Annotated in this window: 44 protein-coding genes and 1 pseudogene (1 of these 45 cut by a window edge); 19 read left to right on the top strand and 26 right to left on the bottom strand. The window is 50.3% G+C overall.

Going from position 1 to position 48,734, the window contains the following annotated elements; all coding sequences use genetic code 11:
- The 11 genes from tmk to yceD all read right to left on the bottom strand — a co-directional run.
- Positions 1–290, bottom strand: partial view of a dTMP kinase gene (gene tmk, locus EHW56_RS02835; protein WP_046075443.1) — the start only. It extends 349 nt beyond the left edge of the window; 290 of the gene's 639 nt are visible here — the first part of the coding sequence; its start codon is at positions 288–290; the stop codon falls past the left edge of the window.
- Positions 287–1,303 (bottom strand): endolytic transglycosylase MltG, encoded by a 1,017-nt coding sequence (gene mltG, locus EHW56_RS02840; protein ID WP_172969965.1) that lies wholly within the window; start codon positions 1,301–1,303, stop codon positions 287–289. Before mltG ends, tmk begins: the two co-directional genes overlap by 4 nt.
- Positions 1,297–2,106, bottom strand: coding sequence for an aminodeoxychorismate lyase (gene pabC, locus EHW56_RS02845; protein WP_152796495.1), 810 nt, complete (start codon positions 2,104–2,106; stop codon positions 1,297–1,299). The genes mltG and pabC overlap by 7 nt, the downstream gene beginning before the upstream one ends.
- Before the next feature lie 126 nt (positions 2,107–2,232).
- On the bottom strand, positions 2,233–3,471 hold the full coding sequence (gene fabF, locus EHW56_RS02850; protein ID WP_046075440.1) for a beta-ketoacyl-ACP synthase II: 1,239 nt from the start codon (positions 3,469–3,471) through the stop codon (positions 2,233–2,235).
- 92 nt (positions 3,472–3,563) lie between these two features.
- Positions 3,564–3,800 (bottom strand): acyl carrier protein, encoded by a 237-nt coding sequence (gene acpP, locus EHW56_RS02855; RefSeq protein ID WP_046075439.1) that lies wholly within the window; start codon positions 3,798–3,800, stop codon positions 3,564–3,566.
- A 157-nt stretch (positions 3,801–3,957) separates the two neighbouring features.
- Positions 3,958–4,692: a 3-oxoacyl-ACP reductase FabG gene (fabG, locus tag EHW56_RS02860; RefSeq protein WP_046075438.1), complete on the bottom strand. Its 735-nt coding sequence runs from the start codon at positions 4,690–4,692 to the stop codon at positions 3,958–3,960.
- A gap of 67 nt (positions 4,693–4,759) precedes the next feature.
- Complete coding sequence (gene fabD / locus EHW56_RS02865) at positions 4,760–5,716, bottom strand: ACP S-malonyltransferase (protein WP_152796493.1); 957 nt, start codon at positions 5,714–5,716, stop codon at positions 4,760–4,762.
- Between the two features lie 19 nt (positions 5,717–5,735).
- Positions 5,736–6,695, bottom strand: a complete 960-nt coding sequence (locus EHW56_RS02870; protein ID WP_046075436.1) for a beta-ketoacyl-ACP synthase III — start codon at positions 6,693–6,695, stop codon at positions 5,736–5,738.
- Between the two features lie 8 nt (positions 6,696–6,703).
- On the bottom strand, positions 6,704–7,726 hold the full coding sequence (gene plsX, locus EHW56_RS02875; RefSeq protein ID WP_152796491.1) for a phosphate acyltransferase PlsX: 1,023 nt from the start codon (positions 7,724–7,726) through the stop codon (positions 6,704–6,706).
- Positions 7,727–7,735: 9 nt separating this feature from the next.
- Positions 7,736–7,906 carry a 50S ribosomal protein L32 gene (gene rpmF / locus EHW56_RS02880; protein ID WP_046075434.1) on the bottom strand — a complete coding sequence of 57 codons (171 nt, stop codon included), beginning with the start codon at positions 7,904–7,906 and terminating at the stop codon, positions 7,736–7,738.
- 5 nt (positions 7,907–7,911) lie between these two features.
- Positions 7,912–8,442, bottom strand: coding sequence for a 23S rRNA accumulation protein YceD (yceD, locus tag EHW56_RS02885; RefSeq protein WP_152796489.1), 531 nt, complete (start codon positions 8,440–8,442; stop codon positions 7,912–7,914).
- 322 nt (positions 8,443–8,764) lie between these two features.
- Here yceD and EHW56_RS02890 point away from each other — a divergent pair, with 322 nt between their 5' ends.
- Positions 8,765–9,358, top strand: a complete 594-nt coding sequence (locus EHW56_RS02890) for a nucleoside triphosphate pyrophosphatase (RefSeq protein ID WP_152796486.1) — start codon at positions 8,765–8,767, stop codon at positions 9,356–9,358.
- A 59-nt stretch (positions 9,359–9,417) separates the two neighbouring features.
- Here the strand turns inward: EHW56_RS02890 and EHW56_RS02895 are convergent, their stop codons facing one another.
- From EHW56_RS02895 to rluC, 4 genes are all read right to left on the bottom strand, one after another.
- Positions 9,418–9,804, bottom strand: a complete 387-nt coding sequence (locus tag EHW56_RS02895) for a type II toxin-antitoxin system death-on-curing family toxin (RefSeq protein WP_077607468.1) — start codon at positions 9,802–9,804, stop codon at positions 9,418–9,420.
- Positions 9,804–9,974 (bottom strand): acetyltransferase, encoded by a 171-nt coding sequence (locus EHW56_RS15455; RefSeq protein ID WP_077607486.1) that lies wholly within the window; start codon positions 9,972–9,974, stop codon positions 9,804–9,806. The genes EHW56_RS02895 and EHW56_RS15455 overlap by 1 nt, the downstream gene beginning before the upstream one ends.
- 83 nt (positions 9,975–10,057) lie before the next feature.
- On the bottom strand, positions 10,058–10,783 hold the full coding sequence (locus EHW56_RS02905) for an HAD-IA family hydrolase (protein WP_152799196.1): 726 nt from the start codon (positions 10,781–10,783) through the stop codon (positions 10,058–10,060).
- Between the two features lie 4 nt (positions 10,784–10,787).
- On the bottom strand, positions 10,788–11,750 hold the full coding sequence (gene rluC, locus EHW56_RS02910; RefSeq protein ID WP_077578964.1) for a 23S rRNA pseudouridine(955/2504/2580) synthase RluC: 963 nt from the start codon (positions 11,748–11,750) through the stop codon (positions 10,788–10,790).
- A gap of 694 nt (positions 11,751–12,444) precedes the next feature.
- On the opposite strand from rluC, the gene rne reads away from it, so the two are divergent.
- The 13 genes from rne to gspS2 all read left to right on the top strand — a co-directional run bounded on the left by rne (position 12,445) and on the right by gspS2 (position 33,075).
- Positions 12,445–15,396, top strand: coding sequence for a ribonuclease E (rne, locus tag EHW56_RS02915; RefSeq protein ID WP_152799300.1), 2,952 nt, complete (start codon positions 12,445–12,447; stop codon positions 15,394–15,396).
- A 288-nt stretch (positions 15,397–15,684) separates the two neighbouring features.
- Positions 15,685–19,092 carry a response regulator gene (locus EHW56_RS02920; protein WP_152796482.1) on the top strand — a complete coding sequence of 1,136 codons (3,408 nt, stop codon included), beginning with the start codon at positions 15,685–15,687 and terminating at the stop codon, positions 19,090–19,092.
- A 987-nt stretch (positions 19,093–20,079) separates the two neighbouring features.
- The gene (locus tag EHW56_RS02925; RefSeq protein ID WP_046075429.1) at positions 20,080–21,768 is read left to right on the top strand and encodes an ABC transporter substrate-binding protein; all 1,689 of its coding nucleotides are present in this window, start codon (positions 20,080–20,082) and stop codon (positions 21,766–21,768) included.
- An 83-nt stretch (positions 21,769–21,851) separates the two neighbouring features.
- Positions 21,852–22,838, top strand: a complete 987-nt coding sequence (locus tag EHW56_RS02930; RefSeq protein ID WP_077579530.1) for an ABC transporter permease — start codon at positions 21,852–21,854, stop codon at positions 22,836–22,838.
- Position 22,839: 1 nt separating this feature from the next.
- Positions 22,840–23,868: an ABC transporter permease gene (locus EHW56_RS02935; RefSeq protein WP_046075427.1), complete on the top strand. Its 1,029-nt coding sequence runs from the start codon at positions 22,840–22,842 to the stop codon at positions 23,866–23,868.
- Complete coding sequence (locus EHW56_RS02940; protein ID WP_046075426.1) at positions 23,865–24,851, top strand: ABC transporter ATP-binding protein; 987 nt, start codon at positions 23,865–23,867, stop codon at positions 24,849–24,851. The genes EHW56_RS02935 and EHW56_RS02940 overlap by 4 nt, the downstream gene beginning before the upstream one ends.
- Positions 24,852–24,878: 27 nt before the next feature.
- Complete coding sequence (locus EHW56_RS02945) at positions 24,879–25,874, top strand: ABC transporter ATP-binding protein (RefSeq protein ID WP_152796480.1); 996 nt, start codon at positions 24,879–24,881, stop codon at positions 25,872–25,874.
- A gap of 20 nt (positions 25,875–25,894) precedes the next feature.
- A complete protein-coding gene (locus EHW56_RS02950) occupies positions 25,895–27,892 on the top strand; it encodes a glycoside hydrolase family 9 protein (RefSeq protein WP_227486455.1) in 1,998 nt (665 codons plus the stop codon).
- The gene (locus EHW56_RS02955; protein WP_152796656.1) at positions 27,892–29,856 is read left to right on the top strand and encodes a beta-N-acetylhexosaminidase; all 1,965 of its coding nucleotides are present in this window, start codon (positions 27,892–27,894) and stop codon (positions 29,854–29,856) included. Before EHW56_RS02950 ends, EHW56_RS02955 begins: the two co-directional genes overlap by 1 nt.
- Positions 29,857–29,965: 109 nt before the next feature.
- Complete coding sequence (locus EHW56_RS02960; protein ID WP_152799198.1) at positions 29,966–30,733, top strand: tRNA-(ms[2]io[6]A)-hydroxylase; 768 nt, start codon at positions 29,966–29,968, stop codon at positions 30,731–30,733.
- Between the two features lie 325 nt (positions 30,734–31,058).
- Complete coding sequence (locus EHW56_RS02965) at positions 31,059–32,000, top strand: transposase (RefSeq protein WP_152799200.1); 942 nt, start codon at positions 31,059–31,061, stop codon at positions 31,998–32,000.
- Between the two features lie 386 nt (positions 32,001–32,386).
- Positions 32,387–32,698, top strand: coding sequence for a YciI family protein (locus EHW56_RS02970; protein ID WP_152796474.1), 312 nt, complete (start codon positions 32,387–32,389; stop codon positions 32,696–32,698).
- Complete coding sequence (gene gspS2, locus EHW56_RS02975) at positions 32,698–33,075, top strand: type II secretion system pilot lipoprotein GspS-beta (protein ID WP_152796472.1); 378 nt, start codon at positions 32,698–32,700, stop codon at positions 33,073–33,075. Before EHW56_RS02970 ends, gspS2 begins: the two co-directional genes overlap by 1 nt.
- Here gspS2 and EHW56_RS02980 read toward each other — a convergent pair.
- From EHW56_RS02980 to EHW56_RS03015, 8 genes are all read right to left on the bottom strand, one after another.
- Positions 33,068–33,736, bottom strand: a complete 669-nt coding sequence (locus tag EHW56_RS02980; protein ID WP_152796655.1) for a TIGR01621 family pseudouridine synthase — start codon at positions 33,734–33,736, stop codon at positions 33,068–33,070. The two genes, gspS2 and EHW56_RS02980, sit on opposite strands and share 8 nt — an antisense overlap.
- Positions 33,737–33,935: 199 nt before the next feature.
- A complete protein-coding gene (locus EHW56_RS02985) occupies positions 33,936–34,940 on the bottom strand; it encodes a substrate-binding domain-containing protein (RefSeq protein WP_046075418.1) in 1,005 nt (334 codons plus the stop codon).
- Positions 34,941–34,974: 34 nt separating this feature from the next.
- Positions 34,975–35,904, bottom strand: a complete 930-nt coding sequence (gene rbsK, locus EHW56_RS02990; RefSeq protein WP_152796470.1) for a ribokinase — start codon at positions 35,902–35,904, stop codon at positions 34,975–34,977.
- Between the two features lie 82 nt (positions 35,905–35,986).
- Entirely contained in the window at positions 35,987–36,880 is an 894-nt protein-coding gene (gene rbsB, locus EHW56_RS02995) for a ribose ABC transporter substrate-binding protein RbsB (RefSeq protein ID WP_046075416.1), read from the bottom strand.
- 235 nt (positions 36,881–37,115) lie between these two features.
- The gene (gene rbsC, locus EHW56_RS03000; protein ID WP_077456017.1) at positions 37,116–38,105 is read right to left on the bottom strand and encodes a ribose ABC transporter permease; all 990 of its coding nucleotides are present in this window, start codon (positions 38,103–38,105) and stop codon (positions 37,116–37,118) included.
- Positions 38,102–39,607 carry a ribose ABC transporter ATP-binding protein RbsA gene (rbsA, locus tag EHW56_RS03005; protein WP_152799203.1) on the bottom strand — a complete coding sequence of 502 codons (1,506 nt, stop codon included), beginning with the start codon at positions 39,605–39,607 and terminating at the stop codon, positions 38,102–38,104. Before rbsA ends, rbsC begins: the two co-directional genes overlap by 4 nt.
- Before the next feature lie 23 nt (positions 39,608–39,630).
- Complete coding sequence (rbsD, locus tag EHW56_RS03010; protein ID WP_152799205.1) at positions 39,631–40,050, bottom strand: D-ribose pyranase; 420 nt, start codon at positions 40,048–40,050, stop codon at positions 39,631–39,633.
- Positions 40,051–40,568: 518 nt separating this feature from the next.
- Positions 40,569–40,763 (bottom strand): hypothetical protein, encoded by a 195-nt coding sequence (locus EHW56_RS03015; protein ID WP_152799207.1) that lies wholly within the window; start codon positions 40,761–40,763, stop codon positions 40,569–40,571.
- Between the two features lie 280 nt (positions 40,764–41,043).
- On the opposite strand from EHW56_RS03015, the gene EHW56_RS03020 reads away from it, so the two are divergent.
- Complete coding sequence (locus EHW56_RS03020; RefSeq protein WP_152799210.1) at positions 41,044–42,264, top strand: aldose 1-epimerase family protein; 1,221 nt, start codon at positions 41,044–41,046, stop codon at positions 42,262–42,264.
- A 170-nt stretch (positions 42,265–42,434) separates the two neighbouring features.
- On the opposite strand, the gene EHW56_RS03025 is transcribed toward EHW56_RS03020, so the two are convergent.
- On the bottom strand, positions 42,435–43,466 hold the full coding sequence (locus EHW56_RS03025) for a LacI family DNA-binding transcriptional regulator (RefSeq protein ID WP_152799212.1): 1,032 nt from the start codon (positions 43,464–43,466) through the stop codon (positions 42,435–42,437).
- A 258-nt stretch (positions 43,467–43,724) separates the two neighbouring features.
- On the opposite strand from EHW56_RS03025, the gene EHW56_RS03030 reads away from it, so the two are divergent.
- From EHW56_RS03030 to galE, 4 genes are all read left to right on the top strand, one after another.
- On the top strand, positions 43,725–44,168 hold the full coding sequence (locus tag EHW56_RS03030) for a PTS sugar transporter subunit IIA (RefSeq protein WP_152799214.1): 444 nt from the start codon (positions 43,725–43,727) through the stop codon (positions 44,166–44,168).
- Between the two features lie 117 nt (positions 44,169–44,285).
- The gene (locus EHW56_RS03035; protein ID WP_152796458.1) at positions 44,286–44,573 is read left to right on the top strand and encodes a PTS sugar transporter subunit IIB; all 288 of its coding nucleotides are present in this window, start codon (positions 44,286–44,288) and stop codon (positions 44,571–44,573) included.
- Between the two features lie 11 nt (positions 44,574–44,584).
- On the top strand, positions 44,585–45,841 hold the full coding sequence (locus EHW56_RS03040; protein WP_077458580.1) for a PTS ascorbate transporter subunit IIC: 1,257 nt from the start codon (positions 44,585–44,587) through the stop codon (positions 45,839–45,841).
- Positions 45,842–46,015: 174 nt separating this feature from the next.
- Entirely contained in the window at positions 46,016–47,038 is a 1,023-nt protein-coding gene (galE, locus tag EHW56_RS03045; protein WP_152796456.1) for a UDP-glucose 4-epimerase GalE, read from the top strand.
- A 325-nt stretch (positions 47,039–47,363) separates the two neighbouring features.
- Here galE and EHW56_RS03050 read toward each other — a convergent pair whose 3' ends face one another.
- Both EHW56_RS03050 and EHW56_RS15380 read right to left on the bottom strand, forming a co-directional pair.
- A complete protein-coding gene (locus tag EHW56_RS03050; protein ID WP_152799216.1) occupies positions 47,364–48,350 on the bottom strand; it encodes a glycosyltransferase 52 family protein in 987 nt (328 codons plus the stop codon).
- 196 nt (positions 48,351–48,546) lie between these two features.
- Positions 48,547–48,734, bottom strand: a pseudogene (locus EHW56_RS15380) (UDP-N-acetylglucosamine 2-epimerase (hydrolyzing)); the annotation flags it as partial.

A 48,734-nucleotide genomic window follows, 5' to 3' on the forward strand; every position in this document is an offset into this window, starting at 1 on the left:
TCACCCACCACCCATTGGCCCTTCGCCAGGGCGGGTTTGATCACGTTTTCGACAAGCTGTACCCGTGCGGCGTAAAGCATGAGAAGCTCGGCTTTATCCGTGAGCGGTTCATCCGGGTGACCTTGTTTGACAAGCGTACGCAACTGTTCAGCAAGCGGCGTGCCGCCGGGCTCTCGCGTAGTGATCACATCCTGGATTCCGGCGTCGAGTAACACCTGTTTGATCTGATTGATGGCCGTACTTTTGCCCGCGCCTTCAAGGCCTTCTACAACGATGAAATGGTTCTTCATTGATTCTTCAACACTTTTAAGTAATCACGCACGGCCCGATTGTGTTCGGCCAAGGTGGTAGAAAATTGGTGGCCGCCTTTACCCGTGGCGACAAAATAGTAGTAATCCGTTTTTGCTGGCTGGGCAGCGGCAAAGATGGCCGCTTTACCTGGCATCGCGATCGGCGTCGGGGGCAAGCCATTAATCACATAAGTGTTATAAGGCGTCGGTGTACGTAAGTCACGTTTACGAATATTCCCCTCATACTGATCACCCATACCATAAATCACGGTGGGATCGGTTTGTAAACGCATACCGCGTCGCAACCGATTAACAAATACCGACGCCACCTTTTCTCGCTCACTCGCCACCGCGGTCTCTTTTTCAATGATGGAAGCCAGGATTAATAGCTGATAAGGGGTTTCTATCGGTAAGTCCTCGATACGTTGCTGCCAAGCCTGCTCCAAGGCCACTTCCATTGCACGCGCGGCGCGTTTTAGCAATGCAATGTCGGTATCCCCCACATCATAGGCGTAGGTTTCAGGAAGCAGTAATCCTTCTAATTTATCGTGTGTGAGCCCAAGCGCATCAGCAATTGCCTGTTCACTCATGCCATCCAATGTTTTGTCGAGATGCGGCGCGGAGGCAAGCTGCTTGCGCCACTGGGCAAACGTACTCCCTTCGACAAAGGTGATTTCATCTTGATATTGCTGCCCTGAACGCAGAGTCGCGAACGCCTCGGCTAATGTTTGTCCAGGTTGAACCTGAAAGGTGCCCGCTTGTACTCGAGTCAGCTCTGGATAAACCCGTGGCGCAAACTTCGACCAGATGCTTGATGTCATCCAACCGTTGTCTTCAAATTTTGCAATGACCTTATGGTAATGTGCACCGCTAGGTACGGTGAATAGCTGAGGCGTCTGCAAGGATAACGGCGTGGAAATAAACGCCTTCGTTTGCCAAAGCACCCCAGCGACTGAGGCCAAGACTATCGCCATCAATACGCTCACCAGCCCCAAAAATCGCTTTTTTAGCACGCGTTTAACCTCTGTTGTAATCGCCTTGTCAGCGTATGCGTTTTATAACTTGTTTCATTGATGGATGTCACTGGCACCACCTTCATCAAGGTATTGCAAATAAACACTTCATCGGCACGCCACAGCGCCGTCTCATCGACCGCGACCGTTTTACATTGGTAGTCCGTGAAACCTTCAATCACGGCCATCACTTTTTCTCGCATCAGTCCCGCCACACCGGCATATGCCAAATCAGGTGTATAAATGACATGGTCTTGGCACCAGAAAAGATTGGACGCCGTGGTCTCAACCAGGTTGCCAAACATGTCCGCGACCACGAAATCATCGGCCTCCACGTCTTCCAGTGCCAGCTTTAGACGCACCTGCTCTAACCGATTGAGATGTTTAAGCCCCGCAAATGGTGACGCGCCAAGTTGCATCTGCGTCGTCGCCAACGCCACCCCATGCTGTTGCCAATGATGATAATGGCGAGGAAACGGATGCAGGCTAACAATGACGGTTGGCGACGAGCAGCCTTTGGGACTGTAACCGCGTCCCCCCTGGCCTCGGGTGATAATCACCTTCAACACCTGTTCATCCTGCGAATACTGACACGCTTGATCGAGCGTTATCGCGAGTGCCGACCAATCAACCTCGCGAATGGCTAATCGCTCACAAGTGCTTTGTAAACGCAGTATATGTGCATCGCGATCAAGTAATAGCCCCTGATACACATGGCCAGTGGTAAAGCAACCATCACCAAATTGGAGCCCTCGGTCAGCGACCGCTAATTCGCGACAAGGATGTCCGTTTACCCAGATCATTTATCAACCTCGACAGTCAACTATTCTTACCGACAATAAAAACCTTACCGACAATAAAAAACGGCCCGAATCGTCGGGCCGTTACTATAGCAGACTCTTTTTAGGCTGTATAAACGCCTATGCGTATTACAGCTTTTTGAAGATCAAAGAGCCGTTGGTGCCACCAAAACCAAAGGAGTTACACAAGGCGTACTCCATTTTTACGTCACGCGCTTCGTGCGGTACGTAATCTAAATCGCAACCCTCATCGACATTATCAAGGTTGATCGTTGGTGGTACGGCTTGATCAATCAGCGACATGGCAGTGATAATTGACTCAGCAGAGCCTGCCGCACCGAGCAAATGACCGGTCATCGACTTGGTTGAAGAGACCAATACACTGTCCGCCGCCTCGCCCATTGCACGACGGATCGCTTTACTTTCCGCCACATCGCCTGCCGGTGTCGAGGTACCGTGCGCGTTAACGTAACCGATTTGTGCTGGGTTAATCCCCGCATCACGAATCGCTGCTTCCATCGCCAGTGCCGCCCCTGAGCCATCTTCACTGGGTGACGTCATATGGTAAGCATCCCCGCTCATGCCAAAACCGGCTAATTCACAGTAAATGGTCGCGCCACGTGCTTTCGCGTGTTCATATTCTTCAAGCACCATGACGCCAGCACCATCACCCAGCACAAAACCATCACGATCTTTGTCCCATGGGCGAGAGGCCGACTGTGGATCATCGTTACGTGTTGATAATGCTTTGGCGGCGGCAAAACCGCCAATACCAAGCTCGGTAGAGGCTTTCTCTGCGCCGCCGGCCACCATAGCGTCTGCATCACCGTATGCAATCATACGGGCGGCATGACCAATATTATGCAGGCCTGTGGTGCATGCGGTGGAAATCGAGATGTTTGGGCCACGCATGCCGTAATTAATCGACACGTGCCCTGCAATCATATTAACGATGGTTGATGGGACAAAGAAGGGGCTGATTTTACGTGGACCCTTCTCCATATACGCACGATGGTTTTGTTCAATCAAACCAAGACCACCAATGCCTGAACCTATCGCGACACCAATACGGTGTGCATTGTTGTCATCAACTTGCAGTCCGGAGTCTTTAATGGCTTGCACACTGGCAGCAATGCCATATTGAATGAACAAGTCCATTTTTCGTGCATCTTTTTTCGACATGTAGTCTTCACAATTGAAGTCCTTAACCATGCCCGCAAATTGAGTAGCAAAGTTAGTGGCATCAAAATGCTCAATCGCTGAGATACCGCTTTGCCCGGCTAGCAGAGCTTTCCATGAAGACTCAACTGAGTTACCCACGGGTGACAACATACCCATGCCAGTCACAACAACACGACGCTTAGACACGATGATATTCTCCGGAGAATATAAGTTTGGAAATTAGAATAGCTTAAAAAGAACACAGGCGGTCGAGGAGACCGCCTGGTAGGATTCTGAGATTACGCTGAAGCGCCGACAACGTAGTCGATAGCTGCCTGTACAGTAGTAATCTTCTCTGCTTCTTCATCTGGAATCTCTGTATCGAATTCCTCTTCAAGAGCCATTACCAGCTCAACGGTATCCAGAGAGTCCGCGCCCAAGTCGTCTACGAATGAAGCTTCGTTTTTCACTTCTGCTTCGTCGACACCTAGTTGCTCAACGATGATTTTCTTTACGCGTTCTTCGATGTTGCTCATATTAATACTAGTCCTTACAAGATTCGCAGATGCGATATGTGCTGTAGTTTATTCATTAATGTGGAAGTTGCAAGACCTCCACGGCTGGTCAAACCACGATTTGGGGACAAATCAATCGGAGTTTGACGTGTGTCATTCGAGATTGCAACGGTCTCGATCAAATCATGTACATACCGCCATTGACGTGCAAGGTCTCGCCCGTCATATAAGCAGCATCATCAGAGGCTAAAAACGCCACCGTTGCAGCAATCTCTTTTGGATCACCCAAACGCCCTGCTGGCACTTGTGCCAGCGTCGCAGCGCGCTGTTCATCATTTAGCGCCTTGGTCATATCGGTTTCGATAAAACCAGGCGCGACTGTATTCACTGTGATGCCACGCGCAGCCACCTCACGTGCCATGGATTTGGTAAAGCCAATCACGCCGGCTTTTGCTGCCGCATAATTTGCCTGTCCCGCATTACCCATCACACCGACCACAGAACCAATATTAATGATTCGGCCACAGCGTTTTTTCATCATCGCACGCAATACTGCCTTTGATAAACGGAAGATTGACGTTAAGTTGGTGTCCATAATGTCCTGCCACTCATCGTCTTTCATCCGCATCAATAGGTTATCACGAGTGATACCCGCGTTGTTAACCAGAATATCAACGTCGCCAAATTCTTTTTTGATCGTATCAAGCACCTCTGCGACCGACTCTGGCGAGGTCACATTGAGTGCCAGGCCTCTACCGTTTTCACCGAGATAATCGCTAATTGCAGCGGCGCCTTTTTCGCTGGTCGCCGTACCAATCACGGTGGCACCACGCTCCGCTAAAAGCTCTGCCGTTGCTCGGCCGATCCCACGGCTTGCGCCTGTCACCAGCGCTACTTTTCCGTCTAGTTTCATTCGGTTACCCTTTTAGTTGATTCTGCCGGCATGCACCGGCAGTCAAAAAGTGTCTTCGTAATACGGTTTATGCCTTCGCAGTGGCGAGGCTGGCGCTATCATTGACGGCCGCGCTGCTCAACGCCTTGTTGATGCGTTTGGTCAAGCCAGTCAGTACTTTACCTGGGCCAAATTCCAACAGCTGTTCCACCCCTTCAGCCGCCATATGCTCAACCGTTTCGGTCCAGCGCACCGGGCTATGTAATTGACGCACTAAGGCTTCTTTAATTGCAGCCGGCTCTATCGGCGTTTCCACATCAGCGTTGTTGACCACAGGAGTACGTGGCGCATTAAACGTGACAGATTCCAGTGCTTGCGCCAGTTTTTCTGCTGCCGGTTTCATCAGCGCACAGTGAGAAGGCACCGACACTGGCAGCGGTAATGCACGTTTTGCACCCGCCTCTTTACACAACGCATTGGCGCGCTCCACCGCTTCTTTATTACCCGCAATGACCACTTGGCCTGGCGAGTTGAAGTTAACCGGTGAGACCACCTGGCCTTGCGCCGCTTGCTCACAGGCTGCCGCAATCGCATCGTTATCCAAGCCAATAATTGCCGACATCGCTCCCACACCGGCTGGGACCGCCTCTTGCATCAATTGACCGCGCAGCTCGACAAGCTTAACGGCTTCTTTAAAATCCAATACACCCGCACAAACCAAAGCAGAATATTCACCCAAACTATGGCCAGCAAGCATCGCGGGCGCGGCACCACCTTGTGATTGCCAGACGCGCCAAATAGCCACAGACGCCGTCAACAAAGCTGGCTGTGTGCGGTGCGTTTCATTTAAATCCGCTTCTGGCCCTTGCTGGACCAATGCCCAAAGGTCATAGCCAAGCACTTCTGAGGCTTCTGCAAACGTCTGCTGGACAACACCATATTGTTCGGCGATCTCCCCGAGCATACCCACGGTTTGGGAGCCTTGACCGGGAAAAACAATCGCAGTTGAAGACGTCGCTGTTGAAGAACTAGCTGTTGAAGACATAGCTGTTTTCCTATTAATTTTAGAATCTTACGAGCGCGGATCCCCACGCAAAACCACCACCAAAGGCTTCGAGTAACACGGTGTGTCCGCGTTGAATACGCCCATCACGTACCGCCTCATCCAGTGCGGTCGGTACTGACGCTGCCGACGTATTGCCATGACGGTCAAGCGTCAATACCACTTGATCCATCGACATCGACAGTTTTTTCGCTGTCGCTTTAATAATGCGGTAATTGGCCTGATGCGGCACCAACCAGTCAATGTCTGTCTTTTCAATTTGGTTGGCCTGAAGCGTTTCTGTCACAATATTGGCCAGTTGTGTCACCGCCACTTTAAAGACTTCATTCCCCGCCATATAAAGCCAAGCTTCATCGGCCTCTAACGATTGACCACGCTCTGGATACTTAAGTTTCAAGAGCTCGCCAAATTTACCGTCGGCTTTTAAGTGGGTGGACAAAATGCCATCATTTTCATCGGCGGAAAGCACGACCGCGCCTGCACCATCACCAAACAAAATGATGGTGGAGCGATCATCGGGATCACAGGTATGTGAAAGGCGATCAGCGCCCACAACCAGTGCATTTTTGGCTAACCCGTTTTTAACATATTGATCCGCGACACTTAACGCATACACAAACCCAGAGCATGCCGCCGCAATATCAAAAGCGGGACAGCCTTTAATCCCCAACATCGCTTGCACATCACAAGCGGCAGCGGGAAAGGCACGCTCACCACTGGTGGTCGCCACAATAATCAGGTCAATGTCATGTTTATCAATGGCAGACATCTCTATCGCCTGCACGGCGGCCTGATAAGCCATCGAGGCAACGGTATCTGTGGGTGCAGCAATGCGACGCTCTTTGATCCCCGTACGGGTCACAATCCATTCATCACTGGTGTCTACCATCTGTTCAAGGTCAGCATTGGTGCGAACCTGTTCAGGCAAATAGCTGCCTGTGCCCAAAATCTTACTATACATGAAGACTACTAATGCCTCTCGAGAAGAACTGCCTCTAAACGGTCACTTATCTTAGTTGGGATTTGCCGTTCGACCTCGTGCACCGCTTCAAAAATAGCGTTTTCGTAAGCGGCGATATCAGCGCGTCCGTGACTTTTTACAACGATGCCGCGCAATCCTAGCAAACTTGCGCCGTTGTACTGGTCGGGTTTCAGCTGTTGGAGTTGATTTAAAAGATCAGAAAATAGCCATTTCGCGATCCAACGCTTAATAGGATGCGGGTGGAGATGGGCTTTCACCTTGTCGATGATCAAGCGTGCGACACCTTCGCTGGTTTTTAACGCCACGTTGCCGACAAAGCCATCACAGACAATCACATCGGTCTCGCCTGTATAGATTTGATCGCCCTCAACGTAGCCGGTATACCGCACTGCCTCACTTTGCTGCAAGAGATCGGCACAGCGGCGCACCAAGTCATTCCCTTTGATCGCTTCTTCACCAATGTTTAGCAGCCCGATTCGAGGTGTATACCCCAATTCAGCCTCCGCCAACACCGCGCCCATCACTGCAAATTGGAATAAGGTATCGGCATCACAGGCCACATTGGCGCCTAAATCCAGCAACCATTTACGTTGATAATTAGCACCTGGTAAGGCTGTCACTAGAGCGGGACGGTCGATGCCGGGTAAGAGCTTGAGCAAGTATTTGGATAGCGCCATAAGCGCGCCGGTATTGCCCGCACTCACACACGCATCTGCTTCACCACTGGCCACCTTTTCCAGTGCGACACGCATAGACGTGCCATGGCTGCGACGCAGCGCCGTGGATGGTCGCATGTCATTAGGAATAACGTCCGGGGCATGGACGATAGATAGTCGGGAATGATGCTGGGCATGGCGTTGATTCAGTGACGCCTGGATGCGAGATTGGTCCCCCACCAGGATCACATTTAGGTCCGCAAAATGCGACAATGCCTGCACGGAGGCAGGCACTGTGACTTGGGGACCGAAATCCCCGCCCATCGCATCGAGTGCAATGGTTAACCTAGTCAAGGGTCAACCTTACTTGTTGATAACCTTGCGGCCGCGATAGAAACCATCTGCCGTCATGTTATGACGCAGGTGAGTTTCACCGCTAGTTTTGTCTACAGATACAGCTTGAGTACCCAGTGCATCGTGTGAACGACGCATACCACGCTTAGAACGGGTTTTACGGTTCTTTTGTACGGCCATTGACCCTACTCCTCGTTACTTTGCTTTAAGTTTTTTAGTACGGCAAACGGATTTGGACGCTCATCAGCAAGTGGGATTTCCCCATACACCATGTTGTCTGCACTGACCTTACAGTCGGTGTCTTCGTGCATGGCGACTTGTGGCAAGGCCACAATCAACTCGTCTTCGACTAATTGAATCAGATCAATCTCACCGTTTTCGTCGACTAATGCCGGCTCATAAGCATCCGGTAAATTGCCAACCTGGTCATCATTGAAAACCGGGCTATAAACGAATTCAGTTTCACAGCGATATGAAAATGGTTCCCAACAACGTTGACACTCAAGACTCACTGTTACGGTCGCACGACCGGTGACAGTTTTGAGCCCTTGGGCGTCAATGTCGAACGAAAGCATCACTTCCGCATCACTATCGATGCTTTGGGTTGCCTCACCGAGACGCACTAAACGCTGCTTGTCTACAATACCATCATAGTCAAGTTGCTTTTGTGCACAACGGAACGGATCAACCGTCAGCGGTAGCTTTACCTTCTGCATAGGGCGCGAATATTAGCCTCCAAATGCGCTGGAGTCAAAGAAAATGTTACCTGTGTCAGGCGCGAAAGGATGATAGAGACAAAAGCGCACAAGCCATTGGTGATCGGGATGCCTCTGGCGCCTCGTTTACTCAGACCGACAACGATGAAAACCAACCCTTTCACCGCGGTCAACAAGCCAGCCAGACATACCTCTCCCGCTTTGCCCGACTCAAAGTCGCGCCCGCTATTTTTTCAGGTTAGACTGAGAGTTGAAAATAAACAATCATCGACCACGCAGATTGTTTAGTCACCTTCAACTGCGCGCAATATAAGGAACGATCATGCACACGACGCAACCTCCCAAAATTGTGCTGGCTTCAAGCTCACCGTATCGTCAAGCCATCTTTAAAAAGTTTGCGCTTCCGTTTACTGCATTCGCGCCGGCGATCGATGAAAGCCGGCATGAAAACGAGCGTGCCACCGACATGGTTGAACGCTTGGCACTCGAAAAAGCCATGGCGGGGATGCCGCTATTCGATAATGCGCTCATTATCGGTTCAGACCAAGTGTGTGTAATTGACGAGGAGGTATTAGGCAAGCCGCATGAGCGAGAGGTGGCGATCGAACAGCTAAAACGCGCAAGCGGCAAGCAAGTCACCTTTTACACAGGAATCGCGTTGATTAATAGTGATACGGGAGAGCATCAATCGGACGTTGAGCCCTTTCATGTCGATTTTCGTGAGCTAAGCGAACAAGAAATCGTTCGTTATATCGACAAAGAGCTGCCGCTAGATTGTGCTGGCAGCTTTAAATGTGAAGGTTTGGGCATTGCCCTTTTCAATGCCATGCACGGGCGTGATCCGAATACCCTTGTGGGCCTCCCACTGATACGCTTGCGTGAAATGTTAGAAAAGGAAGGTATATTCGTGATCTAGTGGCTATGATGTGCTAAATCGGCGCTCCCTGTCTTAAAGCAACATAGATGGAATACTATTTATACTCTCGCATATTGTGCGTAGAGCACATCAGCGAAGTCTAGTTCATTGATTTCTCCCACAACAAGGTCTCGAACAGCATCCGCAAGAAGATCGTTATCATGTACGATTTCGAAATCGTTGAGCGACAGGTATTCTAGAGCGACCGCTAGGCCAGTACGCTTGTTTGCATCTGGAAGCGCGTGCGCGACTGCAATACATGCTGTGTATTTTGCGGCGATTTCAAATACGTCATCCAACCCATCGTAGATAATTGCATTATCAATTCTACTCAACGCACCTTGTAGTTTCCCGAGATCTACAGCTCCTTGCATCCCGGGACCAGACGCTAAGATAAAAGCGTTTATCTCAATAACGCGCTCGAATGGGAAACAAATGATATCCATCACATATCCGCTAGCTTTTTAAACGTATTCGCGTGTGTTCGTAAAGCCAGTTTAGTCTCAGACTTAATAATCTGACGTCCAAGATCGCCCGATAGATCAATGCTTTTCTTCGCTTTAATTTTTGGTCTTTGGATCGATTGAACGCCATAAGTTTCAATTTTTCTATTCATTTTTTTCGCTTCCATCTAAACCTTGACTCATCATGGTCTATATCTTTGGGGACTGCAAGATAGCGTTCAGACCTTAACAAGTACTATACTCTCTCCATCACCAGCTCGTTTAGGCTGTTTAGTACGGCAACTGGCTCATAGGTCGAAAGGCTGGCAGAGTCTTCTACGCCCCAAGTAACCGCGAGCCTTGCCATATCCGCATTGATGGCCAATTGCATATCATGGCCGGTATCACCAATCATCAGTGCTTTATCACGTGGAATACCTGTTTGCGCTAACACTTCATCCAACATTTGAGGATCCGGCTTAGAAGCCGTTTCATCGGCGCATCGCGTCACCGAAAACAAATCCTGAGTTCCCGTCTCGGCCATCGCCCGATCAAGCCCAGCGCGTGATTTCCCAGTTGCCACCGCGAGCGTAAAACCCTGCGCTCTCAAAGAGATAAGGGTGTCTTTCACGCCAGGGTATAGCTGACACGGCGTCGGGTTATCGTGCACAAACTGTTGGCGATAGTGGTGAATCCAATCGGCATACCATGTTGGATCTGCATCAGGGTAAAGTCGTTGATAACCTTTTTCTAAACTCAGGCCAATCATGGTTTGCAAGCGTTCTGGTGGCAATATAGGCAACTGCTCAGTCAGCCTAGCCGCGGCGTCCAGGCTTGAGACAATGCGCCCAATCGAATCCATCACAGTGCCATCCCAGTCAAAAATTAACAGTGAATATGGCGCAATCACGGAATGCGACGGTTGCTTGATCTCGCTTGCGCCAGGTTGCCAAGGGGAAGTAAACGGTGATTCAACTGTCATTACTTTAACCTCTGAGTGATGCTGTTTTCGCCCTTAGTCCCTCAAGCGCCCGCTCAAGCTTAGGCTCCATCGGCGCATTAAGCGTCATGCTTTCATCCTTGCCCGGATGTAGGAAGCGGATGGTGGCCGCATGTAAAAATAAACGATCCAGCCCAAACGACTTGGTATACGCATCAAAACGTGGATCGCCATAACGATCGTCCCACGCCAACGGATGACCCATATACTGAGCGTGCACACGAATTTGATGCGTTCTCCCAGTCACAGGGCTTGCTTGCACTAAGGTTGCTTCAGCGAAGCTTTCAAGCACTTTAAAACGGGTTTCTGACGGCTTACCCTTAGGATTGACGCGTACAATACTGTTCACCTCATTTTTCAATAAAGGTGCCGTTACTTTGCGCTGTTTAGCGGGCCATTTGCCCATCACCAAGGCGTAATAGTCTTTACGTACTGTTTTTTCGCGAAATTGCGCTTGCAAATGACGCAACGCGGAACGTTTCTTCGCAATCAGCAAAATCCCAGACGTATCTCGATCGATCCTGTGTACGAGCTCCAAAAAACGTGCCTTAGGGCGAAGCGCGCGCATCGCTTCTATTGCCCCAAATTGTAACCCACTTCCTCCGTGCACCGCTGTCCCCGAAGGTTTATTGAGCACCAACAGATGGTCATCTTCATAAAGAATGCAATGCTCAAGCGCGGCCACTTTGTCTAATTTAGTACTGGGCGCGGCTTTCTCATCGCGCTCTGGAAGGCGGATGGGAGGCACCCTCACCACATCTCCGGCTTGCAGCTTATACTCTGGTTTTATGCGTTTTTTATTAACTCGCACTTCTCCTTTACGAAGTACGCGATAAATCATACTTTTTGGGACGTTTTTCAGCTGATTTCGCAGAAAATTGTCAATTCGTTGGCCGGCGATGTCGTCATCGATGTCGATGAATCGCACTTGAGTTTTTTGTTCTGTCATAACCTTCATTCTACCGCTAAGCACAGCGACATGCACCTGCTACGGCAAGTCACCCCTCACTGAGCACAGCAGCGGGTTGTGTTCCCCCCCTGTAACCGCGAGCGGCACAAGGCATTATCGTGCAAAAAAACACCACATCTGCGCGGTTTTACTACCAACACAACATAAGCGAATAAAGCCGATTGCTGGACTTTAGTCTCCCTGCTATAGTTGCGGCGTTAATCAGAAAAGCAAACGCTTATCTGAAACACAGCTTATCGCCTGTGACAGCGATTTCATCAGTGGAACATGCACTTTTCGACAAAAGGCCTGGTCTGCGATGAGTCAATCAAGTGATAGCTGTATACGGTTATATCCGTAAAAGAACCATAATTCCGAATGCTTTTAAGGCGTTACGCGGCAATTGGCGTAAGACGTAAACCAAAAGCACCCGTTTAGTGTGTTGACACGAGACTGTTAGTCAGTGTCAGAGCTCTCCGCCATCGGTAAAAACGGCGGACGCCAACTGCGTAATCCGGTGAGCCATAAAAACCGTTGCAGCTGGCCGATTAAAACTTGCCCGAGCGCACCCCTGATTTTCTCCAGCCGGGAGGCTGCACCATATCAGACTTGGGGTCAGGCAGCATTGACGACTGCTCTCGTCATCAACCGCTAATAACAACGATAAATAAATGAGAAAAATCAGATGAAAAGAATGTTGATTAACGCAACTCAGAAGGAAGAGTTGCGCGTCGCATTGGTTGACGGTCAACGGCTATACGATCTCGATATCGAGAGTCCTGGCCATGAATCGAAAAAAGCTAATATCTATAAAGGACGCATTACCCGTATCGAACCTAGCCTGGAAGCGGCATTTGTTGACTATGGCGCCGAACGACACGGTTTTCTCCCTCTAAAAGAAATTGCTCGCGAATACTTCCCTTCCGGTTACACCTATCAAGGCCGTCCAAACATCAAAGATGTGGTGAAAGAAGGCCAGGAAGTGATTGTCCAAGTGGACAAAGAAGAACGCGGCAACAAAGGGGCTGCACTGACTACATTTGTCTCGCTTGCGGGCAGCTATTTGGTATTAATGCCAAACAACCCACGTGCTGGCGGGATTTCTCGTCGCATCGAGGGGGAAGAACGCAGTCAGCTAAAAGAAGCCATGTCTGGCCTCGAACTGCCACAAGGGATGGGCTTGATTGTACGCACTGCAGGTGTGGGTAAATCGGCCGAAGAGCTTGAATGGGATTTGAAAGTCCTGCTCAATCATTGGCAAGCGGTGAAAGAAGCGGCTGGCGCCAACCCTGCGCCTTTCCTGATCCATCAAGAAAGTAACGTGATTGCCCGTGCAATCCGTGACTATCTGCGCCGTGATATCGGTGAAATCTTGATCGACAGTGAGAAGGTCTTCCAACGCGCCCAAGAGCACATCAAACTGGTTCGTCCTGACTTTGTCAGCCGCATCAAGTTTTATGAAGGCGAAGTGCCGCTATTTAGCCACTATCAGATTGAAAGTCAGATCGAATCTGCTTTCCAACGCGAAGTGCGCTTACCCTCAGGTGGCTCAATTGTCATTGATCCTACCGAAGCCCTAACCTCAATCGATATTAACTCTGCCCGAGCCACCAAAGGCAGTGATATTGAAGAGACGGCTCGCCAAACCAACATCGAAGCAGCAGAAGAGATTGCACGCCAATTGCGTCTGCGTGACTTGGGTGGTTTGGTCGTGATCGACTTCATCGATATGACCCCTGTCCGCCACCAGCGCGAGGTGGAAAACAAATTGCGTGACTCTGTCCGCATGGACCGTGCACGGGTACAAATTGGCCGCATTTCACGCTTTGGTTTGCTGGAAATGTCACGTCAGCGCCTCAGCCCGTCTCTGGCAGAAGCCAGTCATCATATCTGCCCGCGCTGTAAAGGCACTGGTGTAATTCGTGATAACGAATCGCTAGCATTGTCCATTCTTCGTTTGATGGAAGAAGAGGCAATGAAAGAGAACACGGCGCAAGTACTGGGTATCGTCCCTGTCCCCGTCGCCTCTTACCTACTTAACGAAAAACGCCGCTCGGTCCAGCACATTGAGAAATACCACAATGTCAAAGTGGTCGTGGTACCCAATGCCGACATGCAGACGCCACACTTTGATGTGGTTCGCGTCCGCGGCGGTGAAGAAATGGCGAACCTGTCTTATCAGCTGCCAAGCCAGATTGATGCGCTCAGAGAAGTAGAAGCACGCGAAGAGCCACAACAAGCGCGTCCAGCGAAAAAACGTGAAGAACCTGTATTACAAGGGTTTGCAGCGCCAAGCTCGCCGGCACCAAGCGCAACCAAAACCACCACGTCTGCCACTGAAGCCGAGACAGCCAAGCCAGGCCTGTTCGCGACAGTTGGTAAGTTTTTCTCTCGCCTGTTTGCCGCGCCAGCAGAGGATACAGCAACCGCGTCGTCACAGCCTGCCGCTGCACCTGAGCCAGCTCAGACGAAGCAAAACCAGAAGCCATCACACGACTCACATAACCAACGCAATAAGTCGCGTGGCCATAAGCCACAAAACCGCGATGAGCAAAGTGATAGCAACAACGGCGAACGTGGACGTAACAACAAACAACGCCGCCAGAATAAGCCGCAAGAAGAGCGTCGCGATAACAATCGTAAAGGGAAGAAAACCCGTAACGATAACCGCAACGACAAAGCGAAAAAGCCTACGACGCAACAAGATGAGGCCAAGGTAAACAAGCCACAGTCTGACAATGCGGATAAAGGCAACAAGCAGCAAGACCAAAAGGCGGAGAAAACCGAACAGGTTAAACAACGTCGCCAGCGTCGTAAGCTGAACCGCAGCGTGCGTATCAACAAAGACAATGCGGAGACGCAAGCCACCACAGACACTACATCTGATCAAAGCAAAGACTTGCAACAGGTCGGGGCGGAAGTGGCACAACAAGCCAAGCAGCAGCCTGATAACGCGAAGAAAGAAGGTCAGCAGGACAAGCGCCGTAACCGTCGCTCACCGCGCCACCTTCGCGCCAGTGGACAGCGTCGTCGCCGTCGCCCAATGGTGAAAAGCCCAATGCCACTCACCACCGGTATGGCATCACCCGAAATGGCGATGGGCAAGGTGTGGTCGGCAGAGCAACCGGTGAAAGTGAAGCAAGATCGCCGCCGCCAAGACAAGCGCCAAAACAATAAGGCCATTGTCAGTGGTGTTGCTCGTCCAGAAATGGCCATGGGTAAAGTCATTATCATGCAAGCTAAATCGGAGGAGACGGACACAGTGTCGACCCAACCGATGGCTTCGATAAACACCCCTGAGCCTGCACCGCAACCGGCACAAAACCAAGCAACACCTGTGATCGACGCTGCGCCTAAGGTCGCGACGCCAGACGCGCCAGCGACAACCCCTGAGCAAGACTCAGAGGTCGATTTGGTGACCGAGAAAGTGATTGAGCGCGAAGCGGAAATCAACGCCCCGACGGCAACGATTCAATACCGCCGCGCCACATCACCAATGATGAAAGCGCCGGCACCGATCCAACCGATGGATGACAGCCCTGTGGCAGTCGCTGCCTTTAAAGCGCCTAACCCAGAAGCGAAAGCGGCGGGAAGCGCAGAGGCACGAGCGTCTGCCTACGCACCGGCGACCAAACCTCAGTACTAATTCCGTTTGCTTTCGGAATGCTAAAGGCCTCGGCATCTGTCGAGGCCTTTTTATTTGACCGTTGTTCCATGAAATAACGTGGGCAAAACATACGCAATCTTGCAGCGATACACGGAAAAGTGCGTCGATCCACACGCTTCCATCGCGACTTCCTTGTCAAAGCGAAAAAACTCAGTAACGTCAAGGCAGACAATGATTGTCGTGTCGTCGCGCGAGAAACAGGCTCATCAGAGGCGTAGACGCTGGCCACGACATTGGAACGTTGCTGTAGGGAAGATGCTGTTGCTTATGAAAACCTTGTTTACTGCTTACCCATTTAAACGCCTCCATCACACCTTGATGCTGGCCTTCCTGCTATTGAGCCTCCTCCCTCTGATTTTGGTCGCCTTGTTTTTTCTTAACGCCCATAGCCAAGATCTACAAGAACAAAGCACGGCACACCTTTTATCGGTTCGCGACGGTAAGCAGCAGCAAATCAACGATTACTTTGAGGCGAAAGAGGCGGAAGTCCTTGGATTTGTTGCTTCAGAGCTCGCCTACGCCAGTGGTGGGCATTTTTATGGTTTGGTCAATGCTTTTCAGCGACTACGACCAAACATCGACGCCGCTCGTGATTACGCACAACGCCGCTATTACCTTGGGTCCGGTGAAGGGGTCAAAACACCTGTGCACAAGGACGATCCCAATTATTCCGCCACCGAGCGTTATCGGCTGCTACACAAACGCTACCACCGCGCTTATCAAGCTTTGCTCGCTCGCGCAGATTTTGACGACCTCCTCTTAGTCGACAAGCAAGGCAACGTCACCTATTCGGTGAAAAAGCTGGACAATTTTGGCACTAACCTACTCTCAGGCCCGCATCGCAATGCACGACTGGGACACACTTTCGCGGCCCTAAAACAGCAAACGCAACAAACAAAAGGGAAGTTAGATCCGACGCCTAAGGTGATTATCTCGGACTTTTCTGCTGAAGATACCGACGCACCCGTTGCATGGCTTGGCGCCCCCATTATTCAGCAAGGGTACCTGCATAGCTACGCGATCTTCCGGCTTCCTAATCATGCCCTTACCAGGCTAATGGCCCCCAGAGAAACCAATGCAATTGAAACACACCTCGTCGGCGATGACGGCAAGACTCGAGCGCATTCAACCAGCAACAGTCAGCTTGTCAATAACACGCCTGCCATAGAAAAAGCATTAGCCGGAGAAACGGGCGTCACCCGCTATCAAACCCAATCAGGCCAAACTATGCTCGCTGCCTACACCCCCATTCACGCCCACGGTCTCAAATGGGGGCTAGTGGCTGAAGTCCCTACGCAAGTGGCCTACGCTCGAATCCACCAGCTGCAACAGCTTTTTATCGTTGCCATGTTACTTGCGATTCTGGCGGTGGTCATTGCCTCGCACTATATGTCCAACTTTATTACTCGCCCACTGCTTCAGCTTACATGGGCGGCAGAAAAAGTCAGTGCAGGTGACCTTGATACCCAAATCCACCACACGCGTCGTCGTGATGAAATCGGGCGTTTGGCGGTGAGCTTTGCCCGCATGCGCCATGCCATTCGCGAAAAACTGGCCTTAATACGCCAACAAAACCAGGCCTTAGAAGCTAACATCACCACCATACGTGCTCAGAATGAAGAGCTGCATGTCGCCAACAAGCTGAAAGATGAATTCCTGGCCACCACCTCTCACGAACTTCGCACCCCCTTACACGGCATGATAGGGATTGCCGAAGCACTGATTGACGGTGCGAACGGTCCGGTTAGTCGCGATCATCAGTATCAACTGTCGATTATCGTCAACAGCGGCCAGCGCTTGGCCAAGTTGGTTGATGATCTCTTGGACTACCATAAAATGCGCTATGGGCAATTGGATTTGGAGCAAGGTCCTGTCAATCTCAACGCCATCACACAGCTTGTGCTGTCACTCGCCAAGCACCTTAAAAAAGAGAAGCCGCTAGACATCATTAATCAGCTTAGCGACACGCCAATCTGGGTACACGCGGATCCCCAACGGCTTGAGCAAGTTATGTACAATTTACTGGGAAATGCGATTAAGTTCACCGATGCGGGTAAGATTGTTATTAGCGCCGACACCTTGGACGATCGCGTTCGCATCCAAGTGGTTGATACGGGTAAAGGGATCCCCGCGGAACAGCTAAGCACCGTTTTTGAACCGCTCGCACAAGCAGTGAGTAGCCACTATCATTATCAACACGGCGCAGGCCTCGGTCTATCCATCAGTCGTCAACTTGTTGAGCTGATGGGCGGCCAGCTGTACGTCAGTAGTCAGCCGCAAGTGGGGACCACCTTTAGCTTCACCCTTCCGAGCGTCAATGAGCCTCCGGTGTTGACCACCGAGCTTTCCGCCGTCTCTACCCAACACATTCATCAAGATGACACGCGAGAGACCCTCGCTCACTCCTCTTCGGACGTTGTTTCGCAAAGCCAGCATAATCACAATGGCTTACATATTTTAGTGGTCGATGATGAGCCAACCAACCAACAAGTGCTGACCAGTTTTCTTAATATTGAAGGCTATCAGGTCAGTACAGCCAGTGATGGACGTACAGCGATTGATCATATCGCCACCACAAAGCCAGATCTCATCTTACTCGATGTGCTAATGCCCGGAATGAGTGGATTCGAGGTCTGTGAGCAGCTGCGTGCACGCTATGACCATGCTGCACTTCCGATTATCATGCTAACGGCCTTAAATCAGCCTGATGATCGCATCTATGGCTTTGAGGTCGGCGCGAATGATTATCTCTGTAAGCCCTTTGATAAAAGAGAGCTCGCCGCACGGATAGCAACACATCTTGCCGCTAGCCAAGCGGAACAGCGCCGCCAAGAAAATCAACGCCTCGAGCAGGCGCTTGAACAAAGTGCTCGGCAACAGGCCAGTCTACTCGAAACCCAGTCTTGGTTGATTTCACAGCTCTCTCTCGCTCCTGAAGCTATGTTAGGTATGCGAAAAGATGGCCAGGTTCGCTTTGTTAACCAAGCGGCAGCCTCCTTGTTTGAGCGTGAGCAAGACGAGGTAAAACGGATGCATGGCCAAGCCTTAGTGAGAGCGCCCGAGCAGGCCAATCAGATGGAGCGCTATCAAGGCCCACTGACCATTTATATTGAAGGACGTCCCCGAGACGTCGACGGCATGCTGCTGCGTTTTCCCGCAGAGTCTGACATTGATAGCCTGTATGTCATCAACACAGACGCTCCCGTGTCTCAGTCTCGTATACAGAGCCTAGAAAGCGCCATCGAAGCCTTATCTGGCTACGCATTAGGCGGAGACTCGCGCCAACTTGAAACGCTAAAAGCCATGGGGGGCGAATTTGAAGCTATCGCTGAAAAAGCGCAACACCAACAACAAGATAAAGCCAACGCACGCAGACAGCTAATTGTTGATGCCATGGTAGCCAGCTTGCATTACTGGGAAGAAGCCACAGGCAAAAGCAAATTCGATTTTGCCGAGCAAAGTGGTCTTTGGCGCGTCTACCTTGACCGTAGTAGCTTACAAACCCGCACATTGGATAAGTACCTGCTCATCGAAACCCTGCCAAAAACCCCGCGATGGCGCACAGTGCTGAGCTCCATTCGTTTTATCCTCGATCATTGTGACAAACGTAGTACGACCCGTACTCAGCTGGAGTCCTATTACCAACAACTTCGCCAGCTACTGCTAGAAGACTAACACAGCCAAATCGCTCCCTCTCCCAGTGCCTCTCCTATCGGGACAGGTAGCTCCTATCGGGACAGGCACTGCTTCGTTCCCGCTATCGTTTCTCCACCCTCTTAAGCATCCCTGCTTCTGGGGACAGGCACTTTTACCCTGACAAGCACCCTCTTAAGGCACCCTCTTACGGGGACAGGCACTGTCTCTTATGAGGACAGTCGTACTTCTTGCGCTCTCATTTTTGTAAGGACAGGCACCTACATGTTAGCCGCAGGCTCCTCGTTCTGTCCGACACACTATCAGCTCTTGTGGGGACAGACACTTATAGCACTCCCTTTTAGCGCCCTATCAGGACAGGCGCATCGAAGTAAGTGAGCAAACCTCGGTGACTGTCCTATTGGCGGTTCTCTTCACGTGCCTGTCCTCTGACTGACGCCCTCTGACTGAAGTGTTCTGACTGACGAGCTAAAATCGCTCATTAATAATCTTTGCGAACCAACCTCATTTCAATCGCAATGCTTCTTGGCAAAAATCCCCTTTTATGTCGGATATAACTCAGAAATGCGCGACTTGTCACAACAAAATAGATACCTATTTTTCTCGTTAAAAAATAAGCGTGTTTTGGCGTGTGACATGCATCACCCAAAAGACAATTAAGCATAACCTTATGATTTTTATATTATTATAATTCCATCCAGGGTCGTTATCAGGAGAGAATCGTGATTGCATCCTGAAGCGGACAACCTTTTTAGCTGTTTTTTTTAACGAAAATAACGTCAACGTCGCGCTTTTTTACGGTTTTAACGATTATTCACATTGCAGCCTTCACTTAACTTGGGCTTAGTGGAGTTGTTTGCTGGCCTGGAGCAACAAGTATCGCTTGGGGCATCCCATCCATAATCACAACGTCAGGGTCGGCAACACAGTAAGCTTGAGCTCGCGAAGGTTGTAAGCAACGAGCTCACTATCCATCACGTGAACTGAAAGCAACAGTAAGGAATGGCTATGTTTTCGAGTAACATTAGAGTTGCCAGCAAGACCCTACTTGCCTCTGCAATTATCGGTGCGCTGAGCGCAAGTGCTGGCGTCAGTGCCGCCGAGCGCAGTGAGCTCACTATCCACCCGAAAGAATTCAATACTTTTGTCCGTAACTTTAACCCTTTCCTCGGCGCTACCTATCTGCACACCACCACTGACTTTATCTATGAGCCTTTAGTGGTGTTTAACGAAATGAAAGGCAACCAGCCTGTCTTTCGTCTCGCGAGTGGCTATGAAATGGCGGATGACCTGAAAAGTGTCACCTTCACCCTTCGCGAAGGGGTGAAATGGTCAGACGGTGAAGCCTATACCGCCGATGATGTGGTGTATTCGTTTGATTTGGTCAAAAACCACCCTGAGTTGGATCAATCTGGGATTAACCAATGGGTTGATGACGTGAAGAAGCTAGACGACTACACCGTCCGCTTTGAACTCACTGAGGCAAACTCGAATGTCCCCTACGAAATTGCGAAAGTACCTGTGGTGCCTGAACACGTCTGGAAAAATGTTGAAGAGCCCGCGTCTTACACCAATGAAAACCCGGTAGGCTCTGGCCCCTTCACCACCATCGATACCTTCACATCACAGCTCTATATTCAATGTCGTAACCCGCATTATTGGGATAACGACAACCTCGATGTTGACTGTCTGCGCGTACCACAAATTGCCAATAACGATCAGTTTTTAAGTAAAGTGATCAACGGCGAAATGGACTGGACCTCATCGTTTATTCCTGACATTGATCGCACCTATGCCGCCGCTAATCCAAACCATCACTATTGGTATCCTGCCGCCGGCACCCAAGCCTTTATGGTTAATTTTAATGACCCAGACCCTGCCAAGCGTGAAGCGCTAACCAATGTCGACTTCCGTCGCGCCTTTTCGATGGCGCTGGACCGTCAAACCATCATTGATATCGCGTTTTATGGTGGTGGTACGGTAAACGACTTCGCCTCTGGCTTAGGTTATGCCTTTGAGTCTTGGTCCGACGAAGCAGTGCATGAAAAATATCGCCAATACAATACGTACGATCTAGACGGCGCCAAAGCACTGCTCGCTAAAGCCGGCTTTAAAGATCAAGACGGCGATGGCTTTGTGGAAACGCCATCAGGTAAGTCGTTTGAGCTCGAGATCCAATCCCCCAATGGCTGGACCGATTTCAACAACACCGTTCAACTAACAGTTGAGCAACTTGCCGAGGCCGGTATCAAAGCCAAAGCACGTACCCCTGATTTCTCGGTATACCGCCAAGCGATGCTCGAAGCCGACTACGACGTCGCCTACACCAACTACTTCCACGGTGCTGATCCTTATACCTATTGGAATAGCGCGTATAACTCCAACTTACAGGAAGGGGATGGCATGCCGCGGTTCGCAATGCATTACTACCAAAATGCCGAGCTCGACAAGCTGTTAGACAGCTTCTACAAAACCGCGGACAAGGCTGAGCAGCTGGAAATTGCCCACCAAATCCAAGCGATTATCGCCAAGGATCAGGTCACTATTCCGGTGCTTTCTGGTGCACAAATGTATCAATACAACACCACCCGCTTCACCGGTTGGTGGAACGAAGACAATCCGAAAGGTCGCCCCTCTATCTGGGCCGGCATTCCTGAGCGTCTTCTTCATGTGCTGGACCTTAAGCCCGTTCAGTAACCAATATCGGGCGCCTTGCGCGCCCGCTTTTCCACGGTGTTCACGCCACGAACATCACCACTTCGCTGTGTAAGGTGTGGGTTATGGGTTATTTTTTCCGACGGCTAACTTTTTACATGATTGCCCTTTTAGTGGCAGCAACACTCAATTTTATTATTCCTCGTGCCATGCCCGGTGATCCTGTCACCATGATGTTTGCCAACGCCTCGGTGCAAGTCACTCCAGAGCGGATTGAGGCAATGAAACAACTGCTGGGCTTTGTTGATGGCCCCCTCTATATGCAGTATTTCACCTACATGAAAAACGTGTTGAGCTGGGATTTAGGCACCTCCATCCAGTTTTATCCGTTGTCAGTAAACGAGCTCCTCGGCAAAGCCTTTGGCTGGTCGCTGTTTCTTGCCGGCAGTGCAGTGCTGCTGTCCTTCTCGCTGGGCTCGATTTTGGGGATTTTTGCCGCTTGGAAGCGCGGCGGAAAATACGATGCTGTGATCACCCCAGGAATGCTAATCATCCAAGCGGTACCTCAAGTGGTTATCGCGATGTTAGCGCTGTTTATTTTCGCCATTGGCCTGAAATGGTTTCCAACCGGATATGCCTACACGCCGGGCGTCACCCCTGACTGGACCAGCTGGGCCTTTATTAAAGATGTGGCCTATCACGCCGTACTCCCGCTTTTTTGTGCCTCCATCATTCAAGTCGGCGGCTTTTTGGTCAACATGCGTAACAACATGATTAACCTGCTTGCGGAAGACTACATCACCATGGCCCGCGGCAAAGGGTTAAGTGAAAACCGCGTGGTATTTAACTACGCCGCCCGGAACGCACTCTTGCCCAGTGTTACTGCGCTATCGATGTCGCTGGGTATTGCCATCGGGGGCCAACTGATTGTGGAGATCATTTTTAACTACCCCGGTCTTGGCTCAGTGCTTTTGAATGCGATCAACGCGCGTGACTACCAAGTCCTACAAGGCCAGCTACTGATTATGACCTTGTTTATGCTCTCGTTTAACTTAATTGCTGACATGCTGTACGTGGTCCTTGACCCACGCCTGCGCAAAGGAGGCAAATAATATGAAAGATCTCCTCACCCTTATAGTACGCAATAAAATTGCCCGCGCAGGCTCCATCATTGTTGGCCTATTTATATTAATGGCGGTCTTCGCGCCTTTATTAACCCAGCATGCACCTGATAAACGCACCGGTAACCCGCATGAATACCCAAGCTTTATCGTCAAAGCGGCGCAAGCAAATCCAGACGGCTGGGTCGCCACACACTTAGCGGATGATCGTCGCACCCTACTGATGTCGAAAAAGGCCGACCATGTCCTTGGTACCACCCGTATGGGTCGTGATGTCTGGTCGCAGTTAGTACATGGCGCCCGTGTTTCGTTAGCGGTGGGTTTTGGGGCAGGCATCACCGTGTGTGTGCTCGCCACCTTAATTGGTATTACCGCCGGCTATTTAGGCGGTTGGGTTGACGATGTACTCACCGCCGCGATGAACATTATGTTGGTGATCCCGCAATACCCACTCTTGTTCGTGCTCGCCGCATTTATCGGCGAAGCCGGACCGCTGACGATCGCCATCATTATTGGCTGCACCTCGTGGGCGTGGGGCGCACGGGTGGTTCGCTCACAAACCCTTGCCCTGCGCGAAAAAGAGTTCGTGAAAGCTGCCGAAGTGCTGGGTGAGTCGCGCTTTCGTATCACCTTTGTCGAGATCTTACCTAATCTCGTGCCCATTGTTGGCGCTAGCTTTATTGGTTCGGTGATGTATGCCATTGCCATGGAGTCGATTATCTCCTTTCTAGGCCTTGGCGATCCCAACACCATCAGCTGGGGGATCATGCTCTACAACGTGCAAACCTCTTCATCCATGTTAATTGGCGCGTGGTGGGAGCTGCTCGCACCTTGTATTGCGCTGACTTTACTGGTTACGGGGCTTGCGTTACTCAACTTCGCGGTGGATGAAATTGCCAACCCGCAATTACGAGCGCAAAAAGGGATGAAGCGCTGGAAAAAACTCAGCCAACAAGAAAAGAAAGCCCGCGACGAGAATCCCGTTGCCGAACACATGCTGATCAGTGGAGATAAATCATGAGTCGCACCCCACTTATCTCAATCCGTGACCTGTGCGTGGACTACATTACCGATGCCGGTGATGTCCGAGCCTGTGATCACGTTAGTTTTGACATTGCCCCCGGTGAAGTTTTTGGTCTGGCCGGCGAATCGGGTTGCGGTAAATCCACCGTTGCCTTTTCGCTGATGCGTCTACATAAGCCACCCGCCTTTATCACCGGCGGAGAAGTCATCTTTAACGGCGAGAATATCCTCGATTACAGCGACGCTCGGATGCGCGACTTTCGCTGGCGGGAGATGTCGATGGTGTTTCAAAGCGCCATGAATGCCCTTAATCCAGTGCTGACGCTCGAAGAACAGTTTTGCGATGTGCTAATGCGCCACACCAACCTGACCCGCAAACAAGCGGTCAAACGGGCTCAGGGCTTGCTGGAAATTGTCGATATTCACCCTAGCCGCCTGACCGATTATCCGCACCAATTTTCGGGCGGAATGCGTCAACGTCTAGTGATTGCGATTGCACTGGCCCTCAATCCGAAAATGATCATCATGGATGAACCCACCACGGCATTAGATGTGGTAGTGCAGCGCGAGATCTTGCAAAAAATCTACGCGTTAAAAGAAGAGTTTGGCTTTTCGATTCTGTTTATCACCCATGACTTATCGCTCATGGTGGAGTTCTCCGACCGGATTGGGATCATGTACTCCGGTGAGCTGATTGAAGTCGCACCGTCCAAACAGGTGCTCAACAACCCCTACCACCCCTACACCGAAGGGCTGGGCAGCTCATTCCCCTCACTCACCGGGCCTAAGCGCCAGCTCACGGGGATCCCGGGCAATCCACTCAATTTGCTCGAAATCCCGACCGGCTGCCGCTTTCAAGCGCGCTGTGCTCAGGTGCATGAGCGGTGTCGAACCACCCAAACGGCGCTGCGCCAAATCGAACCAGGACGGTATTCCAACTGCCATCTATACGGCGAGCCCATCGCCCAACAAAAACTCTAATAACGCGCCAATGTGAGGAAGTCAGAGATGAGTACAGGTTTTGGAGAACTGCTGGTTGAAGGGAAAAACGTGGTGAAAGATTTTCCCATTAACAGTCATGCCCTTAAACAACCCATGATGCGAGCGATCAATGATGTCTCGTTCAAAATGTACAAAGGCCGTGGACTTGCCGTGGTGGGTGAGTCGGGCTCGGGAAAGTCAACCACCGCGAAAATGATCGCAAAAATGTACGCCCCGACCGACGGCTGCATTGAATATCGAGGCCGCGATATTACCACCATTAAAAAACGTGATGAGCTGATGCGCTATCGCGAAGGCCTACAAATGGTATGGCAAGACCCTTTTGGCTCGCTCAACCCCACCCATAATGTGTTTCACCATATTGCGCGCCCGTTATTGATCCACAAAAAAGTCGCCAAGCGCGATAAAGCTCAGTTGAAAGAGCGGGTGTTCGAGCTGCTCGAGCAAGTGGGCTTGACTCCGGCCAAAGAAACGGCGGAGAAATTCCCCCACCAGTTGTCGGGCGGTCAACGCCAGAGGATAAACCTAGCGCGAAACATCGCCGTGGGTGCGGAAGTGGTACTCGCCGACGAGCCGACCTCGATGCTGGATGTGTCGATTCGTGCCGGTGTACTTAACCTCATGGAAGAGATGAAAGTGGAGAAGCAAATGTCGCTGCTCTACATCACCCATGATATCGCCACCGCGCGCTACATTGCCGAAGACTTGGCGGTGATGTACGTCGGCCATATGGTCGAATGGGGAGACACCGAAGAGATTATTCACCATCCCCAACACCCTTATACCCAGCTGTTGGTCTCGGCCGTACCCGACCCGAGCAAGTCTATTCATGAAAAACTAAAGGGCAACAAGGGTGAGATCCCCCTATGGACACCGGATTCGGTCGGCTGCCCTTTTGCTGGCCGCTGCCCACATGCGACAGCCAAATGCGCTGAGCAGTTACCCGGCGTGACCAAACTCGCCGACAACCACTATGTGCGCTGCTATTTGTACGAGCAATAGCGACCAATAAGGATACCATCATGCAAGTGCTGACCAATCACATTGGCTACTCGTTACGCGGAGACAAATACGCGGTGATCATCAGTGACAGCGACCGCCTCACCGGCACGCCCGTGGCACTGATTTCTCTGCCCCCTCTTAAGGGGACAGGCACTCTTAATTCGGCAGATAAAGCTGCCTCCTCCTCTGGAGACAGGCACTTTAATGATGCCGCAGAAGGCGCGCAAAATTTTACGGGGACAGGCACTCTTATTCACGGGACAGACACTTTTGTTAGTGGGACAGACACAGTATCACTCGATAACGTGGTCGCGCAGTTTGAATTACACCAAGGAACACAGTTAAACAACTGGCAGATGGGCACAGCTTATACCCTCGATTTTTCTGCCTTTGCGCATCGCGGACGCTATCAACTCGTGCTGTTAACAGACACACCGGTATATTCCCATCCGTTTGAGATAAGGGATAATTGTCTGTTTCACACCACGTTTTCCGACCTGCTCCATTACTTTAAATCGCAGCGGTGTAGCGGTATTTACGAACACGCGGATCAGCGCGCTAAGGTATTTGGCTCTGATGAACGCATGGATGTGTCCGGCGGTTGGTACGATGCCTCTGGCGATGTGAGCAAATACCTGAGCCACCTTTCCTATGCCAATTACTTCAATCCGCAACAAATCCCTCTTTTGGCTTGGGGGCTGGCCGATCTTGCCAGCCAGTTTAGCTCGGAAACGCTGCCCGCGTTTATGCGTACGCGATTAGCCGATGAAGCGAAACACGGCGCCGATTTTCTTCTCCGTATGCAACACCCCAGTGGCTTTTTTTATATGACGGTGTTTGATCAATGGTCGAAAGACCCGGAGCGCCGCACCCTTTGCGCTTACGCGACGCAAGATGGCGTGATGAGTGAGGCTTACCAAGCCGGTTTTCGGCAAGGCGGCGGCATGGCGATTGCTGCCCTTTCCGCTGCAAGCCGAGCCCCGCTTTGCGCCGAGCCAGACCAACAAACACGCTATTTAGACGCCGCCATTCGCGGCTACTGGCATTTGGTTGAACATAACCACCATTACCTTGATAACGGTGAGCCAAACATTATTGACGAAACCTGCGCCCTTCTCGCCGCATGCGAGTTACATCACGCCACTCGGCAATCTACCGAGGAGCAATCTATTGGGGACAGTCACGCTTATTTAATGGGACAGGCACCTTTAGGTTCTGGGGACAGACACATTAGTGCGAACGGTGACTGTCCCTTCTTGAGCGAGGCTCGAGGCTGGATGCAAAAGCTGGTCGCACGGCAACACAGTGATGAAACTTGCCAGTATTATTGGTCAGCAAATGCTGATGGGAGCCGCCCCTTTTACCATGCCGCTGATGCGGGCCTACCCGGGTTGGCATTAATTCGCTATCTCGATGTGGAAACCGACCCCAGCCATCAAGCTATCGCACAAACAGCCCTGGAACGCGCCTGCCAGTTTGAGCTCAACCTAACACAAACCGCCGATAATCCATTCGCGTATCCGCGTCAGTACGTCAAACCCGTCGATGGCGTCAAACAGGTGCGTCATTTTATTCCTCACCACAATGAAACCGGCTATTGGTGGCAAGGCGAGAATGCACGCTTGGGATCACTGGCGACCTTTGCATGTCATGCCACGCGCCATATTCATGACGATACGCTGAATACTGCCCTCCACACCTTTAGCCAACGGGCGCTTAATTGGATCCTCGGTTTAAACCCATTTGATATCTGTATGCTCGATGGACATGGCCACAACAACCCAGATTACCTACCACACTTGGGCTTTTTTAATGCCAAAGGGGGGATCTGCAATGGCATTACCGCAGGGATGGAGGATGAAACACAGATTGCATTCAACCCCGTGCCATATTGCGATGATATGGCGCAAAACTGGCGATGGGGCGAGCAGTGGTTGCCACATGCAAGCTGGTTTATGCTCGCCATCAGTGCGCAAACACTGATTGGCAACGGCCACTCGAACAAGGAGAACGCGTGATGACTTACCGCCTCGATCTTAGTGTGATCAACGAGTATCCCAATGACACCCCGCCGCGCAGCCGAATGGGGTTAACCTTGCATAACCTCACCGACCGTTCGTTGGAAGCGCTGTCCATTGCGGTACTGTTTGATCGCTTCATCAACCCCAATACCCTGTCACAAGGCAGTATTGAGCAAATTGGCAGCTATTGCGTCATTACACCGGCGCATCAAACTCTCGATGCCAATCAGAGCTTATACATCGAGTTTGATGCCCACACGCCGCCATTGCGGTTCCTTTGTGCGGGCTTTAAAGATGCACTGCTCTATGCCAATGGCGAGCAATATTCAGTGATGCTCACTCCCATTAACTTGGCACACACTCATACCACACGATCAACGATTCCAGATGTTCACCCCGCCGAGCACGCCATTATTCCGGTGCCCAAATCAGTGCGCCACCAGCCAGGGTACTTTACGCTTTCACCTACAACACCGTTAATCGCGGTGGATCCACAGGCCCTTCCCGCCGCTCAGTGGTTAAGTAACGAATGGGTTCGCATGTATCCGCAAGCTGATATTGCACTCGACCCGCGCCACCAAGATGCGGTCACTGGCGATCATGCTATTATCTTACGGCCATTACCCGACTCCGCACTTCGAGATATCGCACACCGTGATGAGGCCTACCAGCTCACCGTCACCGACCAAGGCGTGGTGATCCAAGCCTGTGCTGAACGCGGGTTTATTCACGGCTGCGCATCGCTGTTACAACTTTGCCAAGAGCATGAAACACAACTTCGAATACCGGCAATAAAAATCAGCGATGCACCACGCTTTGCTTACCGAGGGATGATGCTCGATTGCGCGCGCCATTTTCATTCGGTGGACACGGTAAAGCGACTGATTAACCAGTTAGCCTATTTTAAGTTCAATACCTTTCACTGGCACTTAACCGACGATGAAGGCTGGCGACTGGAGATTAAAGCCCTGCCTGAATTGACGCGCTATGGGAGTCAACGCGGCCCCAATACCCGCCTTGCCCCGCAATTCAGTCATATTGCAGAACGTCACGAAGGTTATTATCGCCAAGAAGACGTACGTGACGTGATTGAATACGCCGCAGCCCGCGGTATTACCGTCATTCCAGAAATTGATATTCCCGGTCACTGTCGCGCAGCCATCAAAGCACTGCCTGATTGGCTACACGATGCCGACGACCGCTCTACTTACCGCAGCGTACAACACTACACCGATAACGTATTATCGCCAGCCCTCGATGGCACGTATCGATTTTTAGATACGGTATTAAGTGAAGTCGCCGATCTTTTCCCCGCCTCATGGGTTCATATTGGTGCCGATGAAGTCCCTGACGGGGTATGGACGGATAGCCCAATTTATCGGGACAGACGCATGAACGGAGAAACGACCGCTTCGCTACAGGGACAGATACTGACCTATGCGGAGCAAAAGCTTCGCGCCTTGGGCAAACATATGGTTGGCTGGGAAGAAGTGCAGCACGGCGATAAAGTGAGCAAGAATACCGTGATCTATTCATGGCAAAGCGAAGACGCCGCACTGCATTGTGCGCAGCATGGGTTTGATGTGATTTTAACCCCCGGTCAGGCGACCTATCTCGATATGGTGCAAGATTATGCTGCCACCGAGCCTGGCCTCGACTGGGCGGGCGTCACGCCACTAGAAAAAGCCTATCAATATGAGCCACTGGCAAGTCTTGCCAGTGACGATCCCGCCCGTGAGCATATGCTAGGCGTGCAATGTGCACTTTGGAGTGAGCTGATCACCAATCAGGACAGGCTCGATTACATGGTATTTCCAAGGCTTACCGCCATTGCGGAAGCGGCTTGGAGCCACAGCGAGCGCCGTGACTGGCTCGATTATCTAGCCAGACTCAAAGCGCAATTACCGCGCTTAGACAAGTTCGGTATTCAATACCGTTCCCCTTGGGCATCGAACAAGTAGGCCGAATTCGCCCACCTGGCAGCGCGCCCTGCGCTGCCAGCTCTTTGCGCTCGCATCCCATCTGTTTATAATGCTCAGCCATTGTTGTCAGTCTGAGAGTGTTTCCGGCATGCTACGCCAAGAAATTAATACCCTACTCACCCCTATTCATGGTTTTCTGCACTGTCAAACCCCCGACAGTTGGATTGACGCGGCCATCCAGCCTGACAACCAATCGATTCTTTTACGCGATCACGCGAACTGCGAATTAAAAGCCAGCCAAACCGCGATGTGGTTGATCCGTAAATATGCGGTTGACGCGGCGAGTGGCGAGCAACTACTGGCATGGGCCAAACCCTATGAAGACTTTGTTTATCGCGGCGTTCGCGATGGGATCTTCCACGCGCGAAAAAACGGTCTCAGCGCGCCTTTAACCCCTAAAGCGGGTTTTGCCCACGGCCAAGCCTTGATTGATAAAATGGTCCGCTTAATCAAAGAAGAGTTTCATCACTTTGAGCAAGTGATTGAAATCATGGACGCACGCGGCATTCCTTATCAACCGTTAGAAGCAGGCCGCTACGCCAAAGGATTAATGAGCGCGGCACGCACTCACGAGCCGGCAACCTTGGTCGATAAATTGATTATTGGCGCCTACATTGAAGCACGCTCCTGCGAGCGCTTTGCTAAAGTCGCCCCACACCTTGATGATGAACTGCAAAAGTTCTATATCTCGCTACTGCGCTCCGAAGCACGCCATTATCAAGATTACCTCACGCTTGCAGAAACCATCGCCGGCGGAGACATTCGCGACCGGATTCAAACCATCGGCGAGCGCGAAGCCGAGTTGATCCAAGCACCCGACAACCAATTCCGCTTTCACAGCGGCCCCCCTGCTTAGCTTCTTCTTATTGGGACAGGCACTGTTGATTCTCGCGAGGACAGTCAACCCTTGATGACTGTCCTCGTCGTTTTTCTCCAACGTTCGAACCTTTTCCCCTATCAGGACAGACACTCTGTAGTGACTGTCCCTGTTATGACTTCCTACGCCATCACTACTCACTATTCTCGAGAAGTACTTCTTGGGACAGACATGTTAAGAAAATAATAACTCTCATAATTACACCACTTCTTGCACTGTCACGAAAACTCTAGCTAGAAAGCATGAAGGCTGTTTATTTATACAGTATATTTTACTCATACCTAGATGCTAAGAGGGACCGACGATGACCAAAGCTCGCGCATCGCAAATAAATTTAGCCGCCACCCCCTATTACCATTGCGTCTCACGTTGTGTGCGCCGCTCGTTTTTGTGCGGCTATGATGCGCAGTCACAAAAAAGCTATGAGCATCGTCGCACATGGATAGAAACGCGTTTACTTGCACTAGCCAAAGCGTTTTGTATCGATGTCTGTGCTTATGCCATTATGAGCAACCACTATCACGTTGTTTTGCATATCAACGCCAAAGCGGCTCGGTCTTTAACCAATATCGAGGTTGTTGAACGCTGGCTAGCCTTTCATCAAGCGCCTACGCTTATACAACGTTTTTATCAGGGTGAATCGCTCTCTCACTCAGAGCGAAAAGCGTGTTTTCACATCATTGAGAACTGGCGCGAACGTTTGATGTCTGTCAGCTGGTTTATGAAGCTGCTTAATCAATATATTTCGACACAAGCGAACCGAGAGGATCAATGTTCAGGGCATTTTTGGGAGGGACGTTTTAAAAGCCAAGCCATATTAGATGAAAAAGCACTCGCTGCGGCGATGGCCTATGTCGATTTGAACCCAGTGCGAGCAGGTATCACCAAACAGCCTAAACATGCCAATTACACATCGATTAAAAAGCGCGTTGAATCACTCGAGCAAAATAAAGCGACCCCAGCCGGCTTGTTCCCCTTCGCCGGGAACCCGAGAAAGTCGATGCCCGACGGTATCCCTTTTCGCCTTATGGACTATTTGGCTCTGGTAGAATGGACGTGCGCTCAGGGCCAGAACGCCAATTCACTCCCGAGACCACAGCTACTCACACAGCTGAACATCTCACGTGAAACCTGGTTAAGTACATGCTCTCACTTAGAGGGCGGGAATATCGTAGGTTCACTATCGAGTATTCAGGCGGTATTGCCGACACTCGGTCTAAAACGCATGACTGGCGTCATGATCTAAAGTGAGTTGGGCTTGTCGTTGAGTGCATCCCCATAACGTAAACACCAAATAAACTCGCTAAGGCCTCATCCAATCCAATAGGCCAGCGCCATTATCAGTACAAACAACACACCCACCGCTTTTAAGAGCGGCTTTAGCCCTTTTGCTCCACCTTCCGGGGATTGATTACAGCATCCCATATTATCTCCTGAACGTTTTTCCAGAAGAATAAGCCTTCCAGTAACAGGAAGGTAAAGGGATATTCAGGTTTGATTCTAGCTTGTTGGGGGGACAGACACTTTAGATGCTTAAGTGCCTGCCCCCCCCCAATACTCACTAATACACTGTACTCAGAAATCTGGACTCTGTATCCTAGTGGCTATAAACACCTATCAAGGACAATGACGATGTGGTATCTCATTTATTCGCAAGACATCGAGAACAGCCTACCGCTACGCAAGCAAGCGCGCGACGCACACCTTGAGCGCTTACACCAACTGGAAAAAGAAAACCGTTTGATGATTGCAGGACCAAACCCTGCCGTTGATAGCGACGAGCCGGGCGAAGCTGGGTTTACGGGATCAACCGTTCTTGCTTGGTTTGAGTCATTATCAGCCGCCCAAGTCTGGGCCGACAAAGACCCTTATGTAGCCGCTGGCGTCTATGCAGACGTAACCGTTAAACCTTTCAAAAAAGTGCTTCCTCAGGACCCTGCCTAATGCGATTAGTAAAAGTATTAATGATGGCTGCCATTGGGCTAATACTGAGTGCCTGTAGTAGCACCCAGCATGACCAAGCCGCAGAAGCCGCAATCCAACGTGCCGACATGATTGCACAGTTACTGCCGATGGATATTGAAGGCTACTCACTGGTTCGCGCTCGTGCGCAAGATGCCATTATCGAGCTGACGCTTCTGGAGAAGAATGCCAAAAAAGCACCGGGGCAGCTCTTTTCCGGCTTAGAGCGTCGTTATTGCGAGGATAACGATATCCGCAGTATGTTAGATAGTGGTATCAGCTATACCATTTTGGTTCGCGACACCCGTGGTCGACAAATCCTCAAAAACGCTATCGATGCCCCCGGATGTGCTAGCTAATTAATTGCCAAGGCTGTTCCCACTCCGCCGGTAAGGCTGGCCACAACTCGCCTGCGCTCGGGGGCAGTACATAGCTATAGCGTGTTTCAGGCTGATCGTCGGTAAAACGACATGTAAATTGCAGCCCATAAGCGTGTAAGTAGCCACGATCTGCAGGCTCGCCGCCATAGTAATCATCACCGATAAGCGGAGAGCCAATGCTTTTCATCGCCACGCGAATTTGATGGGTTTTGCCTGTGTAGGGCCGACAGAGAAAAAGTCGCCGCCCCTCACCACCAGCAATAGAGGTAAAACGCGTTCTCGCAGGGTTATCTTTGCTGGTCAGTAATTTCCAGCTACCTCGCCGCCCCTTAGTCATATCACCAACGATCAATCCCTGCTTCTTACGCGGCTTTTTCGCACTTAATGCCAAATAGAACTTTTCTATCTCGCGAGAAGCAAACAGCCCAGAGAGGACAGACGCCGCATGAGAAGAAGTTGCCAGCAGCAGCAAGCCCGATGTCATCTTGTCCAACCGATGCACAAGGTAGACTTTCTCAACCCCAATATGCGCCGCCACGGCCGGTAGAAGTACCGCATGATCGGCTTCTTTTTGCACGCTAACGCCGTGGTGCTTATTGATCACCACAAAGTATTGGTTTTGGTCGACAATTGAAAACATAACGAGGCGATTTACCGGTTGGCCACTGAGGACAGGCATCATAACGACTTCACACTTACGTCGCTAGGGCAATCATATAAGTGACTGTCCCCCGAGTGTTTATAAGTGACTGTCCCCCGAGTGTTCAAAAGTGTCTGTCCCGTTTGCTAATATCTAGTTAGCTTAAAGTGCCTGTCCCCGATAGCTGATAGCTTGATAGCTATACCCGCTTCACACTCTCGCGCACTACTAAAGTTGGCTCGAGCTGAACGGTTTGGCTGTCACTTTGAGGGTCATCCAGTTTGTGGAGTAGCGTTTCAACGGCCGCTTGACCGAGACGGTACTTGGGCTGGTGAATAGTGGTCAGGGAGGGCGAGACAAATTTTGCGAGGTGGATATCATCGTACCCCATGATAGAAAGATCCTCGGGTACCCGAATGCCGAGTGCATTAGCAGCATTGATCGCGCCCATCGCCATCATGTCATTGCCGGCAAAAATCGCGCTCGGCAGGGAGCCGCTCGCGGCGATCGCTTGCATGCCTTGATAGCCTCCCTCACACTCAAAGTCCGCTTCTACCATCCAGTCTGCGTTCTCAGTAAGTCCAGCATCGCGCAGCGCATCTTTAAAGCCTTGAAAACGGCGCTGTGCTTGTTGTTTAAGCAAAGGACCACTGATGCAACCAATCTGGCGGTGGCCACAGTCAATCAAGTGCTGGGTCGCTAAATAGCCGCCTTGATAGGAATTGTCTTGAATTTTATCGCAAGCAAAATCAATCGGCCCCCAATCCATCACCACCACGGGAATATCCGGATAACGATCAAAGCCTTCAATCCGCTCACCTTCCAAGGTCGAGCACATCAAAATCAAACCATCGACCCGCTTTTGCAACAGCGTATCAATTGAAGCACGCATACGCTCAGCATCGCCTTCCGTGTTGCATAAAATCAAACTGTAGCCATTGTGATAACAGCTGCGCTCGACGCCTTTTACTACTTCACCAAAAAACGGGTTGGTGGAGGTAGTCACCAGCATCCCAAACGTTTTAGTACGATTCACTTTTAGGCTGCGAGCCAGTGCCGACGGGGCGTAATAGTTAAGCTCTTTCGCGGCTTGGTTTACCTTCTCAGCAATCGCCTCACTCACATAACGGGTGTTGTTAATGACATGACTGACCGTCGATGTCGACACGCCCGCCCGTTTGGCAATATCTTTCATGGTCGCCATTTATCGCGCTCCGCTGACTAAGGTGAAATAACGATTAAGCATCTTGATGGGCCAAAAACGCCTCAACCTCTGAACGAGAAGGAATCGAGGTTTGTGCGCCACGCTGGGTCACGGATAATGCCGCCGCGGCATGCGCAAAGCGAATCGCCTGATAAAGTGTCTGTCCCTCTATCAGTCCTGTCACCAATGCCCCATTAAAGGTATCACCCGCGGCAGTGGTATCGACGGCATCGACACGGAATCCAGGAATGAGCTGGCCCGCTTGTTCGTCCTTTTCACTCAGCCAGACGCCTTGTTTGCCGAGGGTAATCAATACAGTCCCTACCCCTTTTTCATGAAGCACGTCCGAGGCCGCTTGGGCGCTGGCGGTGTCTGTTACCGCGATACCCGTCAGGCTTTGGGCTTCCGTTTCATTCGGGGTGATAATATCGACCTCGGCAAGAAGCGCGTCGCTCAACGGTGCGGCAGGGGCGGGATTAAGCACCACCTGTGTCTTTGCCGCTTTGGCATGAAACGCCGCCTTTTCGATACCACACATCGGCGTTTCTAACTGCATCAGTAAATAGTCAGCGTCGGCGATTTTAGTGAGATTATCGCTGATGGTCTCCGCTGTCAGATTGGCATTGGCTTCTGCCGAGAGTGCAATACTGTTCTCACCCTGTTCAGTCACTTGGATCATCGCAATCCCAGTCGGCGTATCAGGCTGTACCTTTATCGCACTGACATCCATCCCCTCTTGCGCATAAGACTGACGAATCTGCTGACCAAAGGCGTCGTCACCCACACTGGCAATAAAGGCAACATCAGCACCGCAACGCACCGCTGCCACCGCTTGATTCGCCCCTTTGCCGCCCGCAATTACGGCATAATCGTGGCCGTGTAATGTCTCTCCGGGACGAGGAAAACTAGAGACGCGTAAAACATGATCAGCATTGACGCTGCCAAGAACAACCAATCGGCTCATTACTATTCCTTACCGTTTTTAAATCAAAAAAGCACCACCCAGTGCGAACCCGATGGTGCTCACTATACGTTTCCCTGACGGCTTATTCAGCGATCGTTTCTTGGCTGATCACCTTAAGCGGCACGGGAATATAGCTGTCTACCGACTCGCCTTTCAGCACTTTATCCGCAGTTTCGACACCCAGCTCACCAATCATACCCGGTTGCTGAGCGATGGTCGCTGCCAGATGACCACGCTCGACGGCCGCAATGCCATCTTTGGTGCCATCAAAACCAACAATGGTGACATCTTTGCCTGATGCCTGCACCGCGCGCAACGCGCCAAATGCCATTTCATCGTTCTGGGCGAATACCGCTTCAACATCTGGATGTGCGGCAAGCAGGTTTTCCATCACATTCAGGCCTTTGGTACGGTCAAAATCCGCTGGCTGACTGGCGAGTAGCTGAACGTCGGTGCCTTCAATGGCATCCATAAAGCCTTCACCACGCTCGCGTGCTGCTGACGTGCCGGCAATACCCTCAAGTTGGATCACTTTGGCTCGCTCACCGACTTTACCGATGATGTATTCCGCCGCCATTTTACTGCCTTGAGCGTTATCAGAAGCAATATGACTCACCACGTCCCCACGGCTCGCGCCACGGTCTAGGGTGATCACCGGGATCTCCGCGCGATTCGCAATACGGATGGCGTTTGAGACCGCATCTGAGTCAGTCGGATTAATCAAAATGGCTTTAACGCCACGGATGGTTAAATCCTCCACATTCGACAGCTCTTTACTGGCGTCGTTTTGCGAATCAAGCACCAAGAGCTCATAACCAAGATCTTGTGCTTTCTGCTCTGCGCCCTCTTTCATGGTGACAAAAAATGGATTGTTTAAGGTTGAGACCACGATTGCCATTCTATCTTCCGCTTGCGCACTGATGCTCAGCGTTGACGACAGTAGCGCAGTGGTAATCAAGGTAGTCAGTTTTTTCATGCGTTCAGTCCTTTTGTGTTTGTAGGGTATTGTTTTTGCTTGCTAATAAAACAGAAATAAAAGTGTCTGTCCCGCTAACTTAAAGTTCCTAGGGCCTAGGATCCTAGGACCTAGGCACTGCTTCCTGCTTTTCCCCGTACTCCGTAAGCGAAGCGCTCCGTATTCCCATTCACGAATGCCAACTTAAAGTGCCTGTCCCAATAAGCTCTATTTCGAAAAGCTTTGTCTAAAGCAGCTATTTGTTTTTGTTATCCACCAGCACGGCGAGCAAAATCACCACCGCTTTGGCAATCATTTGGTAGTAAGACGACACGTCCAGCAGGTTGAGGGCATTGTTCAAAAAGCCGATGATCAGCGCACCAATCAATGTACCCATGATCTTACCTTTACCGCCCATCAAGCTGGTGCCGCCCAGCACCACTGCGGCAATCGCATCAAGCTCATAGCCAGTACCGGCGGTCGGTTGTCCAGAGGACAGGCGCGAGGTGACGATGATCCCTGCCAGCGCCGCGAGCATGCCACACAGGCTATACACGCCCACCTTGATTCGATCGACATTAATGCCCGATAACCGCGCCGCAGATTCATTGCCACCGAGTGCGTAAATATAACGGCCAAAACGGGTATGATTAAGCAGATACCAAGCGCCGATAAACACGATTGCCATCAGCCACACGGGGACGGGAATGCCCAACAGGTAGCCGGTACCAAACCATGCAAACGCATCCGCCGTTTCAGTAAAGCCTGCAGAAATAGGTCGGCCATCGGTATACACCATGGTGACACCGCGATAGAGGGTCATTGCTACCAAGGTGGCAATAAACGCCTGTACCTTGCCTTTGGCCACCACGACGCCTGTCATGGCACCAATCGCCGCACCTGCAAACAAAGCGGTGGGCACCGCGACTAACACAGGCACTTCAACCGCAATCAAACTCGCGGCAAACGCGCCACACAGCGCCAACACCGAGCCAACACTCAAGTCGATACCCGCGGTTAAAATCACCAATGTCATCCCCACGGCAATAATGGCGTTTACCGAGGTTTGACGCAGGATGTTAAGCAGGTTGTCGACCATGAAAAAGTTGCTGTTTAAAAATGACATCACCACGATCAGCACCAACAAGGCAATGAGCGATTTTTGCTCAATCAACCACGCTTTACTGAACAGGGGTTTACGTCCATCTTCTGACGGCTGGGACTTATTCATTGCATTCTCACTCATGCTGCATCCTCATTGGCATCTTTGCCTACCGCACAGGCAAGCAGAGTTTCTTGGTTAGCGTCTTTGGCATCAAACTCACCGCATACGCGGCCTTCGTGCATCACTAAAATGCGGTCGCTCATGCCAAGCACTTCGGGCATTTCTGATGACACCAAGATGATGCTCATGCCCTCGGCTTTAAATTGGTTAATTAGCTGATAAATCTCTTTTTTGGCACCGACATCGACCCCCCGAGTCGGCTCATCCAAGATCAGCACTTTCGGTTTGGTCATCAGCCCTTTGGCGATCGCCACTTTCTGCTGATTCCCGCCCGATAAGTTGCCAATGATTTGCTCGCGGGTGGGGGTTTTGATGTTAAAAAGACGAATAAAATCATCCACCGCCATCACTTCATCACGCGGCTGTATTTTGCCCCAATGGGTGAGCTTATCGAGTGCACTGAGCGACATGTTGTCTTTCACCGATAAACCCAGCACCAAGCCCTCGCCTTTGCGGTCTTCAGAGATGTAAGCAATGCCGTTGGCCAGCGCATCTTGCGGACTTACTGGGTTAATCACCTTGCCATCAAGCCGAATCACGCCAGCTTCACGCGGCATGGCGCCATAGATAATTTTCATTAACTCCGTGCGCCCGGCGCCCATCAAGCCCGATACACCCAGAATTTCACTGCGGTGTAGCTGAAAACTCACCTCTTCCACCCCGTGGCCGCTGACATTTTCCACCTCAAGGCTTATTCCATCAGGGGTGACATCACTTCGTGGGTATTGTTCGGCGAGTTTGCGGCCCACCATCATTTCAATCAGGCCGTCTTCATCGGTATCACTAACGGGACACTCACCAATAAACTTGCCGTCACGTAACACGGTGATCCGATCGCAAATCTCAAAAATTTCTTTGAGTCGGTGAGAGATATAAACAATGCCGCAGCCTTGCGCTCGCAGCTCGTTGATCACCGCAAACAGCGAAGCAGTTTCAGTGTCGGTCAAAGCATCGGTCGGCTCATCCATAATGATCACCTGCGACTCAAACGACAGCGCTTTGGCAATTTCCACCATTTGCTGCTCACCCAAGCTCAAGCTGCCAAGTGGCGTGGTGCCGCGTGCTTTCACATTTAAACGCGCCAGCAGCTTATCGGCTTCTTCAGCCATCTTGGTCCAATCAATCTTGCCAAACCGGTTAGTAAACTCACGGCCTAAGAAGATGTTTTCGGCAATGGTCAGCTCTGGGATCAAATTGAGCTCTTGGTGAATAATACTGATCCCCGCTTGCTGCGAATCACGTGGACCTTTAAACGAGACTGGCTCACCTTGATAGTTCACATCGCCACTGTCGGCGTGATAAATCCCGGTGAGGACCTTCATCAACGTGGACTTGCCCGCGCCATTTTCACCGAGTAGCGCCATTACCTCACCGGGATAGACATTTAAGCTCGCCTCATCGAGGGCGCGCACCCCGGGAAAGGTTTTCACGACTTGACTGAGTTGTAAGGTAGGTTGCGTCATTGTGGTTACTCGCTTAGGCCCACCTAAAAGGTGACACCGGCTTGAAAAATCACATTGGCATAAGGCGTGCACTCTCCGGTGCGCACCACCGCTTTGCTCTGCACCGTGCGTGCTTTAAACGCCTCGTGGCTGATCGTGGTCACAGTGATCGGTTGTTGCCGCGCCGCACTCTCTTGCTCTAATCGCGCAAGCAAGGCTTGGTGCAGCGCCGGGCTGACCGCTGCAAACTCTGCTGCAATCACCACAGATTCAATGCAGGTGTGAGTTAACACCGCCTCGACCGTTTGCATAAAGCTCGGCACGCCTTGAGTCAGCGCTAAATCAATACGCGACACCGAGTTGGGGATCGGCAGCCCCGCATCACACACCGTCAATTCATCGGTATGCCCGATTTGGGTGACTAACTGTGCAAGTTCAGGATGGAGCAAACCATGTTTATTCATTCATCACCTTCTCACTCACGATGGACTTAATCAGCGTTCACTATGCGCTGGCACGTTTTCTTATGATCAACGTTTTTCTCAGGAAAACGCTATCGAAACGTTTCGATATGGACAAATAATGCAGATGAAAGAAAAATTTCACCATCTGTAAACATCACAGATGTGAGGGGGATCGACTATTGATATTGGAATCATTAATAAAGAGAGGGGAAGATCACATTAGGGGGGAGAGACTAGAAAGATCCTAGGGGACGGAATACGGAATACGGAATACGGAATACGGAATACGGAATACGGAATACGGAATACGGAAAAAAGCATATCGTGCCTAGTCCTGTAGATAAAGTTCCTAGGACCTAGGATCCTAGGACCTAGGCACTGCTTTCCGCTCTTCTCCGTATTCTGTAAGCGAAGCGCTCCGTATTCCCATTCACGAATACAGAGTACAGAAAGAGCAAAAGCCTCAATGCGAGCGCGAGCTGCTCTATCTAGTCTCTCGTTTCTAGAAGCACAGCGTCTCAGTTCTCGTCCTTATCCGGCGCCTCACTCAAGCTCGGCACCGCTTGGCAAAATGTGCATTCTTGATTATCCACCGAGGCACCGCCCGACTCGACGTAGCGAATACGATGACTCGCTTTGGCTCGGTTAGCCGACACCGCAAACCGCCGCTGGTCGCGCTCGGGAATGGTCTTTTCTGTGTCATACTCAGCCATGGGTTGTCTCCTTCAAATACCAAGAACCGCTCTACTGTATGTTAACTTTACCACCCCTAAGTCGCCTAACCAAAAGTGCCTGTCCCCGATAACTCCGCCCAATTACTCCCGCTAACTGTGTAATGCTGAACGTGAGTCAGCACTCATGATTCGAAATCAGTTAATAGAAATTAAAGAGCTGAATCACAAGGTCACTTTCAGCAATTTGTCTATTCAAATAATGAGCGTAGCGTTTAAGCTGAAACGATTCAGCTTAACACAACAAATGAGGAAGACTAAGATGATAATCAAAAACGTCCTGGCAACTGTTGCCCTACTCACACCTATCTACGCCCTTTCAGCAGAATTTGTACTCACCAATAGCGCAACTAACACCTACGTGGATCATTGGAAAACATCGGCGCAAGAACTTGGAATTAACACTACAACCCCCTTTTCAATTGAAAAAAAGCGACTCAATACAGGTAAACAAAGTGGCGTGGACATTATCACCATCGATAACGGTGAATTAGAACTGACACTGGTACCAACTCGAGGTATGGGTATCTACCAGGTGCGCAAGGAGGGTAAGCGGATTCTTGGATGGGATTCACCCGTCAAAGAGATAGTCAATCCAGCTTTTATTGATCTTGAAAGCAGAAACGGCCTTGGCTGGTTAGATGGCTTCAATGAAATGCTAGTTCGCTGTGGGTACGAATGGACAGGCCATCCCGGTGTTGATGACAATGGGCAATTGCTCAGCCTTCATGGGCGGGTTCAAAACACTCCCGCCTCACTGGTGAAAGTCGAAATAGACGATGAAGCCCCACATACAATTACTGTCACCGGGATTGTTGCAGAGAGTACCTTCAAAAAATCAAACCTTTCGACAGAAACGCGTTTGAGTATCATTCCTGGCGAAAACGCTTTCTCAATAAACGATACGCTCACCAACAAAGCTGATTACGACGATGAATATCAAATCATCTACCACTCAAACTTTGGTAAACCCATCCTAGAAAAAGGCGCCAAAGTCCATGCAGCAGCAAGTGAAATATCTCCATTTAATGACTATGCAAAAGGGGGACTTAAAAGCTGGCAAACCTATTTAGGGCCAACAAAAGATTTTGATGAAATGGTATTTAACTTAAAACCCATTAGTGACCCAGAAGGCAACTCTCTTGCTGTTTTACACAATAAAGATGCCAACTCTGGTGTGTCGATGCGATTTAAAACCGATCAGCTCCCAGTGCTAACCATTTGGAAAAATACTGACACATTAAAACAGGGCTATGTAACGGGAATCGAGCCTGGTACAAGCTATGCGTATAATACAAAATATCAACGACCGTTAGGCCTAGTGCCGACCATAAAAGCTGGCGAACAAAAACATTTCGATCTTGAGTACACCGTGTTAACGAGTGCGGAAGACGTCAGTCAAGCCGTCGACAATGTAGCCAAAATCATGAAAAAACAAAAAGTCCAACTAAAGTCAGAGCCTTTGGTCGAGCTTAGTCACTAAAGCACATAATGGCTAGACATAGCTTTTCATTATCAAACGTGTTCGGCGTTGCTCACGCTTGGCCGAACACTTTCCACTCAATACTTCTCCCAACGCGTTCGCGCCTGTCCTGTCAAAAGCATACTGTGCTCTTTGCACTAAAGTGCCTGTCCCTCTCAAACGGCTCAAAACTAATTTTTTCTGGCAGTGCTGGCGCGATGTGCGAGTTTAAATGGGATAGTTTGAGCGCCTGTAAGCGGCTGACCTTCAATGGCTTGTAAAATGGCCGACGCGGCCTGTACGCCGAGGGATTGATAGTCAATTTCAGCGCTCGTTAAGCTCGGAAAGGCATGCTCACTCATGGAAGTGCCCTCCAGGCTGATAATCGCGATATCAGTCGGCACTTTTAACACCCGTCGGTGACACTCAAACAACGCGCCGATAGCTATCTCTTCATGGCTACATACTAGCGCGTCCAACGTGGCATCGCGAAGCAACAGTTTCGCCAACCCTTCGGCCCCCAATTGCGCCGATGGTGCCTCATGCGTTGTCAGAAAATGGTCAGGGGTTAAATAGTGCTCAATCATCGCGCCCTGCCAGCCCTGTAGCTTGCGCTGCAAGGTGGCATGGTTGCCCCGCGCACCAATAAAACCAATATGATGAAAGCCCTGACTAACAAGGTGGGATGTACAGCGCTTGCCGATGTCGTGGGGGTCGCTGCCCATGCTGGCATAGCTATTCATGGAAGGCGAATCAGCGATTTCGAGGACAGGCGCATTGGCCATCTCAAGCAATTGATGGGTACGCTGAGTATGCTCATTGCCAAATAGCACCACTGCCGCTGGCCGACTTTCTAAAAAACCGGCCAATAAATCCTCTTCCTGCTGGACCGAATAATCACTGTAACCCAACAACAACTGATAGCCCGCTTTATTCAGCCGCTGTTGAAAACGAGGCAAAAACAAGGCGCACGCCTTTTCCAATAGAGAAGGAATGATCAACGCAATGGCATAGCTTTGCGCTGATGCCAAGGCACCCGCAGCTTTATTAGGAATATAACCCAGTTGCTCGACGGCGCGTTGAACCTTATCGCGCAATTTGTCAGAGACAGCATCCGGGGTACGCAACACCCTGGAAACCGTCATCGTGCCTACCCCAGCCTGTTTGGCAACATCCGCAAGCGTAACGTTACCCGTATTGCGTCGTTTTCTTGGTTCACTCATCGTATCTATTGATTACTCATCATTTTATGACACCGTATCCTATCACAGCCATCAGCGATTAATCCTTGCCCCGCATGGCCTCTTTGTAGCATGACGCATTGGTAGACAGAAAAAATGATAGCGCTATCACATCTTATGGTAGCGCTATCAGATAGCGCTACCATTTGTGATCATTGTCCATTTATTGCTCAGTTTTCAGCGATAGAGTTATCAACAATTCTCCAACAACCTAATAAAACCTTTAAAACGGATAGAGCCATGTTACGAGATCTGATTACCGCCGACGTTATCCGCATTCACCAGGATGCCAACGATTGGCAAGATGCCATCAACAAAGCCTGCGCAGCACTTTTGGATAACGGTGCCATTGTGCCAAGCTATGTCGACGCGATTTATCGCTCACACCAAGAAATCGGTCCCTACTATGTGGTGGGCCCGGGTATCGCGATGCCCCACGCACGCCCTGAGGATGGCGTTAACCGCCTCGCCCTGGCTATCACAGTGATCAAAAACGGCGTCAATTTTGACAGCGCCGAAAACGATCCGGTTAAGGTGCTAGTCACCCTCGCGGCCACCGACAGTAATAGCCATGTCGAGGCTATCTCCCAATTGGCGAACCTTTTTATGAATGACACACACATCGCGCAGATCAGCCGCGCCACCAAAGTGGATGAAGTATTAGCCATTATCGCCAACTACTAACCCTTACATCGGTAGCAACAACACTTAAAGACACAAAGGGCTCGCCCTTAGCTATCGGCTTTAAAACAACGAACATGCTGAAAATGCACCTGTTAACCCAAATAGAAGGTCTGAATTATGAAAATCACAGTCGTATGCGGCCACGGTCTTGGCACCAGCCTAATGATGGAAATGAGTATCAAAAAAATCATCAACGATCTTGGCGTCGACGCCAGTGTCGACCATATCGATCTGGGCTCCGTCTCTGGGACAGACGCCGATATATTCGTCGCCACCAACGATATCGCCCAACAGTTACAAGCGATGAATGTGTCGCCGCGCATTGTCGCACTCGACAACATGGTGGACAAAGAAGCAATGAAAACCCGCTTGTCTGAGGCCCTACAAGCACTCGGTGCCCTATAAGGAGTGACGTTATGCCCTTTTTTAACTTCCTGATGAAAGACGTGCTCTCTGAGCCCGCGGTATTAGTGGGTTTGATTGCACTGATTGGTTTAATCGCCCAGAAAAAGCCCGCGACTGAATGCATCAAAGGTACCATCAAAACCATTCTAGGCTTTGTGATCCTAGGAGCCGGTGCCTCATTGGTAGTCAGCTCACTCGGGGATTTTGCCACCATTTTCCAGCATGCGTTTGGTATCAGTGGCGTGGTGCCCAACAACGAAGCCATTGTCTCCATTGCGCAAGAAGCCTTTGGTAAGGAAATGGCAATGATCATGTTCTTCGGCATGCTGGTTAACATTCTTATCGCACGCTTAACCCCGTGGAAATTCATCTTTTTAACCGGCCATCACACCTTGTTTATGTCGATGATGGTCGCCGCGATTCTTTCCACCAGCGGAATGGAAGGGATCCCATTGGTCGCATTAGGCTCTGTGGTTGTCGGCTCGGTGATGGTGTTTTTCCCTGCCATCGCCCATCGCTACATGCAACAAGTCACCGGCTCAGATGAAGTCGCCATTGGCCACTTTTCAACCCTCTCTTACGTGTTAGCCGGCTTTATTGGCAGCAAATTTGGCAACAAAGCCCACTCCACCGAAGACATGGACGTGCCCAAAAGCCTCTTGTTCTTGCGTGATACGCCAGTCGCTATCTCGTTCACCATGGGGATTATTTTTATGGTGACGTGTCTGTTTGCCGGCGGAGACTTTGTGCGCGAGGTGAGTGACGGTAAACACTGGTTTATGTTTGCATTAATGCAATCCATCACCTTTGCAGGCGGGGTGTATGTGATCTTGCAAGGGGTAAGAATGGTGATTGCCGAGATTGTGCCAGCGTTTAAAGGGATTTCCGACAAACTGGTGCCCAATGCCAAGCCAGCACTCGACTGTCCCGTGGTTTTCCCCTACGCACCCAATGCGGTGTTGGTAGGCTTTTTATCTAGCTTTGTTGCTGGGCTTGTCGGTATGTTCCTGCTCTATATACTGGGGCTTACGGTGATTATCCCAGGCGTGGTGCCCCACTTTTTCGTCGGCGCAGCAGCAGGGGTATTCGGTAATGCCACCGGCGGACGACGCGGCGCAATTCTAGGCGCCTTTGCGCAAGGACTACTGATCACCTTCCTACCCGTGTTCTTGCTCCCCGTACTCGGCGATCTGGGCTTTGCCAACACCACCTTTAGCGACGCAGACTTTGGTGTGGTCGGCATCTTACTCGGCCTGATTGTGCGATAACCACAAACAAAAAAGGATGAACAGGCCGATAGGCTTGTTCATCCTTTGATCCGAACAATTGCACCCTCAACCTCATACTCTGAGCATACAGACCAAAACAATACGTCAAGGCTCGATTTTATGGGTACTTCCCTGCTAGACTCCCGTGCTGGAGAAGAAATTAGGCAATAGATCATGAAGGTACTCGTCACCGGTGGCACAGGATATATTGGCAGCCACACTTGCATTCAACTGATTGAACAAGGCCACACGCCTGTTGTTATCGACAATCTATGCAATAGCAAAGAAATGGTGCTCGATCGTATTGAGCAAGTCACTGGCGTGCGACCGACTTTTATACAAGGCGATATCCGTGATAGTGCTTTCTTAAAGCGCGTATTTTCTGGACACAGTATTGACAGCGTCATCCACTTTGCCGGATTAAAAGCTGTGGGTGAGTCGGTTGAAAAACCACTGAAATACTACGACAACAATGTCTCAGGCACCCTAACTCTCGTAAGTGAAATGGATATAGCTGGAGTGAAATCGCTCATTTTTAGCTCATCAGCTACCGTTTATGGTGATCCGGCGTCGGTACCGATTAAAGAAGATTTTCCCACCTCGGCGACCAATCCTTATGGACGTAGCAAATTGATGGTGGAAGAGTGCCTACGAGATTTTCACCAAGCCAATCCCGACTGGAGTATCACTTTGCTGCGTTACTTTAACCCCGTCGGCGCGCATGAATCTGGCCTGCTCGGCGAAGATCCACAAGGCACACCCAATAACTTACTGCCTTTTGTGGCACAAGTAGCAGTGGGCCGACGCGAAAAGCTAGGCATATTTGGTAACGATTATGATACGCCCGATGGCACCGGTGTGCGAGATTATATTCATGTGGTCGACCTGGCCGAGGGCCATTTGGCTGCGTTGGATAAAAAAACCCATCAACCTGGCACCCATATTTTTAACCTCGGTACCGGCCAAGGCAACAGTGTGCTAGAAATGGTGCATGCGTTTGAAGCCGCAGCAAAACGCCCAATCCCTTACGAAATCAAACCCCGTCGTGCCGGAGATATCGCTGAATGCTACGCCGACCCGGCCTATGCCGAAGCAACATTAGGCTGGGCGGCCACACGCGATCTGCAAACCATGGTAGAAGACACCTGGCGCTGGCAGTCGAAAAACCCGAATGGGTATGAAGAGGCTAGAGGCTAGAGGCTAAAAAGATCCTAGGGTCCTAGGTCCTAGGCACTGCTTTCTGCTCTTTCCCGGACTCCGTAAGCGAAGCGCTCCGTATTCCCATTCCCGAATACAGATTACTGAATACAGAGTACAGAAAGAGCAAGAGCGCCAAGGCAAGCACGAGGTTGCTCTTTCCCGTATTCCGTATTCAAGCTTTTAAATACCGAGTACAGAAAGGGCAAGTCCCCAATGCGAGCACGATCTGCTCTATCTAGTTTCTAGCCTCTAGAAGCGCAGCGTCTCCTCTCTTCCCCTTACTCCGTAAGCGAGGATCTCTGTATTCAAGACCCCGAATACCTCAAATTAGTATCTCTTCAATCCCCGATTCTTTATAAAAAGATCTTATTCTCTCTTGGCGAGGCTTTAAGCTTCTATGGCGAGGAACTAAGTTATAAATCGGCATGTTGGGATAGAAGAGCTTGGCGGTATATTGTGCCGTTGAGTTTAGGCCATACAAGCCAGATAGTTTTATTTTTTTATCTATTAATTCAAGCTCTAAAGGTAAAGCACTTCTGTGATATGTAAGGTTTTTAATGCTAGATATTTTTTCTGCAACTTCATTGGATTCAGTACGGTGAGGGAAATAGACGATGCCCCTATCGTTGATCTTCGCAAAGTGTGATACCCGCTCAACATAAGAGCTTATAGACTCCCCACCTTTATCTCCTACGGCACCTTGCCCGATAAAGCCTATCGGTGCATTCTCTGAGAAAAGATCGCCATGGTTGTAATGCGCTTTTAAGTAGCTAAACGAATTCTTTTCGATATTAACCGTATTGCTTTCCAAATCAAAGACTGTGAATAACTCCAAGTTATCTCTCGGTAAAGATTTAGTCGTCGGCTTACAACCATATATTGTTAATAGGATATCCTGCAATAATCGGCTTCGAGAGTACGTTATTTTTGTTTCAATAAACTCAGGGAGCTCACAAATTGTTAGCGTGCCGTCATCAAAGTAAACATCTTTTTTTATGCGAAAGTTTTCTGCAACTAGTTTAGTTCGCCATGCGTTATACTCCCCGTAAAAAAAAGTGTCTAACTGTTCTCCTTTGAGAATATTTTTTATTTTTTTTATCGCCTTAGGGATATTTATCGTTCTGTTTTTTCTTGTGGTTGTGATCACATGGTCCCACTCACGTAGGTTAAAAATTTTCTCCTGCTGCTCGAGGCCACGAGTACTACTTTGATCAACCAAAAACAGTATATTATCTTTTGTTTTGTAGTGCTTTTTTGCCTCTAAAGCACAAAGGTATTGAAAGGGTGATGTCACTAGGAATAAATTCATAAACAACTCATAATAACTATTTTTAAAGCGCCATATTGATTGATATAGCGCTTAGATCTTTACTACAGATTATTGCATAAACACATGCCAACATCTGGACGTTGAATCACACCTTCACTGAGCGACGCACCAAAAGCGATTTAAAAAACCTTTCATAACAGACTTCATCCAATGCTTGCTAGACCGATTTTATATCTCAGCATAGATCCACAAACACTTTTTGTTTGCTAGTATGCCATATCGCATCTGATTCGAGCGCCTGTAAAAAAAGCCTATCACTATTTCCCAAGCCGAATTCTTTTACCGATGTAAATTGTGCCGTCTTAGCTTTCTTTATCGCCTCTAAAATCAATGCTTTTTCTTCAACCTCGACGTTAAAAATTG

Origin of the sequence: Salinivibrio sp. VGrn1 (assembly GCF_009377995.1) — a bacterium.
GTDB lineage: Bacteria > Pseudomonadota > Gammaproteobacteria > Enterobacterales > Vibrionaceae > Salinivibrio > Salinivibrio siamensis.

Coding starts and splice junctions, on each gene's coding strand:
- pabC (WP_152796495.1), bottom strand. CDS start 2,106: ATGATCTGGGTAAACGGACATCCTTGTCGCGAATTAGCGGTCGCTGAC.
- acpP (WP_046075439.1), bottom strand. CDS start 3,800: ATGAGCAACATCGAAGAACGCGTAAAGAAAATCATCGTTGAGCAACTA.
- fabG (WP_046075438.1), bottom strand. CDS start 4,692: ATGAAACTAGACGGAAAAGTAGCGCTGGTGACAGGCGCAAGCCGTGGG.
- fabD (WP_152796493.1), bottom strand. CDS start 5,716: ATGTCTTCAACAGCTAGTTCTTCAACAGCGACGTCTTCAACTGCGATT.
- EHW56_RS02870 (WP_046075436.1), bottom strand. CDS start 6,695: ATGTATAGTAAGATTTTGGGCACAGGCAGCTATTTGCCTGAACAGGTT.
- rpmF (WP_046075434.1), bottom strand. CDS start 7,906: ATGGCCGTACAAAAGAACCGTAAAACCCGTTCTAAGCGTGGTATGCGT.
- yceD (WP_152796489.1), bottom strand. CDS start 8,442: ATGCAGAAGGTAAAGCTACCGCTGACGGTTGATCCGTTCCGTTGTGCA.
- EHW56_RS02890 (WP_152796486.1), top strand. CDS start 8,765: ATGCACACGACGCAACCTCCCAAAATTGTGCTGGCTTCAAGCTCACCG.
- EHW56_RS02895 (WP_077607468.1), bottom strand. CDS start 9,804: ATGGATATCATTTGTTTCCCATTCGAGCGCGTTATTGAGATAAACGCT.
- EHW56_RS15455 (WP_077607486.1), bottom strand. CDS start 9,974: ATGAATAGAAAAATTGAAACTTATGGCGTTCAATCGATCCAAAGACCA.
- EHW56_RS02905 (WP_152799196.1), bottom strand. CDS start 10,783: ATGACAGTTGAATCACCGTTTACTTCCCCTTGGCAACCTGGCGCAAGC.
- rluC (WP_077578964.1), bottom strand. CDS start 11,750: ATGACAGAACAAAAAACTCAAGTGCGATTCATCGACATCGATGACGAC.
- rne (WP_152799300.1), top strand. CDS start 12,445: ATGTTGATTAACGCAACTCAGAAGGAAGAGTTGCGCGTCGCATTGGTT.
- EHW56_RS02920 (WP_152796482.1), top strand. CDS start 15,685: ATGAAAACCTTGTTTACTGCTTACCCATTTAAACGCCTCCATCACACC.
- EHW56_RS02925 (WP_046075429.1), top strand. CDS start 20,080: ATGTTTTCGAGTAACATTAGAGTTGCCAGCAAGACCCTACTTGCCTCT.
- EHW56_RS02930 (WP_077579530.1), top strand. CDS start 21,852: ATGGGTTATTTTTTCCGACGGCTAACTTTTTACATGATTGCCCTTTTA.
- EHW56_RS02935 (WP_046075427.1), top strand. CDS start 22,840: ATGAAAGATCTCCTCACCCTTATAGTACGCAATAAAATTGCCCGCGCA.
- EHW56_RS02940 (WP_046075426.1), top strand. CDS start 23,865: ATGAGTCGCACCCCACTTATCTCAATCCGTGACCTGTGCGTGGACTAC.
- EHW56_RS02945 (WP_152796480.1), top strand. CDS start 24,879: ATGAGTACAGGTTTTGGAGAACTGCTGGTTGAAGGGAAAAACGTGGTG.
- EHW56_RS02950 (WP_227486455.1), top strand. CDS start 25,895: ATGCAAGTGCTGACCAATCACATTGGCTACTCGTTACGCGGAGACAAA.
- EHW56_RS02955 (WP_152796656.1), top strand. CDS start 27,892: ATGACTTACCGCCTCGATCTTAGTGTGATCAACGAGTATCCCAATGAC.
- EHW56_RS02960 (WP_152799198.1), top strand. CDS start 29,966: ATGCTACGCCAAGAAATTAATACCCTACTCACCCCTATTCATGGTTTT.
- EHW56_RS02965 (WP_152799200.1), top strand. CDS start 31,059: ATGACCAAAGCTCGCGCATCGCAAATAAATTTAGCCGCCACCCCCTAT.
- EHW56_RS02970 (WP_152796474.1), top strand. CDS start 32,387: ATGTGGTATCTCATTTATTCGCAAGACATCGAGAACAGCCTACCGCTA.
- gspS2 (WP_152796472.1), top strand. CDS start 32,698: ATGCGATTAGTAAAAGTATTAATGATGGCTGCCATTGGGCTAATACTG.
- EHW56_RS02980 (WP_152796655.1), bottom strand. CDS start 33,736: ATGTTTTCAATTGTCGACCAAAACCAATACTTTGTGGTGATCAATAAG.
- EHW56_RS02985 (WP_046075418.1), bottom strand. CDS start 34,940: ATGGCGACCATGAAAGATATTGCCAAACGGGCGGGCGTGTCGACATCG.
- rbsK (WP_152796470.1), bottom strand. CDS start 35,904: ATGAGCCGATTGGTTGTTCTTGGCAGCGTCAATGCTGATCATGTTTTA.
- rbsB (WP_046075416.1), bottom strand. CDS start 36,880: ATGAAAAAACTGACTACCTTGATTACCACTGCGCTACTGTCGTCAACG.
- rbsC (WP_077456017.1), bottom strand. CDS start 38,105: ATGAGTGAGAATGCAATGAATAAGTCCCAGCCGTCAGAAGATGGACGT.
- rbsA (WP_152799203.1), bottom strand. CDS start 39,607: ATGACGCAACCTACCTTACAACTCAGTCAAGTCGTGAAAACCTTTCCC.
- rbsD (WP_152799205.1), bottom strand. CDS start 40,050: ATGAATAAACATGGTTTGCTCCATCCTGAACTTGCACAGTTAGTCACC.
- EHW56_RS03015 (WP_152799207.1), bottom strand. CDS start 40,763: ATGGCTGAGTATGACACAGAAAAGACCATTCCCGAGCGCGACCAGCGG.
- EHW56_RS03020 (WP_152799210.1), top strand. CDS start 41,044: ATGATAATCAAAAACGTCCTGGCAACTGTTGCCCTACTCACACCTATC.
- EHW56_RS03025 (WP_152799212.1), bottom strand. CDS start 43,466: ATGAGTGAACCAAGAAAACGACGCAATACGGGTAACGTTACGCTTGCG.
- EHW56_RS03030 (WP_152799214.1), top strand. CDS start 43,725: ATGTTACGAGATCTGATTACCGCCGACGTTATCCGCATTCACCAGGAT.
- EHW56_RS03035 (WP_152796458.1), top strand. CDS start 44,286: ATGAAAATCACAGTCGTATGCGGCCACGGTCTTGGCACCAGCCTAATG.
- EHW56_RS03040 (WP_077458580.1), top strand. CDS start 44,585: ATGCCCTTTTTTAACTTCCTGATGAAAGACGTGCTCTCTGAGCCCGCG.
- galE (WP_152796456.1), top strand. CDS start 46,016: ATGAAGGTACTCGTCACCGGTGGCACAGGATATATTGGCAGCCACACT.
- EHW56_RS03050 (WP_152799216.1), bottom strand. CDS start 48,350: ATGAATTTATTCCTAGTGACATCACCCTTTCAATACCTTTGTGCTTTA.